Raw genomic sequence first — 54731 nt, 5'->3', positions numbered from 1 at the left:
CCGGCGGTAGCCCGGAAGGCTGAAGCGGGCAATGGTGTTGGCCCAGGTGGAGTTGCGGGTCCGCTTCTCACTCAGGCCATGAATGGCCGCCTCAGCGTGGAAGCGGCTGCCCACCACCAGATCGCTGCCGCTGCTCAGGAGAGCCTCAACAGCGGCTTCCACCGCAGCCGGCTCGTGCTGGCCGTCGCAGTCCATGACCACGATCACATCGCCGGTGGCATCGAGAATGCCCTCCTTGATGGCGCTGGCCAGGCCGGCGCGCCCCACCCGGCGGATCAGGCGCACACCCGCCTGGCCATGGGCCAGCTGCTTGACCAGATCCGCCGTGCCGTCAGCCGAGTCGTCGTCCACGAAGAGCACTTCGAGGTCGAAGCGTTGCTTGAGTGGCAGCAGTTCCTCCAGGATTCGGGCGACGTTCTGCCGTTCGTTGTAGGTCGGCAGAACGATCGACAGGCGTTCCGGGGTACCCTGCGGCCCCGAATCCTGGCTTGTGGAGGATGAGTGGCTCAGAGCGCCTTGGCCTTGGCGACCACGTTCTCCACGGTGAAGCCGAACTTCTCCAGGCAGACGGGGCCAGGAGCGGAGGCGCCGAAGCGGTCGATCGAAACGGTGTCACCGTCGAGGCCGACGTACTTGTGCCAGCCGAAGGAGCCGGAGGCTTCCACCACCAGGCGTTTGCGCACCGCGGAGGGCAGCACCGATTCGCGGTAGCCGGCGCCCTGCTCCTCGAACAGCTCCACGCAGGGCATGGAGACCACACGCACGTTGTGGCCTTCGCCGCGCAACTCCTTGGCTGCTTTGACGCAGAGATCCAGTTCGGTGCCGGAGCCGATCAGGATCAGGTCGGGGCTGCCATTGCTGTCTTCAAGGATGTAACCGCCCTTGGCCACATGCTCGGGAGCCGAGTTGGGCTGGTTCACCATCGCCTGGCGGCTGAGGGCAAGCACCGTGGGCCGCTTGCGGTTGGTCACGGCCACCTGGTAGGCGCCACTGGTTTCGTTGCCGTCGCCGGGGCGGATCACCAGCAGGTTGGGGATCGATCGCAGCGAAGCAAGGGTCTCTACCGGCTGGTGGGTGGGGCCGTCTTCGCCGAGGCCGATCGAATCGTGGGTGAGGACGTAGATCACGCCCAGCTCACTGAGGGCCGAGAGGCGCATGGCGCCCACCATGTAGCCGGCAAACACCAGGAAGGTCCCTCCGTAGGGAATCAGGCCGCTGTCGTGGTAGGCGATGCCGTTGAGAATCGCCGCCATGGCATGCTCGCGCACACCGAAATGCAGGTAGCGGTTTGCTTCGCTGCCCTTCTGGAAACTCTTCTCCCCCTTGATGTCGGTGAGGTTGGAGTGGGTGAGGTCGGCGGAGCCGCCGATCAGCTCGGGCAGATCGGGACCGATCGCATTGAGAACGTTGTATGAATACTGGCGGGTGGCCAGTCCCTTGTCGTCGGGGGTGAAGCGGGGGAGCTTGGCGTCCCAGCTCTGGGGCAGTTCGCCACGCAGCATGCGCTCGAATTCAGCGGCTTCGGCGGGGTGCTGGCTGCGGTAGGCCGCCAGGGTGTTGTCCCACTCGGCTTCCAGCGCAGCGCCGCGTTCGCGGGCCTTGCGCCACTGCTCATAGGCCTCCTCAGGCACCTCGAACGGGCCATAGCTCCACCCCAGCGACTTGCGGGTGAGCTCGGCTTCCTCCGCTCCCAGGGCTGCGCCGTGCACCCCGGCGGTGTCGGCCTTGTTGGGGGAGCCGTAGCCGATGGTGGTGGTGACCTTGATCAGGCTGGGCTTGTCGGTGACCGCCTTGGCCGCTGCGATCGCCAGGCTGATCGCCTCGATGTTGGTGTTGCCTTCGGCCACGTGCTGCACGTGCCAGCCGTAGGCCTCGTAGCGCTTGAGCACATCCTCGGTGAAGGACACCTTGGTGCTGCCGTCGATCGTGATGTGGTTGTCGTCGTAGAGGGCGATCAGCTTGCCGAGGCCCAGGTGACCGGCCAGGGAGGCGGCTTCACCGGAGATACCCTCCTGGTGGCAGCCGTCGCCCATGATCACGTAGGTGTGATGATCGACCAGCGTGGTCCCAGGGCGATTGAATTTCGCCGCCAGATGGGCCTCGGCGATCGCCAGCCCAACAGCGTTGGAGATCCCCTGACCCAGAGGACCGGTGGTTACCTCAACCCCGGGGGTTTCGAAGGTTTCGGGGTGGCCGGGGGTCTTGGAGCCCCACTGACGGAACTGCTTGATGTCTTCGATCGAAACGCTGTCGTAACCGCTCAGGTGCAGCAGCGCATACAGCAGCATGCAGCCATGGCCGGCCGAGAGCACGAAGCGGTCGCGGTTGAACCACTTCGGGTTGGCCGGATTGTGGCGAAGGTGCTTATCCCACAGGGCATAGGCCATCGGTGCCGCGCCCATCGGCAGGCCGGGGTGCCCGGAGTTGGACTTGTTGATCGCGTCGATCGCCAGGAAGCGAATGCTGTTGACGCAAAGGTTGTCGACGGACAGGGTGTCCACTGTGGGGGCGGCGACCATGGTTGGGGGGAGGAGTGGGGGGAGTGAGGCGTTCCGGGCGGCCCAGAGCTGGCAGTGCCAGCTCTTCAGCGCATCCGACGGAAGGCGAGGCAGACGTTGTGACCGCCAAACCCGAACGAATTCGAGAGCACGACGTTCAGTTTCTGTTCCCGCGCCTGATTGGGCACGACATCCAGATCACAGGCCGGATCCGGATTTTGGTAATTGATGGTAGGTGGTACGAGGTTGTGGCCTATCGCCAGGACGGCGGCCACGGCCTCGATACCACCGCTGCCGCCGAGCAGGTGACCGGTCATCGACTTGGTCGAACTGACGGGAATCCGGTACGCGTGCTCGCCCAGGGCTGCCTTGATCGCCGCGGTCTCGTTGCTGTCGTTGGCCTGGGTGCTGGTGCCGTGGGCATTGACGTAGTCGACCTGCTCGGGCTCCACCCGGGCATCGGCCATGGCCAGCCGCATCGCTTCGGCGCCACCGAGGCCCCCTGGAGTCGGGGAGGTGATGTGATGAGCGTCACAGGTCATGCCGTAGCCCACAACCTCGGCCAGGATCTCGACCCCGCGGGCGCGGGCATTCTCCAGGCTTTCGAGCACGAGGATTCCTGCGCCCTCACCGATCACGAAGCCGTTACGTTCGGCGTCGAAGGGGCGGCTGGCGGTGGCGGGGTCGTCGTTGCGGAAGGAGAGGGCCTTGGCACTGGCGAAGCCCGCCACCCCCAGGGGAGTGATCGCCGACTCAGCTCCGCCGCACACCATGGCGTCGGCCAGGCCGAGCTGGATCAGGCGGAAGGCATCGCCGATTGCATTGGATCCAGCGGCGCAGGCCGTGGATACAGCGCTGCTGGGACCCTTGGCCCCGAGTGCGATGGCGGTCAGCCCGGCCGCCATGTTGGGAATCATCATCGGCACGCAGAACGGGCTGACCCGGTCCGGTCCCCGGTCGGCGAGCACATGGGCCTGGCTTTCCATCATCAGCAACCCGCCCACACCTGAGCCGATCGCCACTCCGATGCGGTGCTGCGTGCTCTCGTCGATCAGGAGTCGTGCCTGCTCAACCGCCTGCTTGGAGGCCACGACACCGAACTGACAGAAACGGTCCCAGCGCTTGGTCTCCTTGCGATCCAGCACATCGCTGGGATCGAAGTTCTTCACCTCGGCCGCGAATCGGCAGGCATGCCGTGAGGCATCAAACAGAGTGATCGGCGCCACCCCGTTAGAGCCGAGCCGCAACCCGTCCCAGTACTGGGAGACGTCGTTGCCGATCGGTGTGACCGCGCCGAGGCCCGTGACCACGACACGGCGGAGACCCTCCACCATCGACACCCTCAGGCCTGCTTATCCAGGATGTACTTGACGGCGTCACCGACGGTGGTGATGCCTTCGGCCGACTCGTCAGGGATCTCGATGTCGAAAGCCTCTTCCAGGGCCATCACCAGTTCCACCGTGTCGAGCGAGTCGGCGCCCAGATCATTCTGGAAATTCGACTCCGGCTTCACTTCAGCGGCATCGACGCTGAGCTGCTCGGCAACGATCGAACGGACTTTCTCGAAGATCGCTTCCTGTGACATGGCCGGTGTGTGGGAGGCCGCATCCTACGGGTCGCCCTGAACGGCTCCCTTGTCCGTATGAAAAAGGGTGACGGCCTGAGGCCACTGGCGGTGGGCTTCCAGACGGTTTGAGTACTTTGACCGGACGCCGTTCGCTCTCTGGCCGGGCATGTCCCATTCAGTCAAGATCTACGACACCTGCATCGGCTGCACCCAGTGCGTCCGTGCCTGCCCTCTCGACGTTCTCGAGATGGTTCCCTGGGACGGCTGCAAAGCTGGCCAGATCGCCTCATCGCCTCGCACCGAAGACTGCGTGGGTTGCAAGCGCTGCGAAACCGCTTGCCCCACTGATTTCCTGAGCATCCGCGTCTATCTCGGGGATGAAACCAGCCGGAGCATGGGCCTGGCCTACTGAGGCCTGTTACCAGCTCTGAGCACTTCCGCCCGGCTTGTCCGGGCTTTTTTTTGGCCACCGGCGTGGCTCACTCCTTCCGCCGCAATGCCGGCGGGCTAGGCGCGCGGGCGGTGATCCTTTAGAAACAGCCGAAGTCCGGCCCCTCAGCCATGTGCGGCATCGTTGCGGTCATCGGCTCCCGTGAGGCGGCTCCCCTGCTGCTGGAGGGTCTGCGCCAGCTCGAATACCGCGGCTACGATTCCGCTGGCATCGCCACCGTCCAGGCGCCGGAGCCCGGCAGCGGCCACCTGCCCGGGCGTCTCACCCTGCTGCGGGCCGAGGGCAAGCTCGTCAACCTCACGGGCCGCTATGAGGCCCAGGGGGCCCTGGGTCACTGCGGCATCGGCCACACCCGCTGGGCCACCCATGGCAAGCCGGAAGAGCGCAACGCCCACCCCCATCTCGATGGCAGCGGCAGTCTTGCCGTGGTTCAGAACGGCATCATCGAGAACCACCGTCTGCTCAGGGAGTCGCTGCAGGCGGAAGGAGTTCAGTTCCGCTCCGACACCGACACCGAAGTGATCCCTCACCTGGTGGCCCGGAAGCTCAGAGAGCTTCAGCGCTCGGGCAGCCAGCCTTCGCCCCAGCTGCTGCTCCAGGCAGTGCAGCAGGTGCTGCCCCAGCTGCATGGGGCCTATGCCCTGGCGGTGGTCTGGGCCGATACTCCCGGAGCGGTGGTGGTGGCACGCCGCCAGGCACCGCTGGTGATCGGTCTGGGGGAGGGGGAATTCCTCTGCGCCAGCGACACTCCTGCCCTGGCGGGCTTCACCCGCACCATCCTTCCCCTCGAAGACGGTGAAACGGCCCTGCTCACCCCGCTGGGCATCGAGCTCTACGGTCCGGCGGCCGAGCGGGTGACGCGCGCCCCCAGCCTGTTGCAGGGCACCGAACACGTGGCAGACAAGCGCAGCTTTCGCCACTTCATGCATAAGGAGATCCACGAGCAGCCGGAGACGGCGGCGCTCTGGGTGGCCCGCCATCTCCCGACCCAATCGCCGGGAGTGCCCGGCACCCCGTCGCTGGTGGCCCTGCCGCTTCAGGATCAGCTTTTCGACGGGGTGGAGCGGATCCAGATCCTGGCCTGCGGCACCAGTCGCCATGCGGCCCAGGTGGGGGCCTATCTGCTGGAGCAGCTCGCGGGACTGCCCACCGCGGTGCACTACGCCAGTGAATTCCGCTATGCGCCACCGCCGCTGGCGCCCCATACCCTCACCATTGGTGTGACCCAGTCGGGTGAGACCGCCGACACCCTGGCGGCCCTGCAGATGGAGCAGAAGCGCCGGGAGCTGATCGCAGATCCGGCCTTCGCTCCCAGACTGCTGGGCATCACCAACCGGCCGGAGAGCTCCCTGGGCCGGCTGGTGCCCCACCTGCTCGACATCGGCGCAGGCATCGAGGTGGGCGTGGCCGCCACCAAGACCTTCCTCGGGCAGCTTCTCGCCTTCTACGGCCTCGCCCTGTCATTCGCCGAGCGCCGCTCCAGCCGCTCCCCGGCCCAGCTGCTTGAGCTGGTGGCCGGGCTGCGGGCTCTGCCCGCCCAGCTGCAAACCCTGCTGGAAGAGCAGGATCTGCTCTGCGCCGAGCTGGCCCACCAGTTCGCCGACACCCAGGATGTGATCTTTCTGGGCCGTGGCATCAACTTCCCGATCGCCCTCGAAGGGGCCCTGAAGCTCAAGGAGATCAGTTACATCCATGCCGAGGGCTATCCGGCCGGTGAGATGAAGCACGGCCCCATCGCCCTGCTCGACGCGCGGGTGCCGGTGGTGTCGATCGCGGTGCCCGGCACTGTTTTCGACAAGGTGCTCTCAAACGCCCAGGAGGCGAAGGCGCGCGATGCCCGGCTGATCGGCGTGGCCCCACGCGGCCCCGACACGGAGATCTTCGATGTGCTGTTGCCGGTGCCTGAGGTGGATGAGCTGCTCAGCCCCCTGTTGACAGTGATTCCGATGCAACTTCTCTCTTACCATATTGCCGCCCACCGCGGGCTTGATGTGGATCAACCTCGCAATCTGGCCAAGAGCGTCACCGTGGAGTGAACCCCTACCCGCTCGCTGCTCTTCTTCCCATGCGCCTGCTCGTTGTGCTGCTGGCCCTGCTGGCGCTGTTGGCCTTCTTCGCCGCCAGCGAGTTTGCCCTGATTCACCTGCGGCCCAGCCGGGTCAAGGTGCTCGCCGCCGACGGGCACGCCGGCGCCCTCTCGGCGGAGCGGTTGCAGCAGCGCCTGCGCCGGGTCCTGGTCGCCACCCAGCTGGGGGCGGCCCTGGCCATGGTGGCTCTCGGCTGGGGTGGCCGCGGTCTGGCGCTGCGGCTCGATCCTGGTGCCGAGCGCCTCTGGATCGATGTGCTGGTCTTTCTGGCTCTGGTGGGGCTGGCCACAGTCATCGGTGGCGTGGCGCCCAAGGCCTGGGTGATGCACCGACCGGAGAGCTCGGCCCTGCGGCTGGCACCCTTGCTGGAGTGGGTGATCCGCACCCTCTGGCCCCTGCTGATCCTGGTGGAGCGTTTCGCCAATGGCCTGCTGCGCCTGCTGGGGCTGCCCCGCAACTGGGATGAGCTGGTGCCCGCCCTCTCCGCCGGCGAGCTGGAAACCCTGATCGAATCCAACAGCGTCACCGGTCTGCTTCCCGATGAGCGCAGCATCCTCGAAGGTGTGTTCTCGCTGCGGGACACCCAGGTGCGTGAGGTGATGGTGCCCCGTTCCGGCATGGTCACCCTGCCCCTGGAGGTGACCTTCGCCGAGCTGATGGAGGCGGTGCACGCCACCGCCCACGCCCGTTTCCCCGTCATCGGTCAGTCGCTTGATGATGTGCGCGGTGTGCTTGACCTGCGCCGGCTGGCCGAACCGATTGCCCAGGGGCTTCTGCAGGGCGACACGCCCCTGGCTCCCTACATCACCCCTGTGGCGCGGGTGCAGGAAACGGTGTCCCTGGCGGTGCTGCTGCCGCTGATCCGCAGCGGCCAGCCCCTGCTGGTGGTGGTGGATGAACATGGCGGCACCGAGGGCCTGGTCACCGTCGCCGACCTCACCAGTGAGATCGTCGGCGATGAGGACGATCTGATCACCATCCGCCAGAATCTGCAGCGGCTGCAGGACGACACCTGGCTGGTGGCCGGTGATCTGGAGATCTTCGAGCTCAACCGCCAGCTCAACCTCTCCCTGCCGGAGGCCGACGGCCATCACACCCTGGCGGGCTTCATGCTGGAGCGGCTGCAGCACATCCCGGCCCCCGGCGAGAGCCTGCGCTGGAAGGGGCACCAGTTCGAGATCAGCGCCATGGACGGCCCCCGCATCGAGCGGGTTCAGATCACCCGTCGCGGCTCCGACTGAGACGACTCATCACCAGCGCTGGAGCCGCCGGAGCTGATGATCATTGATAATGCCTGGACTGGAGCGGCTGGAGATCACGTTGGCGGGTGTGCTGGTGCGGCGATGAGCAGCGATCCCATCACCCCGGTCAAGGTGGGGGTCATCGGCATCGGCAACATGGGATGGCACCACGCCAGAGTCCTGAGCCTGCTGCGGGACGCCGAGCTGGTGGGGGTGGCGGATCCCGACCAACGTCGCGGTCAGCTGGCTGTTGAGCAGTTCGGCTGCCGTTGGTTCGAGAACTTCGACGACCTGCTCCCCGAGGTCGAGGCGGTCTGCATTGCCGTTCCCACCCTGCTTCACCACCGCGTGGGCATGGCCTGCCTCCAAGCCGGCCTGCATGTGCTGATCGAGAAGCCTATCGCCGCCAGCCAGGAGGAGGCCAGCGAATTGATTCAGGCCGCGGAACTGGCGGGGCGCCAGCTTCAGGTGGGCCATATCGAGCGCTTCAACCCCGCCTTTCGCGAACTGCTCAAGGTGGTGGCGAACGAGGAAGTGGTGGTGCTGGAGGCACGCCGTCACAGCCCCCATGCCGATCGGGCCAACGATGTGTCGGTGGTGCTCGATCTGATGATCCACGACATCGACCTTGTGCTTGAGCTCGCCGGCTCCCAGGTGGTGCGGCTGGCGGCGGCGGGAGGGCGCAGTTCCGACGGTCCGATCGATTACGTCAATGCCACCCTCGGTTTCAGCAATGGGGTGGTGGCGAGCCTGACGGCCAGCAAGATGGCCCACCGCAAGATCCGCAGCCTCAGCGCCCATTGCCGCGCCAGCCTGGTGGAAACCGACTTTCTCAATCGCCGGCTGCACATCCACCGCCGCGCCCACGAGTGGGTCTCTGCCGACCACGGAGAATTGCTTTATCGCAACGATGGCTTCATCGAGGAAGTGAGCACCACCTCGATCGAGCCGCTCTATGCCGAGCTGGAACACTTCCTGCTTTGCCTGCGTGGCCGCGAGGTTCCAGCCGTCGATGGTCAGCAGGCCTCCAGGGCCCTGATGCTGGCCAACCTGATCGAGCTGGCGGTGGATCAGCCCTCGCTCTGCATGGCCCTCGACGCACCCATCTGAGCGACCGTCTCCCCGTCCCCTTCCCCAGTCTCGATTTCGGTGAGGTCGCGCAGGGCCAGGATCTGCCAGCGGCGGCAACGGGCCGGTGAGGAGGTGTAGAAGAGATCCCAGGCCGCTGACTTCTGCTTGGCGTAATCCTCTCCGCCCAGCTCGGGGTGGGTCTGTTGCCAGCCCACCCGAACCGCGTGGCCGATCACCACGTCGAGGGCCAGGTAGTCGTCGAAGCGCACCTGGGGGTTGGCACCCACGAACACCACCAGCGAGAGCAGGGTCTCGGTGCAGAGCTGGCGGTATTCAGGAGCTTCGATCTTGCTCAGCAGGTGGTCCACCAGGGCCGCGAAGTTGCGCTCACCTGGGGTCTTTTCCGAGAGCAGGGGCTCGCTCTCAAGGCGGTTGCGCCGCTCCAGCTTGTCGCCGATCACCAGCCCGCGGCAATGGTGGAGCAGATCCCAGATGCCGGCGTAGAAGTCGCGAGGGACCCGCTGCAGGGCTCCAAGGCGCTGGCGGTGCTGCATCCAGCCACAGCCGCTGCCCAGGGGCAGGTCGTCGAGGGGATCGGGCACCTCCCAGCGCACCCGCCCGCTCAGGTGGAGCTGCTCCTTGCGGCGCAGGGCCTCGCGCGCATGGTCCACATCCGCCAGCACCGTGCGCAGGCGCCGTCGGATGGCGTGGGGCGGCAAATCGCAGAGTGCTTCGAAGGCGTCGTCGGCGGTGAGATCCAGTTCGGCCGCCAGCTCGCCGGTGAGCAGGAGCAGCAGTTGCCCCAGCTGGATCGTCAGGCTGCCGCTGAGCAGCGCCTGCTCCGAGCGGGCCAGCCCGTCGAGGGCCAGCAGCAGCTCCTGCTGCAGCATCCACTCGCGGCCGTCGTCTCCACTGAAGCGACGGATCATGGCCCCGATCATGGCGCTGCCCTGGGGTTGGCTGATCAGCGACTCATGGGTGTAGTTGCGGCCCACCACCACCTGCTTCTGACGCACCAGGATGTCGGTGAGGGCATCCTCCAGCTGGGGATGCACCAGCTGCATCAGTCCGGCGCAGCGCCGCACCACGTTCCAGTCACCTTCGGCCAGGCCCCGGCGGTAGATCTCCTCCACCAGCGCCTGCAGCTTCAGCGGTCCGGCGCTGGATGGGCCCTGCAGGATCGCGCTCCGCCCCAGCCGCTGCACCAGTTGCTCCAGCACTTCAGCCTGCTCGGGCAGAGAGGTGCTGCGCCAGAGCAGATCCGCCAGTCCTGGGATGGCGATGTCCTCCAGTTCCTGTTCCTGCTGGATCGTGAGCGGCTTCTGGCTGGTGCTGTGGCGCAGCACTGGGGCGGCCGGCTGGCTGCGCCTCGCCAGGGGCTGCTCCTGGGGTGGCGGCAGCTCCTCCCAGCAGACCTGATCGATCAGTCCTTCGAGACGATCGAGCTGCACCGGTACGCCTTCCACCAGACCGCTGCGCAGGGCTTCACCCATGCGGATCAAGGTGGCGGGATCCCGCTGGAAGGGACTGGCTGCCAGGGGGATCAACAGCAGGGGCAGGCCATCGCCGCGCCACTGCCGCTGGAGCAGCCGAAGCTCACTGGTCACGGTGTCCACCAGCTGCTCCGGGTCGTCAGCCAGATAGAAGGTGCCCTCCTCCAGCACCGAAGGCAGGAAAGCCATCATCTCGTTGCAGCTCCCGTTCTGGTCACTCCCAGCGGTGCTGCGATACAGCAGGGCCGTCGCCATGGTTTCCATACGCACCGGTGGATAGCCACTGAGACCAAGCCTGGCGTTCGCGCCCACCGAGGCCATGCGTCGGCCCAGTTCCCTGGAGCTGGCCACCCGCACCGAGCCGTGGGCTCGGGTCACCGGCAGGCCGGCTTGCTCCAGCGCCGCGGCAATGGTGTCGTTCTCAGGCACCAGGGCCACCAGCACCCGCTCAGCGCCGAGGGGTGCCGGCTGGCGGCGGTGGCTGGGATCGATGTCCTCCGGACTCAACAGACCGTTGAGCAGCAGGTCCCCCAGCCAGGTGAGGCTCTGGGTCCAGAGCAGAGGCACGTTCTCATTGGCGATCCGTTCCTGGGTGCCGGGATGGAGTCGTTCCGCCTCAATCGCGTCGGCCGGCACCAGGTAGAGCTCGGGCAGTTCGGGCACGCCATCGACTTCCACGCTCACCGCCTCGAGGCGCCGCCGCCATTGCCAGGCCTCGCTCCAGCGCTCCTCGCAGCAGGCCGTGACCAGCTCATAGGCGAAGAACAGGGGCCACTCGCACTCGATGCCCTCGAACTGGGCCAGTTCCTCCGGTTCGTAGTGGAGCCGTTCGTGGTCCTCCACCAGGGTCTGGTGGCCGTCGCGGCGAAAGCGCTTGTAGCCGTAGGCGCCGCCGAGATCTCGGCGGATCTTGCTGCGTGTTCGCTCCACCAGCTCCGGGTCCTCCACCGCCCAGGCGGGGTAGCCGATCACTGAGAGGCAGGCGCTGTCCACCTCCTTGCTGGCCGACTCCCGCGGCAGCAGGGCCTGCAGGGCCCGCCGCAGCCGCACAATCGCCGGATGGGGGATGTGCAGGCAGAAGCTGCCGTCGCCATAGGGGCCGTAGAGATCGAGGCCCTCCAGGGCCTCCAGGGCCGCCTTGACCAGGCCGATCGAGCTGGCGTTGCGCTCCGGTTCGCCGTGATTGCCCTTGTCGCCCCGCTCCCAGATGCCGTAGTCGGCGATCCGGTAGGCCCGAGCCACGTAATACACCAGGTTCTGCAGGAAGTCCCGCTCATGGCTGCTCTGCACCACCACCAGCCCGGCCCGGGTCAGCTGGGCCAGTTGCAGCAGATAGAGGGCGGTGGCGTCAAGCTGCAGATGCCCCCAGCCGTCGTCGGGCACCACCGGGTTGCCCGTGCCGGTGTCGAACTTGGCATGGATGGCGTCGAGCCGGTCAAGGCTGCGCTTGAAGCGCTCCACCTTCGGTGCTTGGCGCATCATGGCGCTGAGCAGGCCGCGCATCAGTTGCAGCACCCGCTGGTTCAGCTCATGGCTGCGGGTGCAGGGTCCATTCAGGCGGCGGTGGGCCTGGGCGAGCCCCCAGACGCACTGAATCGAGTAGACGCAGTCCCGCACCCAGGCATCGCCGTAGTTGCCATGTACGGTGTTGGCGGTGCTCGCCGGCAGCAGTCCGCTGATCGGATGCTGACGGGCCAGCACCACCCGCTCGATCTGGCTGTCGAGGTGGCGAAGCAGCTCGTGGGCGTCTTCGTCGCTGAGCTGGCGGGCGCCCAGCTGCTCCTGCAGGGGCGGCTCCAGGCCCCCATCGCGGGTCCACTCGCTCGTCATGGTCGGCCTGGTTGCGAGGTTGATGGAGGGATCTGCCCTGCAGATGGGTACTCTCCCTAGATTCTCCCCTGTGGTCCGAAGGGACCTGGCCGTGATGGTGACGGAAACTCAGGTTCCCGGGGGCCTGCGCTCGAAGGTGCTGGGACTGCCGGTCGATGTCTGCGCCGATGTGGCGGATGCCGCGCTGGTGCTCCACGGCCGCGGCGGCGGTCAGATCGTCACCCTCAACGCCGAGATGACGATGGCAGCGCTCGAGGATCCGGCCCTCGGGGATGTGATTCGAGCCGCCGAACTGGTCATCCCCGATGGGGCGGGGGTGGTCTGGGCCCTGGGGCGGCAGGGGTACCGGGTGAGACGCAGCCCGGGCATCGAGCTGGCTGATCGGCTGCTGGTGGAGGCTGCCGAGCGGGGATGGCGGGTGGCCCTGGTGGGGGCATCACCCACCGTGATGGAGCGCCTGCGGGAGCGCCTGCTGCAGCGACTGCCGGCGCTCGATCTGGTCGCTGCGATACACGGCTACCAAGCTGATGCGGCCTGGCCGGGGCTGGAAGCCACGTTGCAAGCCAGCCAGCTGGATCTGGTGCTGGTGGCGCTGGGGGTCCCTCGCCAGGAAACCTGGATCCAGCGGCTGCATCAGGGCCAGAACGGCCTCTGGATGGGGGTGGGCGGCAGTTTCGATGTCTGGGCCGGGACCAAAAAAAGGGCCCCCGCCTGGATGGGAGCCCTGCAGATCGAATGGTTGTACCGGTTGATTCAGGAACCGAGCCGTTGGCGAAGGATGCTGGCGCTGCCTGCTTTTGCCTGGGCTGTGCTGCGGGGCGGCTGAGGCGCTGCCCCGAGCTGTGGTGTGATGTGCCTGCCTGGCGCGACGGCTCAGCGGAAGCCGACGGAGGCCTGCCAGACGAAAGCCAGCAGCAGGAAGAAAAGGGGGATGATCGGCAGGATGTCGACCAGTGGGCCGAAGGCCTGGTAGGCCTCAGGAAGTTCGGCCAGGGTGGTGGCGGAGATCAGCGCGGAGAAGACCATCCCTGAACGGCGAAAACGTGATATGGGCTGGACGCTACCACGTGTGAGCTGCTCCGGAGCCGGGCTCCCAGGGAGTGAAATCCTCTGCAAAGCAGCCCTCGCGGATGGCCGTCGCCATGGCTGTGCTGAAGCGAATCAGCTGGGTGAGGTTGTGCAGGCTGAGCAGGATCCGGCCGAGCAGTTCGTTGCTGCGGAACAGGTGATGCAGATAAGCCCGGCTGTGACAGGTGCAGGCCGGGCAGGCGCAGCTGGAATCGAGCGGGGTGTGGTCGTGGCGGAAACGGGCGTTGCGCAGGTTCCAGCGTTCGCCCCCCACCAGGGCGGTGCCGTGGCGGCCCAGGCGGGTGGGCAGCACGCAGTCGAACAGGTCGATGCCCTGGGCCACGGCGATCGCCATCTCCCGCAGGCTGCCCACACCCATCAGGTAGCGGGGACGATCCCTGGGCAGCAGCGGCGCAACCTGGCGCACGATCCGGTGCATGGCCTCCACCGGCTCCCCCACGCTCACGCCGCCGATCGCGATACCGGGCAGGTCCATGGCACTCACAGTCCGTGCCGCCTGCTCGCGCAGATGGGGGAACGTGCCCCCCTGAACAATGCCGAACAGCGCCTGGTCGCTGCGGTCATGGGTGGCCATGCAACGCTCCAGCCAGGCGTGGGTGCGGCGGCAGGCCTCGCCCACGTCGTTTTCGCTGGCGGGATAGGGCGGACACTGATCGAAGGCCATGGCCACATCAGCCCCGAGCGCCATCTGGATCTGCATCGAACGCTCCGGTGTGAGGTTGATGCGGGCGCCGTCGCGGGGCGAGCGGAACACCACTCCCTCGTCACTTATCAGATTTATCCTGCCGAGGCTGAACACCTGGAATCCACCCGAATCGGTGAGCAGGGGCCCATCCCAGCCCATGAAGCGGTGCAGCCCGCCGGCTTCGGCCACGATCCCCTCACCGGGCTGGAGGTGCAGGTGATAGGTGTTGGCGAGCACCATCTGGGCGCCGGTGGCCGCCAGCTGGGCCGGGGTCACCCCCTTCACGGTGCCCAGGGTGCCCACCGGCATGAAGCGGGGCGTTTCAACGCGGCCATGGGGCGTGTGAAAGACGCCGCAGCGGGCCTGGGTACAAGGGCACTGGGCCGTGATCTCGAACCGGAAGAGGTCGGCCGCTGCGGCGGAGCGGGTCACGGCGGCTGGAACGGTTCGGCGTTGAACTTAGTTCGTTCGCCCTGGTGTGGGCGATGAGGCCCCTTACGGCGCCTCCCTGGCTGCGCGATCTGGCCGGGGCCTGGATCTTCTACACGGTGCTGCCCGCCTGGCCACGGTTGCAGCCCCGCTTTGAGCGGATTGCCCGCTTCGCCCCCTGGATCGGCCTGCTGCAGGGCCTGCTGCAGGGCTTGCTCTGGTGCCTGGCGGAACCCTGGCTCCCGGGAGGGGCCCGCCTAGCCCTGGTCTTGGCCCTTGGCCTCTGGCTGACGGGCGGAATCCACGCCGATGGGGTGATGGACACGGCCGATGGCCTGGCGGCCGGCGAGCGGGCCCTGGAGGCGATGGACGACAGCCGGGTCGGGGCCAGTGGGGTGCTGGCCCTGGTTCAGGTGCTGTTGCTGCGGGCGGCCGCGCTGCTCACCCTGGCGGAGCTGAACCTCGGTCCCCTGGTGGCTCTCGGCCTGGTCTGGGCCGGGGTGTGGGGCCGTATCGCCCCGTTGCTTGCCATGCACCTCTTCCCCTACCTGCGGCCCGCCGGCACCGCCGCGTTTCATCAGCTGCACTGGCTCGGCCTCGGCCGGGAGCTCAGACCAGCGCTGGTGTTGCTGGTGCCGCTCACCCTGGCGGGGGCGTCGATGGGTTGGCCCTGGCAGGGCTTGCTGGGCCTGCTGCCGGCTTGGCTGGTGCCGCTGGGGCTGGGCCGCCGCCTGGGGGGGCACAGCGGTGACAGCTATGGCGCCTGCGTGGAATGGGTGGAGAGCCTGACCCTGCTGCTGCTGGCCCTGGCTGCCCTCGTGGCTGGGGCGGGCTAGGCGCTGGGCGGCAGCTCCAGCAGGAAGGCGTTGCCGGCGTCGGGCAGATCGCTGGCAGCGAGTTTGGGAGGGCAGAGCAGACTCAGTTCACCACCCAGGCTGCGGGCCAGATCCCTGGCCAGGGCCAACCCCAGGCCCGTACCAGGGAGGGCCTGGCCCCGCTCCCCCCGGATCCCTCGTCCGAAGATCGCCTCCCGCTCGTCCGGAGAGATCGCCCCGCCGCCATCCCAGACGGTGAGCCTGGGGCTTCCGCCAGATGCCATGGCGGTGTGCAGTCCCACGCTGCTGCCTTCGGGGCTGTAGCGGAAGGCGTTCTCCAGCAGGTTGGCCAGAATTTCGGCCACGGCGGCGCTGTCGCCGCGCCAGTCCGGCAAAGAGCTGGGGCCCTGCCAGGGGCGCCCCTGCAGGGCTGCGGTGGCGGCTGCGCGCTGCAGCAGGGGCTCGATCCGCTCCTGCAGGGGTGCGGCGTTGCCGGCCTGGAGGGACGGCGGCAGCAGCAGGGGGCCTGAACTCTGGGGGCCGGACTGGAGTGCCGCTGGATCCGTGAGCCCGTCGATCGCTTCGATGTAACGGTGCAGCTGCTGCCCTTCCACCAGCAGGTTCTCCACCAGTGCGCGGTTCTCGGGATCGCCCTCGAGGCGTCGTTTGAGCAGCTGGGCAAAGGTGCGCAGGGCGGCCAGGGGGTTGCGCATCTGGTGCACCAGCAGGCGCAACTGCTGCTGCTGCCTCTCCAGCTGCTCGCTCAGCCGTTGGTGCTCCAGATCCAGCAGCAGGGCCTCGGTGAGGACCTGGGCCGCCGCCTGCAGCCGTGGATGGAGGTTGGCCGGCCAGGCACTCCCAGCCAGTTCCACCCGCAGGGCGCCCAGCAGCGTGCTCTGGTGGCGCAGGGGCAGCCAGCGGCGCTGCTCACTGGGCAGCAGCAGAGTCTCGTCTTCCTCTACGGGGGGAAGGACCATGCGTTGTGGAGGCCAGTGGCCTGCCGGCATCAGGGCCGGCTTGCCGTCAGCGCGGGGAATGGCCAGATAGACAACCAGAGAGCGGATGTCGCTGCGGTCGGAGAACTGCTCTAGCTGCAAGCGCAGCAAGGTCAGGAAATGCGGCGACACCTGCATCGTGGCCTGGCCGGGAAAGCCTGCAAAAAAAAGTTCCGGGAACCGTGGTTGAAATCTGGGATTTTGCCTTAAGATTTACCTATCGACCACTACTTCGCGGTCCGCGAGCGGACCTCCAGGTGCAGGGGCGAACGCATCGGTTGCACTTTTCTGCAAACGAGGCTACAGCAGAGAGAGACCCGTCCCTCCGCTGTTCGGAGGCATTCCCTGGGATGCCTCCGAGTTGCTTCCTGTCTGGCGATTCCCTGAGCAGCTGCCAGCAGCCGCCCCAGGAATTCCGCTCCCGGTAGCCAGATGTCTGGACGTGCCTGCGCTTCCCCAGGGAGCGCTCAGCAGGTTTGTCTCGTCCTGCGAGACCGCCCCATCCTCTCCATCCCTCTCCATCTCCCCCTAGGGAGTTGTTTCATGTCCAAGAAGCGCAAGCGGATCAGTCGCCGTCGTCTCGCCGGTCAGCGCGTGCTCGCCCACGTGCCCACCCACAACCTTGAGACCGGAGAGCACAAGCCGGTCACCGCTGCCCGCCGCTACATCGCCGAAACCGGCCTTGAAGCGCCCGCACTGCTCAACGTCCGCCGCAACGAGCACACCACCGATCGTTTCTTCTGGGGTGAGAAGGGCCTGTTCAGCGCCCAGTACGCCGAGGAGAACCACTTTCTGTTCCCCTCCCTGCGCCTGATCGTCGATCAGGTCGGTGAGGACAACCTCTTCGCCGGCCTTGAGTCCACTGGCTCCGACGACTGGGAAGAGATGGAAGAGTACGAATACGCCTTCGTCTGAGGTCTGCCCCTGGGGCACCGCCCGATCAACCCCTGTGGATCCATGGATCCCAGGGGTTTGTTTATGGGCGTGGCTGGGGCCAGTGCCTCTGCAGGAAGGAGCGCAGCGCGGGGAACAGGGCCGGGTCAATGCTGTGTCCCCCTGGGAAGCCCAGTAACTCACTCTCCCCCCCGGCGCTCTGCCAGAGCCGCTGCAGCTCTTCGCTGGCGCCATAGGGCACCACCGGGTCCGCCCGGCCGTGGGTGAGCAGGATCGGCGGTAAGGGGGATTGCGGGCTCCAGCCGGGGTGGGGATAGCCGCTGCAGCTGATCACCCCGGCCACCGGCAGATCGCCGGCCACATCCAGGGCCATGGCAGCACCCTGGGAGAAGCCGAGAACAATGGTCCGCTCCAGGGGCAGGGTGTCCGCCAGGGCCTCCAGCCGCTGGCGCAGCAGCAGCCTGGCCTCCGCCAGGCCCGGCCACTCCGGCTGTTGCAGGTCATACCACTGGCGCCCGACTCCGTAGGGGTGGGGTTCGGGGGCGCGCAGGCTGATCACCCCTGTGTCGCGGCTGGCGAGTTCCTCCCCCAGATCCAGCAGGTCGTCGGCATCGGCGCCCCAGCCATGCAGCAGCACCAGCCGTTGCTCGGCGGCGGCGGGTCCGCGGATCAGAAGGTCATCCGTCATGGCAATTGGGTAATGGCGCGCTCGGGTGGGGGTGCAGGCGTCAGGGCCGGAGCCTGAGCCGGAGCTGGGGCCATGGTGCTGCGCGGTTGGTGCTGTTGGGGTGCTGCTGCTGCGTAAGTTGTGGCCAGCACGCCATCACGACCGTCCATGGCCCCCACCGCGCTGCTGAGTGTGTCGGACAAGCAGGGCTTGGTGGAACTCGCCACGGCCCTGCACCACCGCCATGGCTACAGCCTGCTCTCAAGTGGCGGCACCGCGGCCGCCCTGGCCGCCGCCGGCCTGCCGGTGACCCGCGTGGCCGATCACACCGGATCGCCGGAAATTCTCGGCGGCCGGGTCAAGACCCTGCATCCGCGCATTCACGGCGGCATCCTGGCCCGCCGGGAGGATCCAGCCCACAGAGCTGATCTGGAGTCCCAGGCGATCACCCCAATCGATGTGGTGGTGGTGAACCTCTATCCCTTCCGCGAAGTGGTGGCCGACCCGGCCGTCTCCTGGGAGACGGCGGTGGAAACGATCGATATCGGTGGCCCGGCCATGGTGCGTGCCGCCGCCAAGAACCATGCTGACGTGGCGGTGCTCACTGCCCCCGGCCAGTACGGCGACTTCCTCGCGGCCCTGGCCGGCGGTCGTGTCGATGCCTCCCTGCGCCGCCAGCTCGCCCTTGAGGCCTTCCGTCACACCGCCAGTTACGACAGCGCCATCAGCAGCTGGCTGGCGGAGAAACTGGAGCCTGCGGCCGCAGAGCAGGAGCTCCCTCTGCGGCTGGAGTTGCCCTTGCGCCAGCCCCTGCGCTATGGCGAGAATCCCCACCAGCAGGCCGGCTGGTACAGCGAGCCCGGGGCGGGCTGGGGCGGGGCCCGGCAGCTGCAGGGCAAGGAGCTCAGCTTCAACAACCTGCTCGACCTCGATGCCGCCCTGGCCACCGTGAGGGAGTTCGGGTACGGCGCCGACGTCAAACCCGCGGCTGTTGTGGTGAAACACACCAACCCCTGCGGTGCGGCCGTGGGCAGAAGCGCCTCCGAGGCGCTGCAGCGGGCCCTGGAGGCGGATTCGGTCTCGGCCTTCGGAGGCATCGTTGCCCTCAACACTGGGGTCGATGGGGCAAGTGCCGAGCGGCTCACCAGCCTGTTCCTGGAATGTGTTGTGGCGCCCGGTTACAGCGAGGAGGCCCTCGCGCTGTTGGGGGCCAAGGCCAACCTGCGTCTGCTGGAGCTGCCCGCGGAGGCAGTGGCGCTGGCGCCGCGGCGCCAGCTGCGCACCGTGCTCGGCGGCCTCCTGTCCCAGGACCTCGATGACCGGCCCGTCAGCGAAGCCGATTGGCAGGTCGTCAGTAAGCGGCCGCCCAGCCCCGCCGAGCTCGACGACCTGCGTTTCGCCTGGCGCCTGGTGCGCCATGTGCGCTCCAACGCGATCGTGGTGGCCAGGGGCGGGGTCAGCCTGGGGATCGGTGCCGGCCAGATGAACCGGGTCGGCTCAGCCAGGCTCGCCCTGGAGTCGGCTGGAGTTTCCAGCCAGGGGGCGGTGCTCGCCAGTGATGGTTTCTTTCCCTTCGCTGACACCGTGCGGCTGGCGGCGGAGCATGGGATCACCGCGGTGATCCAGCCGGGCGGCAGCATGCGCGACGGGGAGTCGATCCAGGCTTGTGACCAGCTCGATCTGGCGATGATCTGCACCGGCCGCCGGCACTTCCTGCACTGAACGGGTCAGCCGTGGGCGCCGAACGGCACGGGGAGAATGGGAAGCAGTAGTTTCGCTGCCAACGGCTTCACCCCGTGACCATGCCTGACGCTCTCGCTTTCAATCTGAATTTTTTGCACCCGCTGCTGATGTGGGTGTTGCTGGCCCTCTCCGGCTATGCCCTGATCCTGGGCATCAAGGCCAAGAAGACCCGCACAGCCGATGCGGAGCAGCGCAAGGAGCTGATCAAGGGCAAGTTCGGTCAACGCCACTTCCAGATCGGCTCGATCGTGCTGGCGGTGATGGTGCTCGGCAGCTTCGGCGGCATGGCCGTCACCTACATCAACAACGGCAAGCTGTTCGTGGGTCCACACCTGCTGGTGGGCATCGCCATGGTCAGCCTGATCGCCGTGGCGGCCTCCCTCTCGCCATTGATGCTCAAAGGCAACCTGATTGCCCGCAAGGCCCATGTCGGCCTGAACATGACCCTGATGACCCTCTTCCTCTGGCAGGCGGTCACTGGCATGCAGATCGTCAACAAGATCTGGACCGATCGCTGAGGCCTTGATCAGAAGGCTGTCAGAAGGGGGCCCGGCGTCGGGGCGGGCATTCCAGCTCGTGGGTGGCGTGAAAGTCTTCCTGGACCTTCCAGGTGAGCTTGCGCGAGATCTGACGCACGATCTGACGCAGCAGGTGATCGCCGCTGGATTGGACCAGCTTGTCGGGAAGCAGGCCGATCACCGCTGGCAGCCGGATCCACACGCACAGGTCGAGTTCCCAGCGCACCTGGGTGAGGATGCCGGCCTCAGTCCCTGAATCAGGCTCGCCCTCTGAGCCCTGCTCCAGCTGCAGGGCGGCGTTGAATTCGACGTCATAGATCTCCTGCAGGCTGGCGTCAGGGGTGCTCAAGGCTGCTGCTGTGACGATGCGATAGATGCCTTCGCTCTGGGGCAGGAGCTCCAGGCCGATGGTGGGTTCCACCTCGAAGCCGAAATTGCCGAAGCGCCCCAGGGTCAGGGCATAGCCGTTGGTCCCGAGCGGTTGCACCGTCATCGGAGCCGCGCAACGTCGGAACCAGCCATCGTGGTGGTCGAGATAGGTGGCCACGGAGTGGGACGGAGCCCGCATCTCCATGACATCAGCGAAGCGGCTGCTGTACCGGCGAACCCGAAGATCGTCGCTGTGGCGCAGGGGCAGGGCTTCCGCTGGCGGGCACTGGGCAGACTCCGGATCCTGGGCAAAGGCCACGGTTGTCGAGGCGTCGCGGGACAGAGCGGTGCTCAAAACTGTTCGATCTCCTCGAGGCCCAAGCAAGTACCCCGTGATGGCGGGAGACAGTGAATCAATGTAACTGCAGCTTGCATGGGCCGCCGGCGCGGTTGTGACAGCCACGGAGCTGAGGGTTGGGAGGGCTCCGCTCAGCCGCTCCCGGCATTCGCCCTCAGTTGTCGCAAAGCTCCATGAGGTGGCGGATCACGTCCTCCACCACCCGGTCGGGAGTCGAGGCGCCGGAGGTGATGCCCACGCGCAGTGGGCCCTCCGGCAGGAAGGGCGCCACCACCTCAAGATCGCCCCCAAGGGGCATGTGCTCGATGCGGTTGCCCGGCCCGATCCGCTCGGGTGTGTCGATGTGGAAGGAGCGGATGCCGCGGCTGATGGCGATCTCCTGCAGGTGAGTGGTGTTCGAGGAGTTGTACCCGCCGATGACGACCATCAGATCGAGCGGTTCATCCACCAGGGAGAACATGGCGTCCTGCCGCTCCTGGGTGGCGTCGCAGATGGTGTTGAAGGCCAGGAAGTGGTCGTTGAGCTCAGCTGGGCCGTAGCGCTGCAGCATGGTGCGCTCGAACATGCGCCCGATTTCCTCGGTTTCACTCTTGAGCATCGTCGTCTGATTGGCCACACCGACACGCACCAGATCCAGATCGGGATCGAATCCCGGGGAGGACGCCTTGGCGAAGTGGGTGATGAAGGCCTCGCGGTCGCCCTTGCCCAGGATGTAGTCGCAGACCATCTGGGCCTCGGCCAGATCAAGCACCACCAGATAGGTGCCGGCGAAGGAGCTGGTGGCGAGGGTTTCCTCGTGCTTCACCTTGCCGTGGATGATCGAGCTGAAGGCGTGCTTCTTGTGCTTCTCCACGGTGTTCCACACCTTCGAGACCCAGGGACAGGTGGTGTCGACGATGTGACAGCCGCGCTCGTTCAGGAGCTGCATTTCCTGCACGGTGGCACCGAAGGCCGGCAGGATCACCACATCACCGACGCCCACCTCCGAGAAGTCCTTGACCCCTTCCTCGACGCGGATGAACAAGACGTTCATGTCGCGCAGATGGGCGTTAACCGAGGGATTGTGGATGATTTCGTTGGTGATCCAGATCCGCTCGCTGGGGTAGTGCCGCCGGGTTTCGTAGGCCATGGCCACGGCGCGTTCCACGCCCCAGCAGAAGCCGAAGGCCTCAGCCAGGCGCACAGTGAGACGGCCATGGCGCAGCTCGTAGCCGTTGTCCCGCAGACCGGCGATCAGATCGCTCTGATAGGCCTGCTCGAGACTCCCGGCCACCTGCTCACCCAGACCGAAACCGCGGCGGTTGTAGCGCTCGGAGTGGTGCAACGAGCGTTTGAAGGCGCGGGTGTCCATGGCGTCGCCGCAAGGCATGCAGGGGCCGACTCTATGGGCTGAGGACCATGATCGGGCGGAAAAAAGCCCCGGTGGGGACCGGGGCCAGTCACGACCATGCGGTCGGAACGGGAAGAGCCAGGGGCTCAGTTCGTCGTGGATGCGAAGTCGGGATAGGCCTCCATCCCGTGCTCCGAGATATCGAGACCTTCGATCTCTTCTCTCTCTGTGACGCGGATGCCCCCAGAGAGACCCGCGAGGACAGACCAGATGATCCAGGAGGTGACGAGGGCGAAAATCGCGTAGCTGAGGGAACCAAGGATCTGAAGACCGAGCTGGGCGAAACCCTTGCCAAGGAGCAGGCCCTTGTCGGTGCTGAACAGACCTACGGCGAGTGTGCCCCAGATGCCGCAGGTGCCGTGTACCGACCAGGCACCAACCGGATCATCAATGCCGAGGCTGTCGACGAAACTGACAGAGAACACCACCAGGGTGCCGGCGATGAACCCAACCACCCAGGCAGCGGGCATTGAGAAGCCGTCGCAGCCAGCGGTGATCCCGACCAGACCGGCCAGGATGCCGTTGATCGTCATGGTGAGGTCGGGTTTGCCTGAATGCAGCTGGGAGAAGATTGTTCCAGCAATGCCCCCTCCGGCGGCCCCGAGGGTGGTGGTCACAGCGATGTAAGGAACAGTTTCGTTCATCGCCAGGACCGAACCCGGGTTGAAGCCGTACCAGCCGATCCAGAGGATCAGGCAGCCAAGAGTGGCAATCGCCAGGTTGTGGCCGGGGATGGCCTGGGTCTTACCGTCTTCGAATTTTCCGATTCTGGGGCCCAGGATCATCGCTCCGGCCAGACCAGCGCAAGCGCCAACGGTGTGAACCAAGGTGGAGCCGGCGAAATCGATGAAGCCGAGCTGGTTGAGCCAGCCGGCTGCATTCCATTTCCAGCTGCCCGCTATCGGATAGACGAAGGCCACCAGCACCAGCGAGAAGACCACGAACTCGCCGAACTTGATCCGCTCAGCCACCAGACCCGAAACGATCGTTGCGGAGGTACCAGCGAAGGCCACCTGGAAGAGGAAATCGACCGAGGGCACCAGGGCGCCGTCGGTGACCATCTGCGGGGTCACGGTGGGGTCGAAGAACAGACCCAGCGGGCCGCCCTTGCCGTAGAAGAGCCAACCGGGAATCACCGGCTCGCCGTACATCAGCGAGAAGCCGATCAGCCAGTAGGCGCTCGCCGCAAGGGCGAACACGATCAGGTTCTTGGCGAGGATGTTGGTGGCGTTCTTCTGGCGGCAGAGACCGGCTTCGACCATGGCGAAGCCGGCGTTCATGAAGATCACCAGAATGGCGGCGATCAGCAGCCAGACATTGTTGATCAGGAAAGCCGGAGTGAGCTCAGGAAGCTCGGCAGCGTGGGCGGAGAGGTTGAACACCCCGAGGCCGAAGAGGGCCAGGGGCACACAGGCCAGCCAGGTGAGCGTGCGGGAATTGGAGAGCCCGCGGATGCTGCGCAGCAGCAGTTCGGGAGCCTCGAGCAGACTCGCCTCCTGAAGACGCCGCGGCCGGCGTCGCCCAGGGGCGTGAGGAGCAACTGTCATGGAGCGGAACGTCGCACAGGATTTTGCGGAGAGAGGATGGATCACGCCCAAGGGCGTTCCTACATGGCAAAAGTGCACGGTGCGGCATCAATCGCTGGTGGCGTTCGCTACAAAACCTCTGATCCGTTTGCGTTGGGAGGCGCCGGGGGTTCGCTGGGGATCAACTCGGCCACGCCGAGCCAGCTCACGCCCTCGGCGCTGAAGCGGTAGCGCAGGGGCAGTACCTGAACCCCTGCCGCCAGGGCCTCCCGGAACAGCTCGCCGTAGCGGGGATCCGCCGAATCCCCCGGTGCGAAGGCCGTCACGTCGGCGCGGCTCAGGCAGGGAACGAGCAGGCCGCGGGCTTCGGGTCCAACGGCCATCAGCTCGCGAAGGTGCTTCTGGCCCCTCTCGGTGACCGTATCCGGGAACAGAGCAAGCTCCCCCCGGCTCCAGGTGGTGTTCTTGACCTCCAGGTAGATCGGTCGCGGGTCGGCGGCGTCGGCGGGAGGGCTCAGCAGCAGATCGATCCGGCTGCGACGGTTCTGCCCGTAGGGCACCTCGGCGCGGATCGATTCGATCGGTCCCAGCCAGCGCTCCAGGCAGCCCGCTTCGATCGTGGCCCGCACCAGTCGGTTGGGGAGGGCCGTGTTCACCCCCACCCAGCAGGCCTGGCCGTCACTGCCCCTCACCAGGGCCTGCTCCCAGGTCCAGGCCAGCTTGCGCTCGGGCCTGGGGTCGTGGCGCAGGCGCACGCGTTCTCCTGGAAGGAGCACCCCGGTCATGGGTCCGGTGTTGGGGCAATGGGCGGTCACCACCTGGCCGCCTGCCAGCTCCACATCGGCCAGGAAGCGTTTGTAGCGGCGCAGCAGCACCCCCTCCACCAGGTTCTGCATCGGCAGGATCAGGCTGGGGCAGGGCTTCGGATCCGGCATCAACTCGGGTGCTGGCCAGGGGGGCTGGCTCAGGCGCCCATGCTGCCGCTCGGCCGGCCGGTCTCGCTGCGGGCGACGGGGTGGAGAATCCCCCGATGGATGGGGCCCAACGGCCTGACTGGATGGCGAAATCCCTGCGGCGCATCGCCCTGATCGTGGCCCTGGCCACGGCCCTGAGCAAGGTGGCCGGTCTGCTGCGACAGCTGGTGATCGCCGCCGCCTTCGGGGTGGGAGCCGCTTACGACGCCTACAACTACGCCTACGTACTGCCCGGTTTCCTGCTGATCCTGCTGGGGGGCATCAACGGGCCGTTCCACAGCGCCATGGTGAGCGTGCTGGCCCGCCGCCCCCGCGAGGAGGGGGCCCATGTGCTGGCAGCGATCAACACCCTGGTGGGGGTTGGTCTGCTTGGTGTGACCGTGCTGCTGGTGGTCGGAGCCGATCCGCTGATCTCCCTGGTGGGGCCGGGGCTGGGGGACGAGCGCCACGCCATCGCCGTGCTGCAGCTGCGCTGGATGGCGCCGATGGCCCTGTTTTCCGGCCTGATCGGCCTGGGCTTCGGGGCTCTCAATGCCGCCGACGTGTTCTGGCTGCCCTCGGTGAGCCCGCTGGTGTCGAGCGTGGCGATGATCGGCGGCATCGGCATTCTCTGGTGGCAGCTGGGCCCGGCGATCACCCTCCCCGCCACGGCGGTGATCGGCGGCGTGGTGCTGGCACTCACCACCACCCTGGGGGCGCTGCTGCAGTGGCTGATCCAGCTGCCCGCCCTGGCGAAGGAGGGGCTGAATCGGTTTCAGCTCGTCTGGGATTGGCAGCACCCTGGCGTCAGGGAGGTCCTTCAGGTGATGGGTCCGGCCACGCTCTCCTCAGGGATGCTGCAGATCAATGTGTTCACCAGTCTGTTCTTCGCCTCAGGGATGGTGGGTGCGGCGGCCGGCCTGGGTTACGCCAACCTGCTGGTGCAGACACCGCTGGGCTTGATCTCGAACGCCTTGCTCGTGCCGCTGCTGCCGGTGTTCTCCCGGCTGACTGCCCCAGCCGACAGATCTGCCCTGGTCGGCCGCATCCGCCAGGGTCTGATGCTCTCGAACGCCAGCATGCTGCCGCTGGGGGCCCTGATGGTGGGTCTGGCCGGTCCGATCGTGGCCCTGATCTACAAGCGGGGGGCCTTCGACGTGGATGCGGCCCAGCTGGTGACGAGCCTGCTTATCGCCTACGGGATCGGCATGCCCGCCTACCTCGGCCGTGATGTGATCGTGCGCGTCTTCTATGCCCTGGGTGATGGCAACACCCCATTCCGCTTCTCCCTGGCCGGGATCGGCTTCAACGTGATCTTCTGCTGGTTGTTCGTCGGGGGGCCCACCCCCTGGGGGCTCCAGCTCCCGGCGTTCAACTTCGGTGCCGCCGGGCTGGTGATGGCCACGGTGGCGGTGAATGTGCTCACCTGCGCCGGATTGCTGCTGGCGCTGCAACGGCGCCTTGGCAGCCTGCCCCTGCGGGCCTGGGGGCGGGATAGCCTGCTGTTGCTGCTGGCCGCCCTAGTGGGAGGGCTGGCCGCCTGGGTGCTCTCCAGCTATGTGGCCTGGCCAGGCGGACTGCTGGGCCAGCTGCTTCAGTGCGCGCTGAGTACCGGCCTGGGGCTGACTCTCTATGGCCTGATTGCCAGCTGGGCAGGGGTGCCCGAGGCCCGTGATCTGGTCCTGCAGGTGCGCGTGCGCCTCAGCCGGGGTTCCTGAGGGTCACCCGGCGCTCCTCACGCACCTGAACCGGGATCTCCAGGTGGCTGCGTCCGAGCATCTGGGGGCCATCCACCGAGAAGATCCGCGCCTCGATGCCGAAATCACGAAAGGCGTTCTCCAGTTCCTGGATCAGCGCCTTCTCCACCTGGGCCTCGGCGTCGACGACCTTGCCGATCAAGCGGCCGCCCAGGGGGCCGATGCGCTGACGGACCACCTCTCGGGCATTGGTGACCTCGATGACCAGCATCCAACGCCTGCAATGGGTTTGAACCTTATCCGCTGCGCAACGTCCAGGCCGGCACTGTCGTGCTTCTTCAGCCGCTGCCACCCATCCCTGGAGCTCAGTGCCCAATGTTCTCAAGCACGTCCTCGAGATCACGCAACTGCCCCGGGGGGAGCAGACGGGCCAGCGGCAGGCGGCTGGAGCCTCCGCCGATCGGCACCTGGACCGCTTCAAGGGCCTGGCGGGCGCAGACGCCTGGCCCCTGATCGAGCCGGGCGGCGCATTCGATCGCCAGGGTCATCGCCAGACCGGCATCGCCCAGGTAGAGATGCCAGCTGGCCACCTGGATGTAGAGGCGGTCAGCCAGGGCCAGGCTCAGCTCCTCGAGTTCAGGTCCCGTCAGGCTCACTGGACTTGGGTGCGCTCAGACCTCACCTTGGTCGAGGGTCTGGCTTCGTGGGCGCAGCCGCAACACGATGATGAGGTGCAGCAGCCAGCCCGCCCCCCAGGTCAGGCTCAGCCAGCTCAGGTGCATCCAGGGATGACGCAGCCCCTGCACGAACCACAGACCCGTGTTCAAGGCAGCGAACAGGCCGCCATGGAGGCAGAGGTTCACCACCCGCTCGTAGTGGCGGTAGGTGGGGTCGGCGGGGTCGGCGGGGCCGTACCAGCGAATCGGCATGGGGAGAGGGAACGCAGAGCCTGAGGTGGCTGATTCGATTGTGCCCGGGCGACAGTTGACGAATGGCCCCCCCATGCGGTGAGAATGCTTTGGCACGCGCTTGTAGCTCAGCGGATTAGAGCATCTGACTACGGATCAGAGGGTCGGGAGTTCGAATCTCTCCAGGCGCGCTTTTCAACCGTCCGACATCGGACGGTTTTTTTTGGTTTGTCCTCCTCCAGTGGCGTTGACCCTGGCGTTGGCGACCCAGGCGTTGACCCGACCGCGCTCCCCCCAGCCATTTGAGCCTTGGCCAACCGGCCTGCTGAAGCGCCGGGATGATTTCTTACGATGGGAAGCTCGCGCCTTGCCGTCGACACCATGGTGGAAACCACCGGTACGCCCCTGAACCAGTCCCTGGCGGCCGGTGATCCCGCCATCGCCGCCCTGATCGGCCGAGAGCTGGAGCGTCAGCAGACCCATCTGGAGCTGATCGCCAGCGAGAATTTCACTTCCCGGGCCGTGATGGAGGCCCAGGGATCGGTGCTCACAAATAAGTACGCCGAAGGCTTGCCACACAAGCGTTACTACGGCGGCTGTGAGCATGTCGACGCGATCGAGGAGCTGGCGATCGCCCGGGCCCGCCAGCTGTTCGGAGCCGCCTGGGCAAACGTGCAGCCCCACAGTGGCGCCCAGGCCAACTTCGCTGTGTTCCTGGCCCTGCTCCAGCCCGGCGACACGATCCTGGGCATGGATCTCTCCCATGGCGGTCACCTCACCCATGGCTCGCCCGTGAATGTCTCGGGCAAGTGGTTCAAGGCCGTCCATTACGGCGTCGATCCCCACACCCACCGGCTCGACTACGACGCCATCCGGGCCCTGGCCGAGCAGCACCGCCCCAGGCTGATCATCTGTGGCTACTCGGCTTACCCCCGCACGATCGACTTCGCTGCCTTCCGCTCGATCGCCGATTCCGTCGACGCCTTCCTGCTGGCCGACATGGCCCACATCGCCGGACTTGTGGCGACAGGTGCCCACCCCAGCCCCATCCCCCATTGCCATGTGGTCACCACCACCACCCACAAGACCCTGCGTGGGCCCCGCGGCGGACTGATCCTCTGCAATGACGCCGAGTTCGGCAAGCGCTTCGACAAGGCCGTCTTTCCCGGCAGCCAGGGCGGCCCCCTGGAACATGTGGTGGCGGCCAAGGCCGTGGCCTTCGGCGAGGCCCTGCAGCCCTCCTTCCGGGCCTACAGCCAGCAGGTGATCCGCAATGCCCAGGCCATGGCCACGCGGATCCAGGAGCGCGGCATCGCCGTCGTTTCCGGTGGTACCGACAACCACCTGGTGCTGCTCGATCTGCGCTCGATCGGACTCACCGGCAAGGTGGCTGACCTGCTGGTGAGCGAGGTCAACATCACGGCCAATAAGAACACCGTGCCCTTTGATCCTGAATCGCCCTTCGTCACCAGTGGTCTGCGCCTCGGCACAGCTGCCCTCACCACCCGTGGCTTCGATGCCGACGACTTCGCTGAGGTGGCCGATGTGATCGCCGACCGGCTGCTTCATCCCGACGACAGCGTCATCGAGCTGCGCTGCCGCGAGCGCGTGCGTGCCCTCTGTGAGCGCCATCCGCTCTACGGCCCGAGCCGCATTCCCCAGCCGGCCTGACCCTGACTGCCTAAGCTTTGCCCTCGGTGCGGTCCCTGCATGGCTCCCCCCGCGACGTTGCCGCCAGCGTTGCCCCGCCCCGGGCCGTGGTTCGTTAGCCGGTCGTTTCCACTCCCAGGTGACTCCATGCTCGCCCGTTGCTCGTGAGCGTGGCCGCCAGTCCGCTCGCTGCGGCCCTCTTCACCTTGTTGATCGCGGCGCTGCTCACGGCTCTGGTCGTGCCGCTGGTTCGCCGGATGGGGCTTCACTATGGCCTCTTCGATGCGCCTGATCCGCGAAAGCAGCACGACGTGCCGATGGTGCGGCTCGGGGGGATCGGCATGGTGGCGGGCTTTTCCCTGGCCCTGGCGATCACCTGGGCACTGGGGGGATTCGGCAACCTGGCTCCGGACCGGGACCAGCTGATCTGGACCACCCTGGCCGGTGCGCTCTGTTACTTCGTGATCGGCCTGGCCGATGACCTCTTCGCCCTCCCGCCCCTGCCGCGCCTGGCCGGCCAGGTGGCCGTGGCGGTTGTGGTCTGGGGCGAGGGGGTGCGCATCGGAGCAATCGATCTGCCCCTTGGATGGTTCGGTCTGCCGTCGCTGGCCTTTCCACTGCCAGACATCCTCAGCCTGCTGGCCACGGTGATCTGGCTGGTGGGCATCACCAATGCCATCAACTGGATCGATGGTCTTGACGGGCTTGCGGCCGGCGTGGGCGGCATCGCCGCGGTGGGGCTGCTCTCGGTGAGCTTCAGCCTGCAGCAGAGCGCAGCAGGTCTGCTTGCGGCCGCCTTGGCCGGAGCCTGCCTTGGCTTTCTGCGCCACAACTTCAACCCCGCCCGCATTTTCATGGGAGATGGCGGCTCCTATTTCCTGGGCTTTGCCCTGGCGGCGATCAGCATCGTCGGCCCGGCCAAAGGGCTCACCACCGTCAGCCTTCTGTTCCCCCTGCTGATTCTCTCCCTGCCACTGGCCGACATGTCGGCGGTGATCATGGGCCGGCTCAGTGAGGGGCACTCACCCTTTTATCCCGACCGTCGCCATCTCCACCACCGGCTGCTGCGGGCAGGCTTCAGCCATCGCCGCACAGTGCTGCTCATCTACGCCTTCACCCAGTGGCTGGCGGCTCTGGCCCTGGTGGCAGCCAATGTGCAGCTGCGCTTCCTCTGGCTCGCGCTGGCTACCGCGGTGCTGATCGGCGCGGTGCTGGGATCCCGGCGCCAGCGCAGGTTATCGGGCGATTCCATAACCACCAATTCCTCTCCAGCCTTCCCCTGTGATGCCGGTCGTGACCCGAAGCTCTGAGAGTGGGGCCAGCGGTGGCACCGAAATCCTCTGCATCGGCACGGAGCTGCTGCTGGGCAACATCCTCAACGGCAACGCCCGCTGGCTGGCGGAGCAGCTGGCAGGTCTGGGGCTACGCCATTACCGCCAGTCCGTGGTGGGGGACAACCGGGATCGCCTGATCGCCATGGTGCAGGAGGCCTCCAGGCGTTGCCGGGTGCTGATCTGCACCGGTGGCCTCGGCCCCACGCCTGATGACCTCACCACCGAGGCGCTGGCCGCTGCCTTCGCCACCCCGCTCGAGGAGCGGCCCGAGGTGTGGCGCGATATCGAGGCCAAGTTCGCGGCCCTGGGCCGCACCCCTTCGCCAAGCAACCGCAAGCAGGCCCTGCTGCCGGTGGGGGCCGAACTGTTGCCCAACCCGCTCGGCACGGCCCCCGGCATGATCTGGACCCCCAGGCCCGGCTTCACCCTGCTCACCTTTCCCGGAGTGCCCTCCGAGCTGCGGGCGATGTGGGCCGCAACCGCGGCGCCATGGCTGCGCGGACAGGGTTTTGTCGAGGGGGTGTTCGCCAGCCGGATCCTGCGCTTCTGGGGGGCGGGGGAGTCGCTCCTGGCGGAGCAGGTGGCCGACCTGCTGGAGCTGACCAATCCCACCGTGGCCCCCTACGCCGGCACGGGTGAGGTGAAGTTGCGGATCACGTCCCAGGGACCCACGCTCCAGCAGGCCGAGGTGCTCCTGGCCCCGGTGGAAGCCGAGCTGCGCCTGCGGCTGGGGTCCTGGTTCTACGGAGTGGACGACGACAGCCAGGCCTCCCTCTGCCTGGAGCTGCTGCGGCGGCGGGGGGAGTCGCTGGCCGTGGCGGAGTCGTGCACCGGCGGTGGGCTGGGCGCAGCCCTGACGGCGGTGGCCGGTGCTTCGGATGTGTTCCTCGGCGGCGTGATCGCCTACGCCAACTCCGTCAAGCAAGCGCTGCTGGGGGTCCCCGCCGCCATGCTCGAGACCCACGGGGCGGTGAGTGATCCGGTGGCGATCGCCATGGCCGAAGGGGTGCGGCGGATCACCGGCAGTACCTGGGCCCTGGCGCTCACGGGAGTCGCCGGCCCCGCTGGTGGCAGCCCCGGGAAGCCGGTTGGGCTGGTGCACATCGCCCTGGCGGGGCCCCGGGGGGCCGCCAGTGAGGGTGTGCGTTTCGGCGCTGGCCGCAGCCGCGACTGGATCCAGTCGGTGAGCGCCGGCGAGGCCCTCAACCGCCTGCGCCTGCGTCTGCTGGCCGAGACGCAGGCTGATCTCCAGATCCCTCCGCTTTAGGCTGATCTGTCTTGGGCCTGGAGGGCACGGTGAGCGCCGGCACGCTGTACGACAAGGTCTGGGACATGCACCGCGTGGCGGAGTTGCCCGGAGGGTCCACCCAGCTGTTCATCGGCCTGCACCTCATCCATGAGGTGACCAGCCCACAGGCCTTCGCCGCCCTGAAGGAGCTGGGCCTGGGTGTACGCCATCCCGAGCGCACTGTGGCCACTGTGGATCACATCGTGCCCACCACCTCCCAGGTCCGTCCCTTTGCCGATTCCCTCGCCGAGGAGATGCTCTCCACCCTGGAGGGCAACTGCGCCGAGCACGGCATCACCCTGCATGGCCTCGGCAGCGGCCGCCAGGGCATCGTCCATGTGATCGCGCCGGAGTTGGGGCTCAGCCAGCCGGGCATGACGGTCGCCTGCGGCGATTCGCACACCTCCACCCACGGCGCCTTCGGGGCGATCGCCTTCGGTATCGGCACCAGCCAGGTGCGCGATGTGCTCGCCAGCCAGAGCCTGGCGATGAACAAGCTCAAGGTGCGGCGGATCCTGGTGGAGGGCCACCTGCAGCCGGGCGTGTTCGCCAAGGATCTGATCCTCCACGTGATCCGCCACCTAGGGGTGAAGGGCGGTGTGGGCTACGCCTATGAATTCGCCGGATCCTGCATCGACGCCCTCTCGATGGAGGAGCGCATGACCCTGTGCAACATGGCGATCGAGGGGGGTGCACGCTGCGGTTACGTCAATCCCGACGCCACCACCTTCGCCTACATCAAAGGTCGGCCCTTCGCCCCTGAGGGGATGGCCTGGGATCAGGCGGTGGCCTGGTGGAGCTCCCTCGCCAGCGGTCCTGATGCCGTGTTCGACGACGAAGTGCGCTTCGACGCCGGCACGATCGCCCCCACCGTCACCTGGGGGATCACTCCGGGTCAGGGGATCGGGGTTGATGAAACGGTGCCCATCCCTGAACAGATGGCCGCCGAGGAGCGCCCGATTGCCGAGGAGGCCTATCGCTACATGGACCTGGCCCCGGGAACGCCGATCCTGGGTCTGCCTGTGGATGTCTGTTTCATCGGCAGTTGCACCAATGGCCGCCTCAGTGACCTGCGGGCGGCTGCGGCAGTGGCCCGTGGCCGCCAGGTGGCTGCGGGGATCAAGGCCTTCGTGGTGCCAGGCTCCGAGCAGGTGGCCGCCCTGGCCCGGGCCGAGGGGCTTGACCGGCTGTTTCAGGATGCTGGCTTCGAATGGCGTGAACCCGGCTGCTCGATGTGCCTGGCGATGAATCCGGATCGGCTTGAGGGCCGCCAGATCAGCGCCAGCTCCAGCAACCGCAATTTCAAGGGCCGCCAGGGCTCCGCCTCCGGCCGAACTCTGCTGATGAGCCCGGCGATGGTGGCCGCGGCGGCTGTCACCGGCCATGTGAGCGATGTGCGCGAACTGCTGGAGAACCCCTGCACATTCGCCTCTGCTCCTGCCGAAACCAGGCCTGTGGCGACATCACCTTCCCTGCTGCCATGAGCGACTCCCCTTTCCCCTTCGGCCCGATCCCCGTTCTTCAGGGCCGCGTCGTCGTTGTCAGCGGCGATGACATCGACACCGACCGGATCATCCCGGCCCGTTATCTCAAGTGCGTCACCTTCGAGGGGCTCGCCCATGGGGCGTTTGCCGATGACCGCCTCGAGCTGGAGGGCTCCCACCCGTTCGATCGCCCCGAGCATCAAGGGGCCAGCATCCTGGTGGTGAACCGCAACTTCGGCTGCGGCTCCAGCCGGGAGCATGCTCCCCAGGCTCTGATGCGCTGGGGGATCCGCGCCGTGGTGGGGGAGAGTTTTGCCGAGATCTTCTTCGGCAACTGCCTGGCCCTTGGGATCCCCTGCCTCAGCGGTGATCACGCCACGATCCTTGCGCTGCAGCAGGCGGCCCTCCGCCAGCCCGATGCCAGCTTCAGGCTGGATCTGGCCACGGCGGAGATCCACAGCCACTCCCCTGGTGCTGCCGCCGAGTCAACGCAGCGGTGGAGCCTGGAGCTGGCGGCCGGCCCCCGGCAGATGTTGCTCAGTGGCCAGTGGAATGCCACGGGCCAGCTGCTGTCCCACGATGAGGAGCTGGTCCGGACGGCGGCACGCTTGCCCTATCTGGCCGGTTTCGCCCTGGTCTGAGGCTCAGAACGGGTTCCGGCCTGCTCCGCCACCAGCGCCACTGAGCTCGGGACGGTACGGGGCGAACGGCACCCCTGTCCCCTTGAAGCCGAAGTCGTTCAGGCGGATCCGCACCCCGCCGATGCCCTCATAGGGGCTGTAGAAAACGCTGAAGGCGTAGGAACGGCGCTGCCAGCGCAGTTCCACATAGGAGCCGGTCAATTCGCCGTAGTTCGGCGAGGCGGGGTCCACGTTGACGCCGATCCCCCCGTTGAACAGCAGCGGACCGGCGATCTGCTGGGTGAGCCCGATCCCCACAGTGCCCAGATCGACCGCCGCGTCGAAACCGAACGGGCTGAGGCCATTGCGCAGGGTGATGCCGCCGGTGACCGTCAGCTGGGTGAAATCGAAGAAGCGCTTGTTGAAGTGCCCCAGGGTGAGGGTGGGACCACCGGAGATCGAGAAGGTGTTCTGATAGCTGCCGTCGCCGAAATAGGCCACATTTCCCGAAAGATTCGTGTTCAGGGTCAGGCCTGGCACGATCGGCTCGGGGGAGTAGCGCAGGGCCCCATCGGGCGTGGGGGAGAGGGCGCGGCCCCGCCACAGTTCAAGGGAGCTGTTGAGTGATCCCACCGCGTTGGCTCGCCAGAGCTGGGCAAGATTTCTGGATTCCTCCCCGCTGCTGAGGAATTCGTTGCTCTGGTAGTTGCCCAGGCCCACACGCCAGAAGTAGCGGTTGCTGAGCCTGCCCCAGTTGGGGAGGGTCTCTTCTTTCTCCAGGGAGGCGCCGTAGGCCGAATAGATGTCCTGCTCGCCGAGGGATCCATTCCAGATCCTGAAGCGGTAGGCCCCGAACAGACGGGCAGTGGTGGAGCCCACAAGGGGAAGGTTGATGTTGCGATCCAGCTGGCCCCAGCTGCGGGTGCCGTTGGCGATGTTCTCGGGATTGAAGGTGGAGATGTCGAGGTTCAAGCTGGTATCGAACCCCAGCAGTGGCGTCTTCAGCCGGGCTTCCAGGCCGAACAGATCGCCCAGGGTGTTGTCCTGGCTCACCGAGGGTCCGCCAGCCTGGCCGCCTGGGATCGGATAGCTGTCGGTGGTGCCCTGGTAGGCGCGCTCGAACATGAACTGTGGCTCCAGTTCCAGGGTTCCCTTCTCGCCGATGCGGATCGGCCGCAGGCGCCGGCCCACGTAGAAGCCGTCCCGGTCTTCCCGATCGACTCCCAGCACCCAGCGGTTCTCCACCTCCTGCTGCTTGCGGATGCGCGTGCGCGAGGTCACGGGAATGGCGAAGCGGTCTTCCAGGATCAGCCGGTTGCGTCTGGAGGTGATCAGCAGGTCGCCGTTGGGGTCCTGGTTGACCACCACCTGATCCGCATCCGTCCACGACTGGGCCGGGGTGAAGGGGTCGTTGCTGAAGCTGGCACGGTCGCTGCGCCAGCCGTTGGCCGTCAGCACGATCCTGGCCGCCTGATAGCGCAGATGGGTGAGGGTGCCCTGCACAGCCTGGCGGCTCTTTTCCGCACGAAGCCGCCGCACCTGGGGTGGACGGGACGGTCCGAAGTCGCTGTCCTGATCGGTGGCCACGTCATCGTTGCCACCCGCCTGACGACGGCGTTCGATCACCAGCCCTTCCCGTTGCCGCACTCCGGAGATGCGCTGCTCGATACGCGCGGCGGCGGCGGCGCGCTGCCGCTCCTGCTCGCGCATGGCCCGGAACGATGCTGGCCCCCCTGCCGGGGGGCTCTGGGCAACATCAGCGTTGCTGTCTGACGTCGATGGGTCTGGCGCCGGTACCGGTGCCTCGCCGCCCATGGCCACCTGCTCGAGGGCTTCCGGCAGGGAGCGGGGGCGATCAGGTGGCTCCGCTCCACGGTTGGGGCAGCCCTTGGCCGGCCGCAGATTGGCCTGAGGGTCATCCTGCGGCGCTGGATCACTCCCGAAGCGGTAACGCAGGCCCAGCAGGTAGGCGTTGCTGCCCTCCCTGACGCCGTTGTAGGTGCCGAAGGCACCGGAGCGATGGTGAATCCGTCCCACCATCGACCACTGGGGCGAGAAGGATCCTTCGATCTCGAAGCCCAGATAGTTAAGGAAACGGGCCGACTTCTCCCGGTAGGTGTTCTCGTAGTTGCTGAGGTTGGTGTTTAGGCTCACCCCCTGCACGAAGCCCAGACTCAGCCAGGGTTGCAGCCAGGCCCGCAGTCCGATCCCGCCGGTGAACTCGCCGAAGGTCTGGGCAGAGGTGGAAAGGTTGGCCACCTCGGCGGACGTCAAGGGTCCGAGGAAGCGCCCGCCCTTCTGAGCCGAGGCCCAGTGTCCGAGCGCATTGAAATCCAGCTCCAGGGCGAAGGGGCCGGCCTTGATCAACCGCTTCTGCAGGCCAGCGCCCAGCACCCGCTCTGGCCGGAAGACACCCTGGCCGAAGAAGGTCTGGCCGAAATCGGAGTGGAACATCTGCCCGCCCCAGAGGGTGGCACTCCAGGGATGGGGGTGCCAGTCGGGAATCTCGGGCAGCAGCGTCGGACAGGCGATCGGCTGGGGCTCGGGGAGCGGCACGGACGGGGCCTGCTCAACATCGAGATCCTCCAGGCTGGTTTCGAGGTCGAGAACGCCGTAGACGTCCTCCATCTCCCCCTCGCCTTCGATCAGGCCGTAGCGGAGCATGCTGCCCTGCAGGTACTGCTGGCCACGCCAGAAGCGCACGCTGCCGGTGGCGTAGAGGGTGCGGGTGGTGGTGTCGTACTCGAGGCGGTCCGCCATCAGCCGGCCGCCGGCCAGCACGGCCCTGGCATTGCCGCTGGCCACGTAGCGGTTGATCACCAGGTCAAAGCCCTGTTGATCAGCGCTGATCTCCAGTTCCTTGGGAGGGGTTTTGACGGGAGGCTCTGAGGCGGCTGTTCCGCTGGCTTCTGCGGGCACAGCAGGTTCAGCATCTGCCGGTTCAGCCGGACTGGCGATCGGTGCGGTCTGGGGTTCGGCTTCGCTGGGTTCGCTGCTGGGTTCGCTGCTGGGTTCGCTCGCAGTGCCTTCAGCGCTGGCGCCACTGGATCCCACTGGGAAACTGCCTGACTGCGCCCCAGGGACAAGCGTGTCCGCGTCGCTGATATCGGCTCCGCTCAGGAGTGCCGGTGGGGAATCTGAGTCCAGGGTCTGGGCCCGGCTCACCGCCGGTGTTGCCAGAGTTGCCGCACCCACCAGTCCGATGGTCCACCGGATAAGCGTTGCTGAGGGCACCACATCTCCAGGACCGCGGCCGATCCTGCCATGCCCCTGTTGATGCTGGTGCTCGGCTCAGGTGGGTTGATGCAGTGACCCCACCTTGAGCAGATGGCATTCAGTCTTCCAGGTCCTTGCGGCTGGGAGTGCGGCTGGGATCGCTGGCCAGGAAGCCGAAGACGAAGATGCCGATGAAGAAGAAAACGACCGAATAAACGGAGATCTTGAGGGCGAGCATGGTTCCGTCCGGCGGGTGACAGGCAGTGACAGGCGCCAGGTGGGGCCTGAACGACCCTGCGGCAGCCGCATCATCCTATGGGTCACTGATGGCCGGGATCGATGACGCAGGGCTTGGATCCCCAGCTTCCCCCCGAGATTGAAACGTTTCGATCACGTTCGAGACTGGACCTGCTCTCTGCCTGGCAGCGGCGTGGAGCTGATGGTTCCTGGCAGGGAGCCCTGGCCGACCCCTGGACCCGGCTCCATCGCCCTGACTGGCACGCCCGTGGTCTGATCGCCTGGCCGCGGGGCGGGCAGACCCGTTGTCTGGTGCTGGAGCTGATCTGTCCCACCAGCTGGCGCGACCGGGCTCCTGCCCTGGCCCGCCTGGCGTTGCGCTGGTGGGCCGACGCCGCCGAACTCCGGGTTGACGGACACACGGTCCACCGCGGCGACCTGTTTGACAGCTCCTGCCGCTGGGCCCTGCCGCAGCGCTGGTGGCAGGGGGAGCCGTTGCGCCTGGAGCTGGAGCTGCGCAGCCCGCTTCACGACGACGGCGCCCTGATGCTCAGCCGGATCGAGGCGGAGCCCCTGGATCCGGCCGATCCGGACGGACTGCTGGCCGCCACCCGGCTGGAGCTTGAGCAGCTGCGGCGGGCCGGGCCGGGGAACCCCGGCGGCTTCCACCTGCTTGGCCACGCCCACCTGGACCTGGCCTGGCTCTGGCCCGTTGCCGACACCTGGCAGGCCGCCGAGCGCACATTCCGCTCGGCCCTCGATCTGATCGAGCACCACCGTGAGCTCCACTTCGGCCATTCCACGCCGGCGCTCTACGCCTGGCTGGAGTGCCACCGCCCTGAGTTGTTCGCGCGAATCCGTGCGGCCATGGTCGCCGGCCGTTGGGAACCGATCAATGGCCCCTGGGTGGAGACCGATTGCGTACTGGTGGACACTGCCTCGCTGCTGCGGCAGTTCCAGGAGGGGCAGGCCTACAGCCGCCGGACCTTTCCCGAGTGGGAGCACCAGCTGGCCTGGCTGCCCGACAGCTTCGGTTTTGCCGCCGGACTGCCAGCGGTGGCGGAAGCCACCGGTGTGCGCTGGTTCTGCACCCACAAGCTGGCCTGGAACGCCACCAACCCCTTCCCGCACCGGCTGTTTCGTTGGCGCAGCCGCTGTGGCGCCGAGGTGCTGGCCCTGATGAGCGCCCCGATCGGCACGGATGGCGATCCCCTGGCGATGGAGCGCTACCGGCTGGAGTGGCAGAGGGCCACGGGCGACGCCGAGGCCCTCTGGCTGCCGGGGGTGGGGGACCACGGCGGCGGTCCCACCCGTGAAATGCTCGACCAGCTCGACCTCTGGCGAGACGACCCTGCCACTGCGCCCCAGCGGCACGGCAGCCTGCGCCACTACCTGCAGCGGCTGGAGCCCCTGAGCAGCCAGCTGCCGGTCTGGCGCGATGAGCTTTATCTAGAGCTGCATCGGGGTTGTGCCACCAGCCGCCCCGACCAGAAGCGCCACAACCGCACCCTGGAGCGGCTGCTGCGCGAGGCCGATCTCGCCGCCGTTCTGCTTGGGGAGCCTGACGAGCGTCCGGAGTCGTCCGGCTGGCGCGATCTCCTCTTCCAGCAGTTCCACGACATCCTGCCGGGTACCTCCATTCCGGAGGTTTTCGAGCAGGCCGAACCCCAGTGGCGGGCGGCGCGCCGCGGGGCGTCCCGCCGGCGTGATCGGGCGCTGCGGGCCTGGCTGGAGTCCTCCAGCCGTCAGGGCCCCAGCCAGGAGGTGTGCAGCGAGCTGGAACCATGGTGGTGGGCCCAGCTGCAGCCCCTGCCGGCGGCCCCCCTCACCACGCGTCTGCCGGCTGGCCACTGGAGCCTGGCTGAGCAGCCCTTGCCTTCGCAGCCAGCCCGGTCCGGCGGCCACTGGGTGCAGCTGCCATCCCCTGGTGGTGTGGCGGCCCTGCAGCTCCTGCGTCAGCGCCAGCGGCCTGGGGCAAGTCCGCCGCTGGCCAGCTCCGACGCCTCGATCGTGAATCCGGTGCGGCTGGAGACCCTCGTCGCCGGCGAGCGCTGGCGGCTGGGCAATGGTCTGCTCTGGGCCCAGCTCGGCCCGCTCGGGCTCGAACAGCTCTGGGGGGGCGATCACAGCCCCCAGCTGGCCGAGCCGCTGCAATGGCGGCGCTGGATCGACCGCGGTGAGTTCTGGGATGCCTGGGATCTGGCCGCCGACTACCGCCAGCACCCTCTGCCCCTGAACTGGGAGCCGGGGCCGGTACTTGCGGAGGTCGGTCCGCTCTGCAGCCGCCTGGTCTGGCACGGCCGCTGCGGCGCCAGCGCCCTGCGCCTCGATCTGCAGCTGCGGGCCAGTTGCCCCTGGCTGGAGCTCAACCTGCGGGTCGACTGGCGCCAGCGCCATGAACTGCTGCGCCTGGAGCTGCCTTTACAGCACCAGGCTGTGCGCTGGGCTGCCGACACCAGTGCCGGAGTGATCGAGCGGATCGCTGCGGCCGCCAATCCGCGGGAAGCCAGCCGCTGGGAAGTGCCGGCGATCAGTTGGCTGGCGAGCCAGTCCTCGACCGGCGGCCTGGCGGTCCTGCTGGATGGGCCCCAGGGGGTTTCGGGCAGCCCCGAAGCCCTCGGGGTCTCGCTGCTGCGCGGGCCTACCTGGCCCGACCCCGGCGCCGATAACGGCCCCCAGCGTCTGCGCCTGGCCCTGATGCCCTGCCTGCAGGGCTGGCGTCAGGCCGGAGTGGCAGCGGCGGCGGTGCGCTTCCGCGAGCCGTGCTGGCTGCGGCCGGCCAAGGGTTCAGCCAAGGCCGGAGCTGAGCCGGGATCGGTGCTGCAGCTGGGTCATCCCGACCTGCGCCTGATCAGCCTGGTCTGCGATGGCGACCGCGACCTGGCTCGGCTGACGGTACAGAACCTCTCTCCCTGCCGTCGGCAGCTGGAGCTGGGAGGCGAGTGGGAGGTGCTGGAGCGGATCAATGGGCTGGGCGATCCGCTCACTGCGGCTGCCGGAGCGAAGAGTGGCGGGCCAGTGGTCGAAACCTCCACTCGCCTGGGGCCTTGGCAGCTGGCCAGCTGGCGGGTCAGTCGTCGTGGTCGTCGAAAGGATCCGTGAGCTGTTTCGAAGGTGGCCCGAAGGCGGTGTACACGCCGAACCCGGTGAGGGCGAGGAGAGCTACCAGAACGGTGATCGCCACGGGGATGGCTGGAGAGGTTTCGCTCACGGGTGGTGTTGCTGGGGGACAGGCTGGACTCAGCCCGGGGTGCGGCGTCGAGGCAGCGAGGTGTCAGCGGCGCTGCCCCCTGGGAGGCATCGGACCCAAACAACACTCGACGAGGGCTGCGCCGGCTGCCGCTCGACCCTTACAGTAACGATCCAATCCCCTGTGCCAGAGAGGACACCACAGCCATGGCCCAACGCACCCGCCTGGGAGATCTGCTGCGCCCCCTCAACTCCGAGTACGGCAAGGTCGTGCCTGGCTGGGGAACCACCCCGGTGATGGGTGTCGCAATGGCACTGTTTCTGGTCTTTCTGCTGGTGATCCTGCAGCTGTACAACCGTTCCTTGCTCCTCGACGGCATCACCGTCAACTGGAACGGCATGGGCTGATCTTCGGGATCGGTCTTCCCCCCGCTGCTGCCCTTTCCCTGAGATCCTTCCTCCATGAACTTCTTCGGGATCGGTCTTCCGGAGATGGCGGTCATTGCCGCCATTGGTCTGCTGGTCTTCGGACCCAAGCGCTTGCCTGAGCTGGGTCGGACCCTCGGCCGCACCCTCAAGGGTTTCCAATCGGCCTCGCGCGAGTTCGAGCAGGAGTTCCGCAAGGCTGTCGACACCGAAACCGTGTCCGCCAGCAGCCTGGGTTCGGAAGCCATTGCGGCCGATTCCCTGGTCGCAGCTTCTGCTGATGCTCAGCGCAACCTTGCCGAGGCCAGCACAACTGAGATCAACCCTGCCGAGGTCGGCACAGTTGTCGAGGCCATCGCTCAGTCGTCTGAGCCGCCCAACGCCCCTGCGTCCAGCTGAGCGTTGTTGCAGCACCCCGCAGCCTGCCTGTTTGCCGGCAGGTGCCCGCGATGAGCGCCACCTCTGCAGCATCGGCCGACCTTCAGCTGCTCGTCGGCCTCGGCAATCCCGGCGAGAAGTACGCCCAGACCCGCCATAACGTGGGCTTCATGGCCCTTGATCAGCTCGTCCGGCGCGATGGGGTCACCTTCCGGGCAAATGGCAAGCTTCAGGGAAATATCGCTGATCTCGGCCAGGGCTCAGATCGGCTGCGTCTGCTCAAGCCCAGCACTTTCATGAACGAGAGTGGCCGCTCGATCCGGGCCACGCTCGACTGGTTCGGGCTCCGCCCCGATCAGATGCTGGTGCTGGTGGACGACATGGACCTGCCCCTTGGGCGTCTGCGGTTGCGCCGCTCCGGCAGTGCCGGCGGCCACAACGGCCTGCGCAGCACCATCTCTCACCTGGGCAGCCAGGATTTCGCCCGCTTGCGCATCGGCATCGGTGCTCCGGCGCTGGACCCAGCTCTGCGCAGAGCCCGTACGATTTCCCATGTGCTGGGCCGCTTCGAGGCTGACGAGTTGCCGTTGTTGCAACAGGTGCTGAACGAGGTGCTCGAGGGTGTCAGCTGCATCCGCCGCTGGGGTTACGAACGGGCCGGCAACCGCCTGAACAGTTTTCAGCCCACCTCTGTCTGACGCTGAATTGGCCCCACCGCCCCGCTCCCTGATCCCGTGAGCCCCCTGCCCGCCACCACCGCCCAGCTGCGGGTGCTGCATCAGAGCTTCAGCAATCAGTTACTGGAAGGCGAGGTGGCCGCCGGCGGCTTCCACTGGACCTTCTGCTGGGCCTTCGGGCGGGGCGAGCTGACGGTGGAGCCTTCCCTGGGCCGTGCCCTGATCCAGGACGCCCTGCTGCGCTTTCTGCTCCAGGTTGATTATCAGCTCGAGCCCGGCGGCGACTATGCCTTCACCGTGCGGGCCAAGTTCTAGGGCCACCCACGCTCAGCGTCAGAGACGCTTCAATCAGGGACGTTTTTGTGCGCCTCCGGTGCCGTCGCCAGGGGGTGGCCCAGCAGCCGCTCCAACAGCAGCTGCGCCACCACATCGTCCCAGTCACGGGGTGGCTGGCGCAGGCCACGGGGCAACAGCCGGCGCCAGCCGCGGGCGGGGTGGAGCTCCCAGAAGCGTTGCCTCGCGGCCAGGGTTGAACCGTGCTCCTCCACCAGCAGCACGGGCACCAACGGCTCCAGCCGCCGCCGCCAGCCGTCGCTGCCGGTGCCATTGCCGAGGATCACCGCCACCACCTCCCCCCGCAGCAGCCAGCCCTCCAGGCGGCCCCAGGCCTGCTCAGGACCGACCACCAGGGCTTCGAGCAGCTGCTGCCGGTCCAGGTCGGTGCGCACCAGGCCGCATTTGCTGCGCCCCGGGTCGAGCCCGGCCAGGGCACCGTGGCTCGGCAGAGTCTGAGCAACTGGGCGGGTCATGGCCGCCCTGGACCCTGCCGCTCCAGCCGCGGCTCGGTGAGGACTGCGCTCAGGCGCAGTTCGATCACCAGCGGATCGGGGGTTTCCGCGTCGCGGAGCGCCACAGCCTCGAGGGTCACCGTCTGCCCGGGGGGACGCTCGCTCAGTTCCCGCCCGAGCCGGTTGAAGCTGGCCACGTCGAACTGGACTCCGTCGGCAATCGAGCCCTGGCGCTGGGCCTTGGCGAAGGAGGCCGCCAGCAGCAGATTGAGGCGGTTGCGCACCTGCTCGCTGGAGCGTTCATTGCCCTCCAGCACCGTGGAGGCCATCAGATCGCCCCGTTTCAGCACCTGGCGGTTGGGTCTGAGGTCGGGGAAGCCCAGCACCTGGTCCTCGCCGCGCAGCACGTTGGCGGCCGAGAGGATGCTCACCACCCAGGGCCCACCTCGGGAAATCCGTGTTTCAAGGGTGGCGATGTCCTGGCGTGGCACCAGCAGGATCTGGCGGTTGGGGGTCTCTGTGGGCAGCACTCGCTGGAAGGCATTGAGATTGGCCTGCCGCAGCAGGGCCACGATCGCTGCGTTGGCTTCGGTTGCGTTGCGGGGGTTCACCTTGGCGGTGGCGAGGGGTTGTCCGCTGCTGATCACCACATCGCCACGGCGCAGGGCGATCAGTTTTTGCTCCAGTCCCTTGAGTTCGGTTTCGCCGGCTGTGATCAGGCCTCGCACCCGGGCCAGTTCCGTTTCGGTTGTGCGGATGTCCTGGTCCCTGGCGCGGATGTCCCGGTTGAGGCGGTCACGCTGGGCCAGCAGTTGCTGCTGCTGGGCCTGCAGAGGCTTGAGTTCGCCGCGCAACTGACGCGCCTGGATCTCGGCGGCGGTGAGCTGACGACGGGTCTGCTCCCGGTCGCGGCGGGCCCGTTGCAAGGCTGCTTCCACTCGGGCCTGTTCCTGCCGGCTGCTGCGCAGGTTCCCCTCGCTGCGGCGCAGGGTGTTGCGGCTCTCAAGCAGCCTGGCCTGCAGGGCGTCGAGTTCAAACAGGCCGACGCGCAGGCGTTCGCTCACGGCCAGCATCAGGCCGAGGGAGACGGCGCTGATCAGGCTGCCCGTGAGCACCGTGATCAGCACGGCCGTTTTTCGAGGCCGCAGGTTGAACAGACTGAGCCTGGCCTTGCCCACCCGGCTGCCTAGCCGATCCCCCAGGGTGGCTAGCAGCCCTCCGAGGGCCAGGAGGGCCAGAATCAGCAGCCAGCCGGACACAGCGCCGTGCGTGATCGTCCAGTATCAGCCGCGGCGGCAACCGGTTCAGCTGAAGCGCTTGGCCAGGGCGACCGGATCGAAGACCGTGATCTTCTTGCGATCGATCTGCACCAGCCCTGCCTGGCGCAGATCGCCCAGCAGTCGGGTGATCGTCACCCGGGTGGAGCCGATCGCTTCGGCGATCGCCTGATGGGAGAGACGCAGGTCGATCGTGATGCCATCGTTGCCGGGAACGCCGAAATCACGGCAGAGAACCAGCAGAAAACTCACCAGCCGCGACGACATGTCCCGGTGGGTCAGGGTTTCGATCATGGTCTCGGTCTGCAGGATCCGCGAGGAGAGTCCCTGCAGGAGCAGCAGCCCCACGCTGGAATCCTGCTCGATCGCCCGCCGCACCGAACCCGCTGGAGCCGCCACCAGCTCCACCCGGGTGAAGGCCACAGCGTGGTAGAAGCGATCCGATCGCTGGCCGGTGAGCAGGGAGAGCACCCCGAACAGGCTGTTTTCACGCAGCAGGGCCACGGTGATTTCTTCTCCCGATTCGTAGACCCGTGAGAGCCGCACGGCTCCACGACGCAGCAGATAGACCCGCTCTGCAGGATCACCGGGAAAAAAAATTGTCTTTCCCCGCTCAACGGTTTCGATCACGCAGCCACTCAGGCCACGCATCACATCGAGGAGTGTGCTGGCTCCGTTGGCGGCAGCGGCCAGGCCGACGGGGGCCGGTGTCGATGGGCCGCCGGTGCGACTGAATCCGCGCATCGCGCCAACCATGTTTCGGCGGAGCAGGTGTGAGATGGACGCTAAGGATCGCCCATGGCGCGCCCTGTAGTGATCGACACCAATGAATCGCATCCACACAGGTCTGGCCAGACCTGGCCCATGGGTGCAGTACGGATGTTCGCGCTAGGGATGGTGGCTGAACCTTGCTGGCGGCCCGGACGCCGCTACATTCGGGTTCGCGCTTCCCTTGGGGTGTTGATGACGGCCAGCCTGCGCAACGCCTCCACCGAGTCGCGTCATCCCCTGCGTGCCGTTGGAATCCCCCGACCGGTGCCGTCCCGCCCCGTGCCTGTGCTCGCAAGGCCAGAAGGACTGCTGCAGGTGCACACCGCCCCTTTCCGCGGCAGTTTCGGCGGTGTGTTCAGCCAGGCCCTGCGCAGCGCCGGCCTGGGCAGCCGGGTGCTGATCAGCCAGTTTCTCAAGGGTGGGGTCGACCAGGGGCCCGAGCACAGCCTCAGACTCTGTGGCCGGCTGCAGTGGTTGCGCCCCGCTGTGCCCTCCTGTCTCACCCAGCCTGCTGGCCTTGAGCCCGAGCCCGTGCATGCCGCCGTGCAGGAGGTGTGGGCTTTCAGTCGCGACCAGTTGCTGGGGGCTGCTGTTGAGCTGATGGTGCTCGATGAACTGGGGCTGGCGATCGAGCTGGGTTTTCTTGCCGCCGAGGAGGTGATCAGCACCCTGGAGCAACGGCCGGCCCACCTGGATGTGATTCTCACGGGTCCCTCCATCCCCCTGGAACTGCTGGCCATGGCCGATCAGGTCACCCAGCTGCGGCGGGGAGGTGCCCCATGCTGAAGAACGACCGCTGGATCAACGCCCTGGCGGCGGAAGGGATGATCCAGCCCTTCCAGCCCACCCTGGTGCGGCATCTGGAGCCGGATACCGCGTCCCGGCCGGTGCTGAGCTTCGGCTGTTCCTCCTACGGATACGACCTGCGCCTCTCGCCGCGGGAATTCCTGATCTTCCGCCACGTGCCCGGCACGGTGATGAACCCGAAGCGGTTCAATCCCGACAACCTGGAGCCCGCCCCCCTGCACCACGACGGCGACGGGGACTACTTCATCCTGCCGGCCCATTCCTACGGCCTGGGTGTGGCCCTGGAGAAACTGAGGGTTCCCCCCACGATCACCGTGATCTGCCTGGGCAAGAGCACCTACGCCCGGCTGGGCATCATCGTGAACACCACTCCGGCTGAGGCCGGCTGGGAGGGGCATCTCACCCTCGAATTCAGCAATTCATCCGGTGCGGACTGCCGGATCTACGCCAATGAGGGCATCACCCAGCTACTGTTCTTCGAAGGGGATCCCTGCGACACCACCTACCAGGATCGCGCCGGCAAATATCAGCATCAGCCGGAGAGAGTCACGCTCGCCAAGGTCTGAACTGGGCAGGGTCTGAATCAGGGCATCCCCATGGCTCGTCGCACCTGGCCGATGCAGGGCAGCCCACTCGGGCAGCGGCGAATCACCCGACCATTCACGACGAAGACGGTATCGGCGCCAGGCTCGGCAGAGCCGCCTGTCATCGGCGACCCCGGAGTTCCAGGCGCCAGATCTCCTGAATTGGCTCTCCCCGTTGGCGAGAGCATGCCGAAGGGATCGCTGCCGCTGCCCGCGCCCAGGCCCTGCATCCTTGCCTCGACGGAGCGCAGCAGGTTGGTGTAGCCCGGGGCGGAGCCGCCCTGCAGGCTTCCCTGGATCGCCGCTGCCCCCGCCGCGTCGATCAGCGTCTGGCTGCGGGCGGCAGGCGCGATCAGCAACAGAAGCAGCAGCAGGGGCAACGGCGGCATGGCAGGGCTTGCACAGGGGCTTGCAGGCACAGGTGTGGTCAGGGGGCGAGACGCGCTTTGTGCAGGCGGGAGCGGCTGTACCAGGTGGCGATCTCCGGAGCCCACGATTCCAGATGGGGCCACAGCAGATCACAGAGCTGCCGGATCTCCAGCTGTGCGTCCAGCTTGGCGCGCAGGTCGAGAAAATGCAGGAAGGCCCGCAGGCTGAAGCTCATCACGAAGTGCTGGCGGTAGTCGAAGGGGAGGATGCCGCGGGCATGTTCCTCGGCGAAACCGGCGGCCAGCAGGTCGCGGTAGCGCTCGGCGGCCTTGCGGCACAGCTCCAGATCCAGGGTGCGCTGGGCCATGTCGTAGGTGTACTTCTTGCCCTGGCGGTCGCTGTAATCGCCGATCGGACGCAGATAGAACACCTCCTCGAGATCGAGGCTCCCGTCGGCGGCCTTGCAGATGCGATCTCCGGTGTAACGCATGGATTGCACATCGAAACTGACGCCCACCCGGTGAGTGCGTGCCTGCTGCATCACGGAGTGGGGAAACCAGCCCACGTTGAGCACGATCTGGGCATGCTCCAACGGGCCGTAGTGGCCGCGCTCGCCGGAGAGCAGGCGCTTCACGCAGATCTCACCAGCCATGCGTTCATCGGGCCACTCGGCGCGGTCCCCCGCGACGAACCCCTCGCTGTAGTCCTGATGCATGGCGGCATAGACGCACTGCTGGGGGTTGGGGGTGGCGGCGATCAGCTCGACCCGGAAACGGTCCATTGGGCAGCAGGTGAGGGGGGAGGGTGGCAGTGGAGTCAACCGTGGCTGCGCGGGCCTGTCTGGGCCGGTGCGGCCTGGGCCTCGCCGCCCGTCAGGGGCGAGAGGCTGCCGACGCCAGCAAGCAGCGGCAGAGGTGTCTCCTCGATCAGTGCGGTCATGATCGTGGCCAGCTCGGGGCGGCTGCGGGCCCCCAGGGACCGTCCGATCGAGCGGCCATCGCGGTCGAATAATTCCAGCTGGGGGATGCCGTTGACGCCGTATCGATCGATTTCCGGACTCCAGCGTGGATTGTCCACATTCAGCAGCACAACGTTGAGGTCGCCGCGGTGCTCACTCTCGAGGGCTGCCATCGCCGGGGCCATCGAGCGGCAGGCTTCGCACCAGTCGGCATAGAACTCCACGATGGTGGGCCGACCGCTGGCGAGGGCCAGCGGCAACTCCGGCGAACGTCGCGCCAGCTGCTCCAGCGGCGCCTGGGGCTGCAGGCCCCCGCGTAACCCGAACAGCAGCAGTGCCAGGGCGGCGGCCAGGGCAGCAAGAATCATGCGCTCGCGCCGCCCCAGGGGTGAGCTGTCTTCAGCTGCGGGGTTGGGCAGAGTCATCGCGGCGCGCAGGGGGCCTGAACCGAAGGCACTCTGGCAGCTCTGGCGGGGCTGCCGGGATCCAGGGCCAGGACTCCGGCTCGAAAAGCCTCGATACGATGAAGTTCTTTCCCTGGCTGCGGTGAAGCGTCGCCTCACCATCCACTTCCCCCGCGACACGGTGCATCACCCGATCACCTACCGGCTCGCCGTGGATTTCGACATCGCCGCCAAGATCCTGCGAGCCCAGATCGCTCCCAACCAGAGCGGCACCATGGTGGTGGAACTCTCTGGCGACATCGATGAGCTCGATGCTGCCGAGCAGTGGCTGGAGGAGCTTGGCCTGGGTCTCGATCGCGCTCCCGGTGAGATCCGCATCGACCGCAGCCGTTGCGTTGATTGCGGCATCTGCGCCAGTGTCTGCCCCAGTGGTGCCCTGCTCAGCCGCCCGCCGGCCTGGCGGCTGGAGTTCAGGGCCCAGCACTGCCTGGTCTGTGAGCAGTGCATTCCCAGCTGTCCCGTGGACGCCATCGACCTGGTGCTGGAGGCCCGATGAGCGGTGTGATCGCTGGCATCCTGCGCCTGGCCCTATTGCCCCTGCGGGCGCCGTTCCTGCTGCTGCTCCTGCTGGTGAGCATCTACCTGGGTGTCCACTGGGTGGTGAACGCTCCGGTCCAGGGCCTTGGGAACCCTGAGCAGGATCCTGTCCACGGCCTGTACTGGACGGCGGAATGCCTGCAGGCCCTGTTGGTGGTGGTGGTGGCCTCGCTGCCCGATCTGCTGCTGCGTCAGCTCTCGATGCTGATGGCCGCCAGCCGGGTGATCACCCTGATCGTCAGCCTCTTTCTGGTCACGGTTGGTGGCCTCTACCTGCTGCATCTCAGTGCCCTCGCCGATGTGGTGATCCTGGCCACGGCGGTGCTGCTCGCCCGTCTGGATCTCACCCGTATCCGGGTGGTTCCTTCACCCCTGTTCACGGCCTTCTCGCTCTCGGGCTACGTGATGCTCGGCATCTGGATCGGCCGGGAGTTGCAGCTGGGTGGGCTGATGGGGACAGTGCCAGGGACCTGACGCCTGAGACCGCTTCAGCAGGCTCGCCTGGGCTTCTCCTGGTAGCCCCAGAGGTTGCCGAGCACCTTCTTCACGTAAAGCCGGGTCTCCGGGTATGGAATCGCCTCCACCCAGAGCTCCGGGTTGGTCTGAAGCCGGGCGTCGCGCCAGCCGGCCACCGCGCCAGGACCTGCGTTGTAACTGGCGATCGCCAGAAAAGAATCGCCCTTCCAGAGGCTGAGCAGCTGGCTGAGGTACATCGCTCCCAGCTCGGCATTGAAGGCGGGCTCGCGCAGCTGATCGTCGCTGACCGCTCCCCCAGCCAGCTCCGCTGCCGTCTCCGGCATCAGTTGCAGGAGGCCGATGGCTCCTGCAACTGATGCCACCCCAGGGGTGAAGCGTGATTCCTGTCTGGCGACGGCGAGCAGCAGGGTGGGATCCAGCCCGTGGCGGGCCGCCGCGGCGCTGAAGGCCTCGCCGTGGCGGACCGGCAGCAGCGCCCGCTGCAGGGGCAGGGTGGCTTGGCAGTCGCCTCCGACCCAGCGCAGGCTCGCCTCATCCAGCTGACCGAGGCCGGTCCAGTCGTCCCCGACTCCCTGCCGCAGCCGTCCCTCCACGGTCAGCTCCTGGGGGGAGCCGGGGGTCGCCGCTGGGCGCTCCTGCCGCCAGTGCTCCCAGGCCTCCAGATTGAGGCCCAGGCGCCAGAGCTGGTCAAGCTGGGGCTGACCACTCTCCAGCGGCCGCCAGGGGTCATCCGGCAGAGCGATGGCGCCGCTGGCGGTCAGCAGGAGATCGGGTCGCTCGCCCAACTGGACCCGGCTGCGCCAGGCGTAGTAGCTCCAGGGCAAGCGTCGCAGCACCGCTTGCCAGCTGCTGCGGGCAGAGGCCTGCTTCCCCAGCTGCTGCTGGACCATGCCCAGCCAGAACAGCTGGCGCACCGCCAGCTGCGGCGGCTGACTGTCGGGCGGCAGAGCCTGCAGCAGCGCCAGGGCCTCACCGGTCTGTCCCTTGAGCAGGGCGGAGCGGGTTAGGTCCCACTGCAGGTCCCAGCTGGCGGGATCTCCTGGCCAGCGCTGCAGCACCCGTCGCCAGTCGCCACCTGCATCCAGCGCCAGACGGGCCTGCACCGGCGCGCTCCGGCGCAGGGGCTCAGGCAGCTGGAGCAACTGGGCTGGGGTGACCGTGGGCGCGGGGGTCTGGGCCAGCAGACGCACGGCCTCAAGGGCCTCGGGCCGCTGGCTGTCGCCTTGACTCAGGGCCAGCAGGCGTACCACTCCGGCCCTGGCCTCGGCGGGGTCGCCCCGCAGGAGAGTGCGGCCGATCTCCAGCTCCTGGTCGGGCTCGGCCCGCGCCGATCCGAGGCAGTTCAGGCTGCTGCTGCCATCCCCGAGCCCGGCCAGGCCCGCCGCCAGACTGCCTCGCTGGGCGCTGGTGAGTGGCGCGGCCGGGCGGGCACAGATCTGGCGCAGTCGCTCGCCCGCGCCAGGCCAGCGCGGACCCCAGCGGGCGAGATGCAGGGCCCCCTGCTGGCGCTGGGCGGGCTTTGGACCCAGCTCCAGGGCGGCGGCCAGGGCGGCGGGGTGGGCCGGGAACCGGCGCAGCAGCTCCAGGCGCTGGCGAGGGTTCTCACGGCCGAGGGCATAGAGAGCATCGGCGCTGGGGGGCGCCTGGGGAAAACGATGCAGCAGCTCCTCCCATTCGGACGTGGCCTGGAGACCCTGGGCTTCACGGGCCAGGGCCGCGCGTTTCAGCGCCACAGGGGCCAATGGGCCTGGCCCCCAGCCCTGCCCCTGCAGCAGCTGAATTTGGCGGGAGGGGTCGTCGGTGCTGGTGGCGGGCAGCAGCAGCAGGCTCGCCTCCCGGCGCCGCTCGGGATCGGGGTCCCAGCGACGGATCCGCTCCAGGCTGAGGGCTGATGTGTCGGGGGTGGGCAGGGGCCGTTGCAGCAGCAGCGCGCGCCCCAGCAGCAGGAGTGCGCTGCTGCCCGCCACGGTGAGGGCGAGGGTCAGTGGCCCGCGGCGGCCGGCTGGGAATGGGTTCGGCACGGACAGGGCGGGGGCCGCTGAGGCTTTGGCATTCTGGGGTTCGCCTCTGTGTGTCAGGCCTATGGCAGTCCCCTGGCCCCGGTGGTTGACCACTCTCCCGGGTGCGGCCGGGCGCCGTCGGGCCCTGCTGGCGCTCGGGCTGGCGATGGTGGCCTATCTGTTGCGCCCGCTGGGGCCCCTGCGCTGGCTGCCGGGATGGGTGGTGGGCGGTCTGCTGCTGTGGGCGGTCGTGGAGCTGCTGCGCTGGGCCTGGTGGCCGAGGCGCTGGCGCTGAGGTGCAACCGATCGGCTTAGCCTGATTCCCTTCCTGTCCCCCCTGATGCTGGAGCTGGCTTCTTCCCCCATCGGTGCACCCCTCGGGCAGGGGTGCACGGGTTTCGGCACCGATGGCATCCGGGGCGAGGTGGGCAGCCTGATCACACCGTTGCTGGCACTTCAGATGGGCTACTGGTGTGGTCGTGTGCTGCCGCCCGAGCGCCCCGTGCTGATCGGCATGGACTCCCGCCACAGTGGCCCCATGCTGGCCGCCGCTCTCACCGCCGGGCTGACCGCCGCCGGGCGGGAGGTGTGGAATCTGGGTCTCTGCCCCACCCCGGCGGTGCCCGGCACGATCCGCCGGGTCGGTGCCGCCGGTGGCCTGATGGTCTCCGCCAGCCACAACCCTCCCGGCGACAACGGCATCAAGGTGTTCGGGCCTGCCGGCGACAAGATCGATCGAACCCTGCAGGCGGCGATCGAGGCGGGTCTGCGCGGAGAGGAGGCCGCCACGATCCAGGCCACGGGTCAGAGCGGCCTCCGCAGCTGTGGCCCGGCTCATCAGCGGGAGGATCTGCTCGAGGGTTACCGCGAGGCGTTGATCGCCAGCGTTGGCGGGCGGCGCCTCGATGGCTGCCGCATCGTGCTGGATCTCTGCTGGGGCTCAGCCACCGCCTGCGGGGCCGCGGTGTTCAGGGCCCTGGGGGCGGACCTGATCGTCCTTCACGGCGAACCCGACGGGCAGCGGATCAATGTGTCATGTGGCAGCACCCACCTGGAGGCCCTGCGCGAGGCGGTGCTGCAATCCGGGGCCCAGATGGGCTTTGCCTTCGATGGCGACGCCGATCGCATGATGGCTGTGGACGGCAAGGGCCGGGTCGTCGACGGCGACCAGGTGCTCTATCTCTGGGGTGGTGCCCTGCTGGAGACCGGCGAACTTCCCGGCCGACTGCTGGTGGCCACCGTGATGTCGAACCTGGGCTTCGAGCGTGCCTGGCAGGCCAGGGGAGGATTGCTGCAGCGCACCGATGTGGGCGATCAGCACGTGCATGCCGCGATGGAAGCGAGCGGGGCCGGCCTGGGTGGAGAGCAGTCGGGCCACATCCTCTCGGCCCGGCACGGCATGAGCGGCGATGGGCTGCTCACCGCTCTGCAGGTGGCCACTTTGATCCACAACGGCGCCGGCTCTCTGGCCGACTGGATGGAAGCCAGTTTTCAGCCCTACCCCCAGGCCCTCGTCAACGTCATCGTTCCCGACCGCAGCCGCCGCCAGCAGTGGCAGCGCTGCGACCCCCTGCGCCAGGCCGTCGAGCAGGCCGAGACGGCCATGGCCGGCAGCGGTCGGGTACTGGTGCGGGCCAGCGGCACCGAACCGCTGCTGCGGGTGATGGTGGAGGCGGCGGAGCAGGAGGCGGTCGATCACTGGTCTTCGCATCTGGCTGCCCTGGCCGCGGCTCACCTCAACCGGAGCTGAGCACCGGACTCTTGCTCCAGCAGATGACAGGCCAGCTGCAAGGCCCCGTGGCAGGCATCTCCGCGGGGGTGCACCAGCCGCGCCTGCGGCAAGACCAGCTTCAGGCGGCGCTGATACGCCTTGCTGAGCCGGCTGAGGTGACCCAGGGCCCCGCCCATGCCGCAGACCTCGCCATCTTCGAGGCCCAGGGTCCGGGCCACGCCAGCAACCAGCTCCACCAGGCCCAGGGCCGAGCGCTCCATCACCTCAATGGCGTGGGGATCCTCCGCTTCCGCCAGGGCATTCACCGCTGGGGCCAGGCGAGCGAATCCGGCCGCTCCGAAGCCAGCTTCCACCACCATCGCCTTGATCCGTTGGGGAGTCATGGGGCCGTCCTCGAGGGCGGCCCAGAGGCTGGAGCGCAAGCCGCTGTCGGGACGTCGCCCATCGGCCATTTCCAGGGAGAGGGACAGGGCGTCGCGGCCGATGTCGCAGGCGGAGCCGGAGCGATCCAGCAGCCAGCCCCAGCCGCCGCAGCGGTGTTCCTCACCCTGGGCGTTTCGGCCCAGGGCGATGCAGCCGGTGCCGCTGATCACCACGATGCCGGCTCTGCCGCCGAAGGCTCCGTGCAGGGCGGTGCGTTCATCACCGCTCACCAGCACCCGTTGCAGAGGCAGGCCCAGGGCTGCGGCGGCCAGGGCCGTGCCGAGCTGCTGCACCGCGCTGCCTTGTTCGATGCCGCTGGCGCCCACCGCGGCCGCCTGGAGTGAGCTGGACAGGGCAAGGCCTTCGCCCGTGTGGGTTGCGGCTGCGCGGGCTCGCTCCAGGCTGATGGTCAGGGCGGCACTGAATAGCTCCTCGCCAGCGGCAGCGGCCAGGTGGCTCACCCCGGGCCCCTCGCCTTCAGCCAGCACCTGCAGGCTGCCGTCGCTGCGGCGCAGGGCCAGCCGGCAGGTGGTGTGGGTCTGGCCGGCATCGAAGCCCGCCAGCAGGACCGTCTCAGTCATCCGCCGCCCCTGGCAGGGTGGCCAGGGTGGCGAGGCATAGCCAGCCCGTGAGCTGCACTTCCGGGCGGAAGAAGATCGTGTCGGTGAGGCCCTGGACACAGAGGCCGAGGATGGCCGCCAGTGCCCCAAGGGCCGGCAGCACCTGGGGATGATCGCGCCTGAGCTGGGCCCAGCCCTGCCGCAGGCTGGACTGCAGCAGGCCGAGGCCAGCCAGCAGGCCGGGGATGCCACCTTCCACGGCCAGCTCGAGTGGGATCGAGTAGGCGCTGAGGGCGTTGAACTTCGGTTGCTGGTACAGCGGGTAGATCAGGTTGAAGGCCGTGTTGCCGGGGCCGATGCCAAGCCAGGGGCGGTCCTGGACCATCTGCAGCGCTGCCATCCAGACGTTGATGCGGAAGTTGTTGGAGCTGTCCTCCCTGCCCGCCACCAGGCTCATCACCCTGACCCGCAGGGGCTCAATCTGGCTCACGGCCAGCACCAGCACCAGGCCACCGCCCAGCAACAGCAGCAGCGGAAACAACCGGCGCAGCAGGGGCGACCAGTGGCGGCTGGCCCGCAGTGCCAGCAGCAGGGCCAGGCTGCCCAGGGCCGCCACCATCCCCATCCAGCCGCCACGGCTGTAGGTGAGCAGCAAGGCCACCGCACCGCTCAGCAGCGCCGAGAGGGCAAAGAGCCGAGGCAATGGGCGTCGCCAGCGCAGCAGGGCCACCGCCGCCAGGGGCAGGATCGGCAGCAGGTAGCCAGCCAGCAGGTTGGGGTTGTCGAGGGTGCTGTAGATCCGCACCGTGCCCTCCGCCACCGAGTTCGGATCCGACCAGCGGGCCAGGGCGGAGCTGTCGCCGTAGAGCTGGCGGATACCGATCACTGCGGTGATCAGCGAACCGCCCAGCAGGGCCGCCACGATCCGGTTCCACCAGGTTGGAGCGGTGGCGAGCAGCTGGCGCATCAGGGCATAGACGCCCAGATAGCTCAGCAGTTTGAGCAGCCCGTTGGCCGCGGCCCTGGGTACGGGCGAGAAGCCGGTGGCCAGCACCGCCACCGCCAGCATCACCAGAAGCCAGCCGCTGATCGGGCCGATGCGGCCGGCGGGGGTGCATAGGGCCCAGATCAGCCAGAGCAGTCCGCTGGAGAGAATCAGCAGGCTCAGCCCGGCCCTGGTGACCAGCGGCAGTCCCGCCATCAGAGCGCAC

Annotated in this window: 53 protein-coding genes, 1 tRNA gene and 1 pseudogene (2 of these 55 running past the window's edge); 27 read left to right on the top strand and 28 right to left on the bottom strand. The window is 67.6% G+C overall.

Annotated features, from left to right (window positions below; translation table 11 throughout):
* The 4 genes from KBY77_RS06055 to acpP all read right to left on the bottom strand — a co-directional run.
* Window positions 1-510, bottom strand: the beginning of a protein-coding gene (locus KBY77_RS06055) for a glycosyltransferase family 2 protein (protein ID WP_255102715.1). It extends 630 nt beyond the left edge of the window; only the first 510 of its 1140 coding nucleotides appear in the window; it begins with the start codon at window positions 508-510; its stop codon lies off the left edge, out of view.
* Entirely contained in the window at window positions 507-2519 is a 2013-nt protein-coding gene (gene tkt, locus KBY77_RS06050) for a transketolase (RefSeq protein ID WP_255102652.1), read from the bottom strand. Before tkt ends, KBY77_RS06055 begins: the two co-directional genes overlap by 4 nt.
* 65 nt (window positions 2520-2584) lie before the next feature.
* Entirely contained in the window at window positions 2585-3832 is a 1248-nt protein-coding gene (fabF, locus tag KBY77_RS06045; protein WP_255102651.1) for a beta-ketoacyl-ACP synthase II, read from the bottom strand.
* 8 nt (window positions 3833-3840) lie between these two features.
* Window positions 3841-4083 (bottom strand): acyl carrier protein, encoded by a 243-nt coding sequence (acpP, locus tag KBY77_RS06040; protein WP_006172464.1) that lies wholly within the window; start codon window positions 4081-4083, stop codon window positions 3841-3843.
* 148 nt (window positions 4084-4231) lie between these two features.
* On the opposite strand from acpP, the gene psaC reads away from it, so the two are divergent.
* From psaC to KBY77_RS06020, 4 genes are all read left to right on the top strand, one after another.
* A complete protein-coding gene (gene psaC, locus KBY77_RS06035; protein WP_006172463.1) occupies window positions 4232-4477 on the top strand; it encodes a photosystem I iron-sulfur center protein PsaC in 246 nt (81 codons plus the stop codon).
* Between the two features lie 149 nt (window positions 4478-4626).
* A complete protein-coding gene (glmS, locus tag KBY77_RS06030) occupies window positions 4627-6552 on the top strand; it encodes a glutamine--fructose-6-phosphate transaminase (isomerizing) (RefSeq protein ID WP_255102650.1) in 1926 nt (641 codons plus the stop codon).
* Between the two features lie 29 nt (window positions 6553-6581).
* The gene (locus KBY77_RS06025) at window positions 6582-7844 is read left to right on the top strand and encodes a hemolysin family protein (RefSeq protein WP_255102649.1); all 1263 of its coding nucleotides are present in this window, start codon (window positions 6582-6584) and stop codon (window positions 7842-7844) included.
* 102 nt (window positions 7845-7946) lie between these two features.
* A complete protein-coding gene (locus KBY77_RS06020; protein ID WP_094555355.1) occupies window positions 7947-8954 on the top strand; it encodes a Gfo/Idh/MocA family protein in 1008 nt (335 codons plus the stop codon).
* Here KBY77_RS06020 and KBY77_RS06015 read toward each other — a convergent pair.
* On the bottom strand, window positions 8915-12238 hold the full coding sequence (locus KBY77_RS06015) for a glycoside hydrolase family 15 protein (protein WP_255102648.1): 3324 nt from the start codon (window positions 12236-12238) through the stop codon (window positions 8915-8917). The two genes, KBY77_RS06020 and KBY77_RS06015, sit on opposite strands and share 40 nt — an antisense overlap.
* Window positions 12239-12332: 94 nt before the next feature.
* Between KBY77_RS06015 and KBY77_RS06010 the strand changes: the two genes are divergently transcribed.
* Window positions 12333-13064: a WecB/TagA/CpsF family glycosyltransferase gene (locus KBY77_RS06010; RefSeq protein ID WP_255102647.1), complete on the top strand. Its 732-nt coding sequence runs from the start codon at window positions 12333-12335 to the stop codon at window positions 13062-13064.
* Window positions 13065-13111: 47 nt separating this feature from the next.
* Here KBY77_RS06010 and KBY77_RS06005 read toward each other — a convergent pair whose 3' ends face one another.
* Both KBY77_RS06005 and tgt read right to left on the bottom strand, forming a co-directional pair.
* Window positions 13112-13264 (bottom strand): photosystem II reaction center protein K, encoded by a 153-nt coding sequence (locus KBY77_RS06005; protein ID WP_094555354.1) that lies wholly within the window; start codon window positions 13262-13264, stop codon window positions 13112-13114.
* A gap of 34 nt (window positions 13265-13298) precedes the next feature.
* Window positions 13299-14444, bottom strand: coding sequence for a tRNA guanosine(34) transglycosylase Tgt (gene tgt, locus KBY77_RS06000; RefSeq protein WP_255102646.1), 1146 nt, complete (start codon window positions 14442-14444; stop codon window positions 13299-13301).
* Between the two features lie 53 nt (window positions 14445-14497).
* Here tgt and KBY77_RS05995 point away from each other — a divergent pair, with 53 nt between their 5' ends.
* The gene (locus KBY77_RS05995) at window positions 14498-15277 is read left to right on the top strand and encodes an adenosylcobinamide-GDP ribazoletransferase (RefSeq protein ID WP_255102645.1); all 780 of its coding nucleotides are present in this window, start codon (window positions 14498-14500) and stop codon (window positions 15275-15277) included.
* Here the strand turns inward: KBY77_RS05995 and KBY77_RS05990 are convergent.
* Window positions 15274-16362 carry a HAMP domain-containing sensor histidine kinase gene (locus KBY77_RS05990; RefSeq protein WP_315856461.1) on the bottom strand — a complete coding sequence of 363 codons (1089 nt, stop codon included), beginning with the start codon at window positions 16360-16362 and terminating at the stop codon, window positions 15274-15276. The two genes, KBY77_RS05995 and KBY77_RS05990, sit on opposite strands and share 4 nt — an antisense overlap.
* 432 nt (window positions 16363-16794) lie before the next feature.
* Here KBY77_RS05990 and KBY77_RS05985 point away from each other — a divergent pair, with 432 nt between their 5' ends.
* A complete protein-coding gene (locus KBY77_RS05985) occupies window positions 16795-17166 on the top strand; it encodes a DUF3155 domain-containing protein (RefSeq protein WP_094555351.1) in 372 nt (123 codons plus the stop codon).
* A 61-nt stretch (window positions 17167-17227) separates the two neighbouring features.
* Here the strand turns inward: KBY77_RS05985 and KBY77_RS05980 are convergent, their stop codons facing one another.
* A complete protein-coding gene (locus KBY77_RS05980; protein ID WP_255102644.1) occupies window positions 17228-17833 on the bottom strand; it encodes an alpha/beta hydrolase in 606 nt (201 codons plus the stop codon).
* A 147-nt stretch (window positions 17834-17980) separates the two neighbouring features.
* On the opposite strand from KBY77_RS05980, the gene purH reads away from it, so the two are divergent.
* Entirely contained in the window at window positions 17981-19534 is a 1554-nt protein-coding gene (gene purH, locus KBY77_RS05975) for a bifunctional phosphoribosylaminoimidazolecarboxamide formyltransferase/IMP cyclohydrolase (protein ID WP_255102643.1), read from the top strand.
* 80 nt (window positions 19535-19614) lie between these two features.
* The gene (locus KBY77_RS05970; RefSeq protein ID WP_255102642.1) at window positions 19615-20073 is read left to right on the top strand and encodes a DUF4079 domain-containing protein; all 459 of its coding nucleotides are present in this window, start codon (window positions 19615-19617) and stop codon (window positions 20071-20073) included.
* 19 nt (window positions 20074-20092) lie between these two features.
* On the opposite strand, the gene KBY77_RS05965 is transcribed toward KBY77_RS05970, so the two are convergent.
* The 4 genes from KBY77_RS05965 to sfsA all read right to left on the bottom strand — a co-directional run bounded on the left by KBY77_RS05965 (window position 20093) and on the right by sfsA (window position 24651).
* Window positions 20093-20761: a DUF1997 domain-containing protein gene (locus tag KBY77_RS05965; protein WP_255102713.1), complete on the bottom strand. Its 669-nt coding sequence runs from the start codon at window positions 20759-20761 to the stop codon at window positions 20093-20095.
* 193 nt (window positions 20762-20954) lie between these two features.
* Window positions 20955-22151 (bottom strand): 4-hydroxy-3-methylbut-2-enyl diphosphate reductase, encoded by a 1197-nt coding sequence (locus KBY77_RS05960; RefSeq protein ID WP_255102641.1) that lies wholly within the window; start codon window positions 22149-22151, stop codon window positions 20955-20957.
* A 125-nt stretch (window positions 22152-22276) separates the two neighbouring features.
* Window positions 22277-23737: an ammonium transporter gene (locus KBY77_RS05955; RefSeq protein WP_255102640.1), complete on the bottom strand. Its 1461-nt coding sequence runs from the start codon at window positions 23735-23737 to the stop codon at window positions 22277-22279.
* Between the two features lie 107 nt (window positions 23738-23844).
* Complete coding sequence (sfsA, locus tag KBY77_RS05950; RefSeq protein ID WP_255102639.1) at window positions 23845-24651, bottom strand: DNA/RNA nuclease SfsA; 807 nt, start codon at window positions 24649-24651, stop codon at window positions 23845-23847.
* Window positions 24652-24773: 122 nt separating this feature from the next.
* On the opposite strand from sfsA, the gene murJ reads away from it, so the two are divergent.
* On the top strand, window positions 24774-26387 hold the full coding sequence (murJ, locus tag KBY77_RS05945; RefSeq protein ID WP_255102638.1) for a murein biosynthesis integral membrane protein MurJ: 1614 nt from the start codon (window positions 24774-24776) through the stop codon (window positions 26385-26387).
* Here murJ and KBY77_RS05940 read toward each other — a convergent pair.
* The 3 genes from KBY77_RS05940 to KBY77_RS05930 form a co-directional block, all read right to left on the bottom strand.
* On the bottom strand, window positions 26371-26637 hold the full coding sequence (locus tag KBY77_RS05940) for a cytochrome-c oxidase (protein ID WP_255094505.1): 267 nt from the start codon (window positions 26635-26637) through the stop codon (window positions 26371-26373). The genes murJ and KBY77_RS05940 overlap by 17 nt on opposite strands.
* 94 nt (window positions 26638-26731) lie before the next feature.
* Window positions 26732-27022 carry a DUF3181 family protein gene (locus KBY77_RS05935; protein ID WP_255102637.1) on the bottom strand — a complete coding sequence of 97 codons (291 nt, stop codon included), beginning with the start codon at window positions 27020-27022 and terminating at the stop codon, window positions 26732-26734.
* 15 nt (window positions 27023-27037) lie between these two features.
* Window positions 27038-27295, bottom strand: a complete 258-nt coding sequence (locus KBY77_RS05930; protein WP_255102636.1) for a hypothetical protein — start codon at window positions 27293-27295, stop codon at window positions 27038-27040.
* A 96-nt stretch (window positions 27296-27391) separates the two neighbouring features.
* On the opposite strand from KBY77_RS05930, the gene KBY77_RS05925 reads away from it, so the two are divergent.
* The 6 genes from KBY77_RS05925 (at window position 27392) to KBY77_RS05900 (ending at window position 33671) form a co-directional block, all read left to right on the top strand.
* Window positions 27392-27465, top strand: a tRNA-Arg gene (locus tag KBY77_RS05925).
* A gap of 190 nt (window positions 27466-27655) precedes the next feature.
* Window positions 27656-28945, top strand: coding sequence for a serine hydroxymethyltransferase (glyA, locus tag KBY77_RS05920; RefSeq protein ID WP_255102712.1), 1290 nt, complete (start codon window positions 27656-27658; stop codon window positions 28943-28945).
* 143 nt (window positions 28946-29088) lie between these two features.
* Window positions 29089-30234, top strand: coding sequence for an MraY family glycosyltransferase (locus KBY77_RS05915; protein WP_255102711.1), 1146 nt, complete (start codon window positions 29089-29091; stop codon window positions 30232-30234).
* A complete protein-coding gene (locus KBY77_RS05910; RefSeq protein WP_399212328.1) occupies window positions 30209-31525 on the top strand; it encodes a competence/damage-inducible protein A in 1317 nt (438 codons plus the stop codon). The genes KBY77_RS05915 and KBY77_RS05910 overlap by 26 nt, the downstream gene beginning before the upstream one ends.
* A gap of 29 nt (window positions 31526-31554) precedes the next feature.
* Entirely contained in the window at window positions 31555-33030 is a 1476-nt protein-coding gene (gene leuC / locus KBY77_RS05905; RefSeq protein WP_255102634.1) for a 3-isopropylmalate dehydratase large subunit, read from the top strand.
* A complete protein-coding gene (locus KBY77_RS05900) occupies window positions 33027-33671 on the top strand; it encodes a 3-isopropylmalate dehydratase small subunit 2 (RefSeq protein WP_255102633.1) in 645 nt (214 codons plus the stop codon). The genes leuC and KBY77_RS05900 overlap by 4 nt, the downstream gene beginning before the upstream one ends.
* Window positions 33672-33674: 3 nt before the next feature.
* Here the strand turns inward: KBY77_RS05900 and KBY77_RS05895 are convergent, their stop codons facing one another.
* Window positions 33675-36884: a DUF3769 domain-containing protein gene (locus tag KBY77_RS05895; RefSeq protein ID WP_255102632.1), complete on the bottom strand. Its 3210-nt coding sequence runs from the start codon at window positions 36882-36884 to the stop codon at window positions 33675-33677.
* A 100-nt stretch (window positions 36885-36984) separates the two neighbouring features.
* A complete protein-coding gene (locus KBY77_RS05890) occupies window positions 36985-37104 on the bottom strand; it encodes a photosystem II reaction center protein I (RefSeq protein ID WP_006172424.1) in 120 nt (39 codons plus the stop codon).
* Window positions 37105-37205: 101 nt separating this feature from the next.
* Here KBY77_RS05890 and KBY77_RS05885 point away from each other — a divergent pair, with 101 nt between their 5' ends.
* The gene (locus tag KBY77_RS05885) at window positions 37206-40205 is read left to right on the top strand and encodes an alpha-mannosidase (RefSeq protein WP_255102631.1); all 3000 of its coding nucleotides are present in this window, start codon (window positions 37206-37208) and stop codon (window positions 40203-40205) included.
* On the opposite strand, the gene psbN is transcribed toward KBY77_RS05885, so the two are convergent.
* Entirely contained in the window at window positions 40174-40314 is a 141-nt protein-coding gene (gene psbN / locus KBY77_RS05880; protein WP_255102630.1) for a photosystem II reaction center protein PsbN, read from the bottom strand. The genes KBY77_RS05885 and psbN overlap by 32 nt on opposite strands.
* Window positions 40315-40499: 185 nt before the next feature.
* Here psbN and psbH point away from each other — a divergent pair, with 185 nt between their 5' ends.
* The 4 genes and pseudogenes from psbH to KBY77_RS05860 all read left to right on the top strand — a co-directional run bounded on the left by psbH (window position 40500) and on the right by KBY77_RS05860 (window position 42088).
* Entirely contained in the window at window positions 40500-40700 is a 201-nt protein-coding gene (gene psbH / locus KBY77_RS05875; protein ID WP_094555330.1) for a photosystem II reaction center phosphoprotein PsbH, read from the top strand.
* Window positions 40701-40754: 54 nt separating this feature from the next.
* Window positions 40755-40938, top strand: a pseudogene (locus KBY77_RS16755) (TatA/E family twin arginine-targeting protein translocase); the annotation flags it as partial.
* A 229-nt stretch (window positions 40939-41167) separates the two neighbouring features.
* Window positions 41168-41794, top strand: coding sequence for an aminoacyl-tRNA hydrolase (gene pth / locus KBY77_RS05865; protein WP_255102628.1), 627 nt, complete (start codon window positions 41168-41170; stop codon window positions 41792-41794).
* A 36-nt stretch (window positions 41795-41830) separates the two neighbouring features.
* Complete coding sequence (locus tag KBY77_RS05860) at window positions 41831-42088, top strand: DUF3146 family protein (RefSeq protein ID WP_255102627.1); 258 nt, start codon at window positions 41831-41833, stop codon at window positions 42086-42088.
* A 29-nt stretch (window positions 42089-42117) separates the two neighbouring features.
* On the opposite strand, the gene KBY77_RS05855 is transcribed toward KBY77_RS05860, so the two are convergent.
* The 3 genes from KBY77_RS05855 to ntcA are packed head-to-tail and all read right to left on the bottom strand — an operon-like array spanning window position 42118 to window position 44594.
* Entirely contained in the window at window positions 42118-42582 is a 465-nt protein-coding gene (locus tag KBY77_RS05855; RefSeq protein ID WP_255102626.1) for a resolvase, read from the bottom strand.
* Window positions 42579-43820 carry a DUF3084 domain-containing protein gene (locus KBY77_RS05850; RefSeq protein ID WP_255102625.1) on the bottom strand — a complete coding sequence of 414 codons (1242 nt, stop codon included), beginning with the start codon at window positions 43818-43820 and terminating at the stop codon, window positions 42579-42581. The genes KBY77_RS05855 and KBY77_RS05850 overlap by 4 nt, the downstream gene beginning before the upstream one ends.
* Before the next feature lie 45 nt (window positions 43821-43865).
* Window positions 43866-44594: a global nitrogen regulator NtcA gene (gene ntcA, locus KBY77_RS05845; protein WP_255102624.1), complete on the bottom strand. Its 729-nt coding sequence runs from the start codon at window positions 44592-44594 to the stop codon at window positions 43866-43868.
* A 207-nt stretch (window positions 44595-44801) separates the two neighbouring features.
* Here ntcA and KBY77_RS05840 point away from each other — a divergent pair, with 207 nt between their 5' ends.
* Entirely contained in the window at window positions 44802-45395 is a 594-nt protein-coding gene (locus KBY77_RS05840; RefSeq protein ID WP_255102623.1) for a cob(I)yrinic acid a,c-diamide adenosyltransferase, read from the top strand.
* Window positions 45389-45982 carry a dCTP deaminase gene (dcd, locus tag KBY77_RS05835; RefSeq protein WP_255102622.1) on the top strand — a complete coding sequence of 198 codons (594 nt, stop codon included), beginning with the start codon at window positions 45389-45391 and terminating at the stop codon, window positions 45980-45982. The genes KBY77_RS05840 and dcd overlap by 7 nt, the downstream gene beginning before the upstream one ends.
* A gap of 17 nt (window positions 45983-45999) precedes the next feature.
* On the opposite strand, the gene KBY77_RS05830 is transcribed toward dcd, so the two are convergent.
* The 3 genes from KBY77_RS05830 to KBY77_RS05820 are packed head-to-tail and all read right to left on the bottom strand — an operon-like array spanning window position 46000 to window position 47752.
* The gene (locus KBY77_RS05830; RefSeq protein ID WP_255102621.1) at window positions 46000-46389 is read right to left on the bottom strand and encodes a hypothetical protein; all 390 of its coding nucleotides are present in this window, start codon (window positions 46387-46389) and stop codon (window positions 46000-46002) included.
* Window positions 46390-46427: 38 nt separating this feature from the next.
* A complete protein-coding gene (gene thyX / locus KBY77_RS05825; protein WP_255102620.1) occupies window positions 46428-47150 on the bottom strand; it encodes an FAD-dependent thymidylate synthase in 723 nt (240 codons plus the stop codon).
* A 35-nt stretch (window positions 47151-47185) separates the two neighbouring features.
* Entirely contained in the window at window positions 47186-47752 is a 567-nt protein-coding gene (locus tag KBY77_RS05820; protein ID WP_255102619.1) for a thioredoxin domain-containing protein, read from the bottom strand.
* A gap of 121 nt (window positions 47753-47873) precedes the next feature.
* Between KBY77_RS05820 and KBY77_RS05815 the strand changes: the two genes are divergently transcribed.
* Window positions 47874-48287 carry an NIL domain-containing protein gene (locus KBY77_RS05815; RefSeq protein WP_255102618.1) on the top strand — a complete coding sequence of 138 codons (414 nt, stop codon included), beginning with the start codon at window positions 47874-47876 and terminating at the stop codon, window positions 48285-48287.
* The gene (locus KBY77_RS05810) at window positions 48284-48802 is read left to right on the top strand and encodes a hypothetical protein (RefSeq protein ID WP_255102617.1); all 519 of its coding nucleotides are present in this window, start codon (window positions 48284-48286) and stop codon (window positions 48800-48802) included. Before KBY77_RS05815 ends, KBY77_RS05810 begins: the two co-directional genes overlap by 4 nt.
* Before the next feature lie 14 nt (window positions 48803-48816).
* Here the strand turns inward: KBY77_RS05810 and KBY77_RS05805 are convergent, their stop codons facing one another.
* Window positions 48817-50826, bottom strand: a complete 2010-nt coding sequence (locus KBY77_RS05805) for a lytic transglycosylase domain-containing protein (protein ID WP_255102616.1) — start codon at window positions 50824-50826, stop codon at window positions 48817-48819.
* An 85-nt stretch (window positions 50827-50911) separates the two neighbouring features.
* On the opposite strand from KBY77_RS05805, the gene KBY77_RS05800 reads away from it, so the two are divergent.
* Together KBY77_RS05800 and glmM are read left to right on the top strand one after the other, a co-directional pair.
* Window positions 50912-51100 (top strand): hypothetical protein, encoded by a 189-nt coding sequence (locus KBY77_RS05800; protein WP_255102615.1) that lies wholly within the window; start codon window positions 50912-50914, stop codon window positions 51098-51100.
* A gap of 45 nt (window positions 51101-51145) precedes the next feature.
* Window positions 51146-52555, top strand: coding sequence for a phosphoglucosamine mutase (gene glmM, locus KBY77_RS05795; RefSeq protein ID WP_255102614.1), 1410 nt, complete (start codon window positions 51146-51148; stop codon window positions 52553-52555).
* On the opposite strand, the gene KBY77_RS05790 is transcribed toward glmM, so the two are convergent.
* Together KBY77_RS05790 and KBY77_RS05785 are read right to left on the bottom strand one after the other, a co-directional pair.
* Complete coding sequence (locus KBY77_RS05790; RefSeq protein ID WP_255102613.1) at window positions 52537-53541, bottom strand: N-acetylglucosamine kinase; 1005 nt, start codon at window positions 53539-53541, stop codon at window positions 52537-52539. The two genes, glmM and KBY77_RS05790, sit on opposite strands and share 19 nt — an antisense overlap.
* On the bottom strand, window positions 53534-54731 hold the 3' portion of the coding sequence (locus KBY77_RS05785) for an IctB family putative bicarbonate transporter (protein WP_255102612.1). 170 nt of this gene lie beyond the right edge of the window; 1198 of the gene's 1368 nt are visible here — the last part of the coding sequence; its start codon lies beyond the right edge, outside the window; the stop codon is at window positions 53534-53536. The genes KBY77_RS05790 and KBY77_RS05785 overlap by 8 nt, the downstream gene beginning before the upstream one ends.

Origin of the sequence: Synechococcus sp. Cruz-7E5, assembly GCF_024345995.1 — a bacterium.
Classification (GTDB): domain Bacteria; phylum Cyanobacteriota; class Cyanobacteriia; order PCC-6307; family Cyanobiaceae; genus Regnicoccus_A.
This window is presented reverse-complemented; position numbering and strand designations above follow the sequence as displayed.

What these genes read in the sequence shown, in the direction of transcription:
- tkt (WP_255102652.1), bottom strand. Translation starts at nt 2,519, where the DNA reads ATGGTCGCCGCCCCCACAGTGGACACCCTGTCCGTCGACAACCTTTGC.
- fabF (WP_255102651.1), bottom strand. Translation starts at nt 3,832, where the DNA reads ATGGTGGAGGGTCTCCGCCGTGTCGTGGTCACGGGCCTCGGCGCGGTC.
- acpP (WP_006172464.1), bottom strand. Translation starts at nt 4,083, where the DNA reads ATGTCACAGGAAGCGATCTTCGAGAAAGTCCGTTCGATCGTTGCCGAG.
- psaC (WP_006172463.1), top strand. Translation starts at nt 4,232, where the DNA reads ATGTCCCATTCAGTCAAGATCTACGACACCTGCATCGGCTGCACCCAG.
- glmS (WP_255102650.1), top strand. Translation starts at nt 4,627, where the DNA reads ATGTGCGGCATCGTTGCGGTCATCGGCTCCCGTGAGGCGGCTCCCCTG.
- KBY77_RS06025 (WP_255102649.1), top strand. Translation starts at nt 6,582, where the DNA reads ATGCGCCTGCTCGTTGTGCTGCTGGCCCTGCTGGCGCTGTTGGCCTTC.
- KBY77_RS06020 (WP_094555355.1), top strand. Translation starts at nt 7,947, where the DNA reads ATGAGCAGCGATCCCATCACCCCGGTCAAGGTGGGGGTCATCGGCATC.
- KBY77_RS06015 (WP_255102648.1), bottom strand. Translation starts at nt 12,238, where the DNA reads ATGACGAGCGAGTGGACCCGCGATGGGGGCCTGGAGCCGCCCCTGCAG.
- KBY77_RS06010 (WP_255102647.1), top strand. Translation starts at nt 12,333, where the DNA reads ATGGTGACGGAAACTCAGGTTCCCGGGGGCCTGCGCTCGAAGGTGCTG.
- KBY77_RS06005 (WP_094555354.1), bottom strand. Translation starts at nt 13,264, where the DNA reads ATGGTCTTCTCCGCGCTGATCTCCGCCACCACCCTGGCCGAACTTCCT.
- KBY77_RS05995 (WP_255102645.1), top strand. Translation starts at nt 14,498, where the DNA reads ATGAGGCCCCTTACGGCGCCTCCCTGGCTGCGCGATCTGGCCGGGGCC.
- KBY77_RS05985 (WP_094555351.1), top strand. Translation starts at nt 16,795, where the DNA reads ATGTCCAAGAAGCGCAAGCGGATCAGTCGCCGTCGTCTCGCCGGTCAG.
- KBY77_RS05980 (WP_255102644.1), bottom strand. Translation starts at nt 17,833, where the DNA reads ATGACGGATGACCTTCTGATCCGCGGACCCGCCGCCGCCGAGCAACGG.
- purH (WP_255102643.1), top strand. Translation starts at nt 17,981, where the DNA reads ATGGCCCCCACCGCGCTGCTGAGTGTGTCGGACAAGCAGGGCTTGGTG.
- KBY77_RS05970 (WP_255102642.1), top strand. Translation starts at nt 19,615, where the DNA reads ATGCCTGACGCTCTCGCTTTCAATCTGAATTTTTTGCACCCGCTGCTG.
- KBY77_RS05960 (WP_255102641.1), bottom strand. Translation starts at nt 22,151, where the DNA reads ATGGACACCCGCGCCTTCAAACGCTCGTTGCACCACTCCGAGCGCTAC.
- KBY77_RS05955 (WP_255102640.1), bottom strand. Translation starts at nt 23,737, where the DNA reads ATGACAGTTGCTCCTCACGCCCCTGGGCGACGCCGGCCGCGGCGTCTT.
- sfsA (WP_255102639.1), bottom strand. Translation starts at nt 24,651, where the DNA reads ATGCCGGATCCGAAGCCCTGCCCCAGCCTGATCCTGCCGATGCAGAAC.
- murJ (WP_255102638.1), top strand. Translation starts at nt 24,774, where the DNA reads ATGGCGAAATCCCTGCGGCGCATCGCCCTGATCGTGGCCCTGGCCACG.
- KBY77_RS05940 (WP_255094505.1), bottom strand. Translation starts at nt 26,637, where the DNA reads ATGCTGGTCATCGAGGTCACCAATGCCCGAGAGGTGGTCCGTCAGCGC.
- KBY77_RS05930 (WP_255102636.1), bottom strand. Translation starts at nt 27,295, where the DNA reads ATGCCGATTCGCTGGTACGGCCCCGCCGACCCCGCCGACCCCACCTAC.
- glyA (WP_255102712.1), top strand. Translation starts at nt 27,656, where the DNA reads ATGGTGGAAACCACCGGTACGCCCCTGAACCAGTCCCTGGCGGCCGGT.
- KBY77_RS05910 (WP_399212328.1), top strand. Translation starts at nt 30,209, where the DNA reads ATGCCGGTCGTGACCCGAAGCTCTGAGAGTGGGGCCAGCGGTGGCACC.
- KBY77_RS05900 (WP_255102633.1), top strand. Translation starts at nt 33,027, where the DNA reads ATGAGCGACTCCCCTTTCCCCTTCGGCCCGATCCCCGTTCTTCAGGGC.
- KBY77_RS05890 (WP_006172424.1), bottom strand. Translation starts at nt 37,104, where the DNA reads ATGCTCGCCCTCAAGATCTCCGTTTATTCGGTCGTTTTCTTCTTCATC.
- KBY77_RS05885 (WP_255102631.1), top strand. Translation starts at nt 37,206, where the DNA reads ATGACGCAGGGCTTGGATCCCCAGCTTCCCCCCGAGATTGAAACGTTT.
- psbH (WP_094555330.1), top strand. Translation starts at nt 40,500, where the DNA reads ATGGCCCAACGCACCCGCCTGGGAGATCTGCTGCGCCCCCTCAACTCC.
- pth (WP_255102628.1), top strand. Translation starts at nt 41,168, where the DNA reads ATGAGCGCCACCTCTGCAGCATCGGCCGACCTTCAGCTGCTCGTCGGC.
- KBY77_RS05855 (WP_255102626.1), bottom strand. Translation starts at nt 42,582, where the DNA reads ATGACCCGCCCAGTTGCTCAGACTCTGCCGAGCCACGGTGCCCTGGCC.
- ntcA (WP_255102624.1), bottom strand. Translation starts at nt 44,594, where the DNA reads ATGGTTGGCGCGATGCGCGGATTCAGTCGCACCGGCGGCCCATCGACA.
- KBY77_RS05840 (WP_255102623.1), top strand. Translation starts at nt 44,802, where the DNA reads ATGACGGCCAGCCTGCGCAACGCCTCCACCGAGTCGCGTCATCCCCTG.
- dcd (WP_255102622.1), top strand. Translation starts at nt 45,389, where the DNA reads ATGCTGAAGAACGACCGCTGGATCAACGCCCTGGCGGCGGAAGGGATG.
- KBY77_RS05830 (WP_255102621.1), bottom strand. Translation starts at nt 46,389, where the DNA reads ATGCCGCCGTTGCCCCTGCTGCTGCTTCTGTTGCTGATCGCGCCTGCC.
- thyX (WP_255102620.1), bottom strand. Translation starts at nt 47,150, where the DNA reads ATGGACCGTTTCCGGGTCGAGCTGATCGCCGCCACCCCCAACCCCCAG.
- KBY77_RS05820 (WP_255102619.1), bottom strand. Translation starts at nt 47,752, where the DNA reads ATGACTCTGCCCAACCCCGCAGCTGAAGACAGCTCACCCCTGGGGCGG.
- KBY77_RS05810 (WP_255102617.1), top strand. Translation starts at nt 48,284, where the DNA reads ATGAGCGGTGTGATCGCTGGCATCCTGCGCCTGGCCCTATTGCCCCTG.
- glmM (WP_255102614.1), top strand. Translation starts at nt 51,146, where the DNA reads ATGCTGGAGCTGGCTTCTTCCCCCATCGGTGCACCCCTCGGGCAGGGG.
- KBY77_RS05790 (WP_255102613.1), bottom strand. Translation starts at nt 53,541, where the DNA reads ATGACTGAGACGGTCCTGCTGGCGGGCTTCGATGCCGGCCAGACCCAC.